This is a genomic window from Bacillus sp. PK3_68, assembly GCF_003600835.1.
Lineage (GTDB): Bacteria > Bacillota > Bacilli > Bacillales > Domibacillaceae > Pseudobacillus.
In genome coordinates this window covers 2,712,501-2,765,000 of the sequence record NZ_NQYC01000001.1, presented here as the reverse complement: position 1 = coordinate 2,765,000, position 52,500 = coordinate 2,712,501, and the positions used below count along the sequence as shown (strand labels likewise).

50 protein-coding genes, 2 tRNA genes, 3 rRNA genes and 4 pseudogenes (2 of these 59 running past the window's edge) are annotated in these 52,500 nt (G+C 42.3%); 4 read left to right on the top strand and 55 right to left on the bottom strand.

From position 1 onward, the window contains the following. The 17 genes and pseudogenes from CJ483_RS14000 to spoIIE all read right to left on the bottom strand — a co-directional run. Window positions 1-1,250 (bottom strand): 16S ribosomal RNA (locus CJ483_RS14000) (it extends 304 nt beyond the left edge of the window). Between the two features lie 302 nt (window positions 1,251-1,552). Next, entirely contained in the window at window positions 1,553-3,037 is a 1,485-nt protein-coding gene (lysS, locus tag CJ483_RS13995; RefSeq protein WP_120035833.1) for a lysine--tRNA ligase, read from the bottom strand. A 36-nt stretch (window positions 3,038-3,073) separates the two neighbouring features. Next, window positions 3,074-4,072, bottom strand: coding sequence for a tRNA dihydrouridine synthase DusB (gene dusB / locus CJ483_RS13990; protein ID WP_120035832.1), 999 nt, complete (start codon window positions 4,070-4,072; stop codon window positions 3,074-3,076). 13 nt (window positions 4,073-4,085) lie between these two features. After that, window positions 4,086-4,298, bottom strand: coding sequence for a helix-turn-helix domain-containing protein (locus CJ483_RS13985; protein WP_120035831.1), 213 nt, complete (start codon window positions 4,296-4,298; stop codon window positions 4,086-4,088). Continuing rightward, a complete protein-coding gene (gene folK / locus CJ483_RS13980) occupies window positions 4,250-4,777 on the bottom strand; it encodes a 2-amino-4-hydroxy-6-hydroxymethyldihydropteridine diphosphokinase (RefSeq protein ID WP_120035830.1) in 528 nt (175 codons plus the stop codon). Before folK ends, CJ483_RS13985 begins: the two co-directional genes overlap by 49 nt. Further along, window positions 4,770-5,141 carry a dihydroneopterin aldolase gene (gene folB, locus CJ483_RS13975; protein ID WP_120035829.1) on the bottom strand — a complete coding sequence of 124 codons (372 nt, stop codon included), beginning with the start codon at window positions 5,139-5,141 and terminating at the stop codon, window positions 4,770-4,772. The genes folK and folB overlap by 8 nt, the downstream gene beginning before the upstream one ends. Continuing rightward, window positions 5,134-5,961, bottom strand: a complete 828-nt coding sequence (folP, locus tag CJ483_RS13970) for a dihydropteroate synthase (RefSeq protein ID WP_120035828.1) — start codon at window positions 5,959-5,961, stop codon at window positions 5,134-5,136. The genes folB and folP overlap by 8 nt, the downstream gene beginning before the upstream one ends. A 105-nt stretch (window positions 5,962-6,066) precedes the next feature. After that, on the bottom strand, window positions 6,067-6,993 hold the full coding sequence (gene cysK, locus CJ483_RS13965; RefSeq protein WP_120035827.1) for a cysteine synthase A: 927 nt from the start codon (window positions 6,991-6,993) through the stop codon (window positions 6,067-6,069). A gap of 152 nt (window positions 6,994-7,145) precedes the next feature. Then, window positions 7,146-8,026 (bottom strand): annotated as a pseudogene (gene hslO / locus CJ483_RS13960) (Hsp33 family molecular chaperone HslO). Window positions 8,027-8,044: 18 nt separating this feature from the next. Then, window positions 8,045-8,809 carry a type III pantothenate kinase gene (locus CJ483_RS13955; RefSeq protein WP_120035826.1) on the bottom strand — a complete coding sequence of 255 codons (765 nt, stop codon included), beginning with the start codon at window positions 8,807-8,809 and terminating at the stop codon, window positions 8,045-8,047. A gap of 247 nt (window positions 8,810-9,056) precedes the next feature. Beyond that, the gene (ftsH, locus tag CJ483_RS13950; protein ID WP_120035825.1) at window positions 9,057-11,054 is read right to left on the bottom strand and encodes an ATP-dependent zinc metalloprotease FtsH; all 1,998 of its coding nucleotides are present in this window, start codon (window positions 11,052-11,054) and stop codon (window positions 9,057-9,059) included. A gap of 114 nt (window positions 11,055-11,168) precedes the next feature. Then, window positions 11,169-11,723: a hypoxanthine phosphoribosyltransferase gene (gene hpt, locus CJ483_RS13945; protein ID WP_120035824.1), complete on the bottom strand. Its 555-nt coding sequence runs from the start codon at window positions 11,721-11,723 to the stop codon at window positions 11,169-11,171. Window positions 11,724-11,735: 12 nt separating this feature from the next. Next, window positions 11,736-13,115 carry a tRNA lysidine(34) synthetase TilS gene (tilS, locus tag CJ483_RS13940; RefSeq protein ID WP_120035823.1) on the bottom strand — a complete coding sequence of 460 codons (1,380 nt, stop codon included), beginning with the start codon at window positions 13,113-13,115 and terminating at the stop codon, window positions 11,736-11,738. 77 nt (window positions 13,116-13,192) lie between these two features. Then, a complete protein-coding gene (locus CJ483_RS25505) occupies window positions 13,193-13,396 on the bottom strand; it encodes a hypothetical protein (RefSeq protein WP_342754147.1) in 204 nt (67 codons plus the stop codon). A 38-nt stretch (window positions 13,397-13,434) separates the two neighbouring features. Continuing rightward, complete coding sequence (locus tag CJ483_RS13935; protein ID WP_342754145.1) at window positions 13,435-14,160, bottom strand: protein kinase domain-containing protein; 726 nt, start codon at window positions 14,158-14,160, stop codon at window positions 13,435-13,437. After that, window positions 14,129-14,863, bottom strand: a complete 735-nt coding sequence (locus CJ483_RS13930) for a VWA domain-containing protein (RefSeq protein ID WP_120035822.1) — start codon at window positions 14,861-14,863, stop codon at window positions 14,129-14,131. Before CJ483_RS13930 ends, CJ483_RS13935 begins: the two co-directional genes overlap by 32 nt. An 85-nt stretch (window positions 14,864-14,948) precedes the next feature. Further along, the gene (gene spoIIE, locus CJ483_RS13925) at window positions 14,949-17,444 is read right to left on the bottom strand and encodes a stage II sporulation protein E (RefSeq protein WP_120035821.1); all 2,496 of its coding nucleotides are present in this window, start codon (window positions 17,442-17,444) and stop codon (window positions 14,949-14,951) included. Window positions 17,445-17,642: 198 nt separating this feature from the next. Here spoIIE and CJ483_RS13920 point away from each other — a divergent pair. The 3 genes from CJ483_RS13920 (at window position 17,643) to CJ483_RS13910 (ending at window position 18,533) form a co-directional block, all read left to right on the top strand. Next, a tRNA-Met gene (locus tag CJ483_RS13920) sits at window positions 17,643-17,716 on the top strand. A 190-nt stretch (window positions 17,717-17,906) separates the two neighbouring features. Beyond that, window positions 17,907-17,978, top strand: a tRNA-Glu gene (locus CJ483_RS13915). 144 nt (window positions 17,979-18,122) lie between these two features. After that, on the top strand, window positions 18,123-18,533 hold the full coding sequence (locus tag CJ483_RS13910; RefSeq protein WP_120035820.1) for a VOC family protein: 411 nt from the start codon (window positions 18,123-18,125) through the stop codon (window positions 18,531-18,533). Window positions 18,534-18,631: 98 nt separating this feature from the next. Here CJ483_RS13910 and CJ483_RS13905 read toward each other — a convergent pair whose 3' ends face one another. The 25 genes and pseudogenes from CJ483_RS13905 to metG all read right to left on the bottom strand — a co-directional run bounded on the left by CJ483_RS13905 (window position 18,632) and on the right by metG (window position 42,517). Further along, on the bottom strand, window positions 18,632-19,075 hold the full coding sequence (locus CJ483_RS13905) for a S1 domain-containing RNA-binding protein (RefSeq protein WP_120035819.1): 444 nt from the start codon (window positions 19,073-19,075) through the stop codon (window positions 18,632-18,634). An 82-nt stretch (window positions 19,076-19,157) separates the two neighbouring features. Beyond that, window positions 19,158-19,556, bottom strand: coding sequence for an FtsB family cell division protein (locus tag CJ483_RS13900; protein ID WP_120035818.1), 399 nt, complete (start codon window positions 19,554-19,556; stop codon window positions 19,158-19,160). Window positions 19,557-19,572: 16 nt separating this feature from the next. Then, a complete protein-coding gene (yabQ, locus tag CJ483_RS25810; RefSeq protein ID WP_481747743.1) occupies window positions 19,573-20,148 on the bottom strand; it encodes a spore cortex biosynthesis protein YabQ in 576 nt (191 codons plus the stop codon). A gap of 32 nt (window positions 20,149-20,180) precedes the next feature. Beyond that, a pseudogene (yabP, locus tag CJ483_RS13890) lies at window positions 20,181-20,479 on the bottom strand (sporulation protein YabP). Window positions 20,480-20,710: 231 nt separating this feature from the next. Beyond that, entirely contained in the window at window positions 20,711-20,971 is a 261-nt protein-coding gene (locus CJ483_RS13885) for an RNA-binding S4 domain-containing protein (RefSeq protein WP_120038038.1), read from the bottom strand. A gap of 23 nt (window positions 20,972-20,994) precedes the next feature. Further along, a pseudogene (gene yabN, locus CJ483_RS13880) lies at window positions 20,995-22,457 on the bottom strand (bifunctional methyltransferase/pyrophosphohydrolase YabN). A 40-nt stretch (window positions 22,458-22,497) separates the two neighbouring features. After that, a complete protein-coding gene (locus CJ483_RS13875) occupies window positions 22,498-24,084 on the bottom strand; it encodes a putative polysaccharide biosynthesis protein (RefSeq protein WP_182917057.1) in 1,587 nt (528 codons plus the stop codon). 156 nt (window positions 24,085-24,240) lie between these two features. Then, on the bottom strand, window positions 24,241-24,777 hold the full coding sequence (gene spoVT, locus CJ483_RS13870; protein ID WP_120035815.1) for a stage V sporulation protein T: 537 nt from the start codon (window positions 24,775-24,777) through the stop codon (window positions 24,241-24,243). A 131-nt stretch (window positions 24,778-24,908) separates the two neighbouring features. Next, on the bottom strand, window positions 24,909-28,424 hold the full coding sequence (mfd, locus tag CJ483_RS13865) for a transcription-repair coupling factor (RefSeq protein ID WP_120035814.1): 3,516 nt from the start codon (window positions 28,422-28,424) through the stop codon (window positions 24,909-24,911). A 111-nt stretch (window positions 28,425-28,535) separates the two neighbouring features. Continuing rightward, window positions 28,536-28,766, bottom strand: coding sequence for an anti-sigma-F factor Fin (fin, locus tag CJ483_RS13860; RefSeq protein ID WP_120035813.1), 231 nt, complete (start codon window positions 28,764-28,766; stop codon window positions 28,536-28,538). Between the two features lie 71 nt (window positions 28,767-28,837). Beyond that, complete coding sequence (pth, locus tag CJ483_RS13855) at window positions 28,838-29,404, bottom strand: aminoacyl-tRNA hydrolase (RefSeq protein WP_120035812.1); 567 nt, start codon at window positions 29,402-29,404, stop codon at window positions 28,838-28,840. A 150-nt stretch (window positions 29,405-29,554) separates the two neighbouring features. Next, window positions 29,555-30,181, bottom strand: coding sequence for a 50S ribosomal protein L25/general stress protein Ctc (locus CJ483_RS13850; protein ID WP_120035811.1), 627 nt, complete (start codon window positions 30,179-30,181; stop codon window positions 29,555-29,557). Between the two features lie 619 nt (window positions 30,182-30,800). Further along, window positions 30,801-31,760, bottom strand: coding sequence for a ribose-phosphate diphosphokinase (locus tag CJ483_RS13845; RefSeq protein ID WP_120035810.1), 960 nt, complete (start codon window positions 31,758-31,760; stop codon window positions 30,801-30,803). Between the two features lie 16 nt (window positions 31,761-31,776). Further along, window positions 31,777-33,150, bottom strand: a complete 1,374-nt coding sequence (gene glmU / locus CJ483_RS13840) for a bifunctional UDP-N-acetylglucosamine diphosphorylase/glucosamine-1-phosphate N-acetyltransferase GlmU (protein ID WP_120035809.1) — start codon at window positions 33,148-33,150, stop codon at window positions 31,777-31,779. A 222-nt stretch (window positions 33,151-33,372) separates the two neighbouring features. Next, window positions 33,373-33,666: a septation regulator SpoVG gene (spoVG, locus tag CJ483_RS13835; RefSeq protein ID WP_041101893.1), complete on the bottom strand. Its 294-nt coding sequence runs from the start codon at window positions 33,664-33,666 to the stop codon at window positions 33,373-33,375. Between the two features lie 244 nt (window positions 33,667-33,910). Continuing rightward, entirely contained in the window at window positions 33,911-34,285 is a 375-nt protein-coding gene (gene ridA, locus CJ483_RS13830) for a 2-iminobutanoate/2-iminopropanoate deaminase (protein WP_120035808.1), read from the bottom strand. A 12-nt stretch (window positions 34,286-34,297) separates the two neighbouring features. Beyond that, window positions 34,298-35,131 carry a pur operon repressor gene (gene purR, locus CJ483_RS13825; protein ID WP_120035807.1) on the bottom strand — a complete coding sequence of 278 codons (834 nt, stop codon included), beginning with the start codon at window positions 35,129-35,131 and terminating at the stop codon, window positions 34,298-34,300. 67 nt (window positions 35,132-35,198) lie between these two features. Then, the gene (gene ispE, locus CJ483_RS13820; RefSeq protein WP_120035806.1) at window positions 35,199-36,068 is read right to left on the bottom strand and encodes a 4-(cytidine 5'-diphospho)-2-C-methyl-D-erythritol kinase; all 870 of its coding nucleotides are present in this window, start codon (window positions 36,066-36,068) and stop codon (window positions 35,199-35,201) included. A gap of 163 nt (window positions 36,069-36,231) precedes the next feature. Continuing rightward, window positions 36,232-36,408: a small, acid-soluble spore protein, alpha/beta type gene (locus CJ483_RS13815; RefSeq protein ID WP_039234758.1), complete on the bottom strand. Its 177-nt coding sequence runs from the start codon at window positions 36,406-36,408 to the stop codon at window positions 36,232-36,234. A gap of 350 nt (window positions 36,409-36,758) precedes the next feature. Continuing rightward, entirely contained in the window at window positions 36,759-37,013 is a 255-nt protein-coding gene (gene veg, locus CJ483_RS13810; protein ID WP_049666021.1) for a biofilm formation stimulator Veg, read from the bottom strand. A 184-nt stretch (window positions 37,014-37,197) separates the two neighbouring features. Beyond that, window positions 37,198-38,076, bottom strand: a complete 879-nt coding sequence (yabG, locus tag CJ483_RS13805) for a sporulation peptidase YabG (RefSeq protein WP_120035805.1) — start codon at window positions 38,074-38,076, stop codon at window positions 37,198-37,200. 136 nt (window positions 38,077-38,212) lie between these two features. Next, the gene (rsmA, locus tag CJ483_RS13800) at window positions 38,213-39,088 is read right to left on the bottom strand and encodes a 16S rRNA (adenine(1518)-N(6)/adenine(1519)-N(6))-dimethyltransferase RsmA (RefSeq protein WP_120035804.1); all 876 of its coding nucleotides are present in this window, start codon (window positions 39,086-39,088) and stop codon (window positions 38,213-38,215) included. After that, window positions 39,085-39,642 carry a ribonuclease M5 gene (gene rnmV, locus CJ483_RS13795; RefSeq protein WP_120035803.1) on the bottom strand — a complete coding sequence of 186 codons (558 nt, stop codon included), beginning with the start codon at window positions 39,640-39,642 and terminating at the stop codon, window positions 39,085-39,087. Before rnmV ends, rsmA begins: the two co-directional genes overlap by 4 nt. An 8-nt stretch (window positions 39,643-39,650) precedes the next feature. Further along, window positions 39,651-40,421, bottom strand: coding sequence for a TatD family hydrolase (locus tag CJ483_RS13790; RefSeq protein ID WP_120035802.1), 771 nt, complete (start codon window positions 40,419-40,421; stop codon window positions 39,651-39,653). An 89-nt stretch (window positions 40,422-40,510) separates the two neighbouring features. Continuing rightward, complete coding sequence (gene metG / locus CJ483_RS13785; protein ID WP_259455655.1) at window positions 40,511-42,517, bottom strand: methionine--tRNA ligase; 2,007 nt, start codon at window positions 42,515-42,517, stop codon at window positions 40,511-40,513. Window positions 42,518-42,952: 435 nt separating this feature from the next. Between metG and CJ483_RS13780 the strand changes: the two genes are divergently transcribed. Beyond that, window positions 42,953-43,237, top strand: a complete 285-nt coding sequence (locus CJ483_RS13780; protein WP_049666009.1) for an AbrB/MazE/SpoVT family DNA-binding domain-containing protein — start codon at window positions 42,953-42,955, stop codon at window positions 43,235-43,237. A 90-nt stretch (window positions 43,238-43,327) separates the two neighbouring features. Here the strand turns inward: CJ483_RS13780 and rsmI are convergent, their stop codons facing one another. The 13 genes and pseudogenes from rsmI to CJ483_RS13715 all read right to left on the bottom strand — a co-directional run. After that, window positions 43,328-44,203, bottom strand: a complete 876-nt coding sequence (gene rsmI, locus CJ483_RS13775) for a 16S rRNA (cytidine(1402)-2'-O)-methyltransferase (RefSeq protein ID WP_481747716.1) — start codon at window positions 44,201-44,203, stop codon at window positions 43,328-43,330. Beyond that, window positions 44,193-44,468 carry a GIY-YIG nuclease family protein gene (locus CJ483_RS13770; protein ID WP_120035800.1) on the bottom strand — a complete coding sequence of 92 codons (276 nt, stop codon included), beginning with the start codon at window positions 44,466-44,468 and terminating at the stop codon, window positions 44,193-44,195. The genes rsmI and CJ483_RS13770 overlap by 11 nt, the downstream gene beginning before the upstream one ends. After that, a complete protein-coding gene (locus tag CJ483_RS13765; RefSeq protein WP_120035799.1) occupies window positions 44,452-45,198 on the bottom strand; it encodes a tRNA1(Val) (adenine(37)-N6)-methyltransferase in 747 nt (248 codons plus the stop codon). The genes CJ483_RS13770 and CJ483_RS13765 overlap by 17 nt, the downstream gene beginning before the upstream one ends. 145 nt (window positions 45,199-45,343) lie before the next feature. After that, window positions 45,344-45,712, bottom strand: coding sequence for a DNA replication initiation control protein YabA (gene yabA / locus CJ483_RS13760; RefSeq protein ID WP_120035798.1), 369 nt, complete (start codon window positions 45,710-45,712; stop codon window positions 45,344-45,346). Between the two features lie 13 nt (window positions 45,713-45,725). Next, the gene (locus CJ483_RS13755; RefSeq protein WP_120038033.1) at window positions 45,726-46,553 is read right to left on the bottom strand and encodes a PSP1 domain-containing protein; all 828 of its coding nucleotides are present in this window, start codon (window positions 46,551-46,553) and stop codon (window positions 45,726-45,728) included. Between the two features lie 24 nt (window positions 46,554-46,577). Then, window positions 46,578-47,549: pseudogene (gene holB, locus CJ483_RS13750) on the bottom strand (DNA polymerase III subunit delta'); the annotation flags it as partial. 6 nt (window positions 47,550-47,555) lie between these two features. Then, window positions 47,556-47,996: a YaaR family protein gene (locus CJ483_RS13745; protein WP_120035797.1), complete on the bottom strand. Its 441-nt coding sequence runs from the start codon at window positions 47,994-47,996 to the stop codon at window positions 47,556-47,558. A gap of 14 nt (window positions 47,997-48,010) precedes the next feature. Beyond that, on the bottom strand, window positions 48,011-48,340 hold the full coding sequence (locus CJ483_RS13740) for a cyclic-di-AMP receptor (RefSeq protein ID WP_049665996.1): 330 nt from the start codon (window positions 48,338-48,340) through the stop codon (window positions 48,011-48,013). Between the two features lie 114 nt (window positions 48,341-48,454). After that, a complete protein-coding gene (gene tmk / locus CJ483_RS13735) occupies window positions 48,455-49,102 on the bottom strand; it encodes a dTMP kinase (protein WP_120035796.1) in 648 nt (215 codons plus the stop codon). 16 nt (window positions 49,103-49,118) lie between these two features. Next, on the bottom strand, window positions 49,119-50,552 hold the full coding sequence (locus CJ483_RS13730; protein WP_120035795.1) for an aminotransferase class I/II-fold pyridoxal phosphate-dependent enzyme: 1,434 nt from the start codon (window positions 50,550-50,552) through the stop codon (window positions 49,119-49,121). 57 nt (window positions 50,553-50,609) lie between these two features. Continuing rightward, window positions 50,610-50,804: a sigma factor G inhibitor Gin gene (locus CJ483_RS13725; RefSeq protein WP_120035794.1), complete on the bottom strand. Its 195-nt coding sequence runs from the start codon at window positions 50,802-50,804 to the stop codon at window positions 50,610-50,612. Window positions 50,805-50,920: 116 nt separating this feature from the next. After that, a 5S ribosomal RNA gene (gene rrf, locus CJ483_RS13720) occupies window positions 50,921-51,036 on the bottom strand. A gap of 102 nt (window positions 51,037-51,138) precedes the next feature. Beyond that, window positions 51,139-52,500: ribosomal RNA gene (locus tag CJ483_RS13715) — 23S ribosomal RNA — on the bottom strand (it continues 1,567 nt past the right edge of the window).

Sequence of the window (52,500 nt, the reverse complement as noted above, 5' to 3'; positions counted from 1 at the left end):
ATTGTAGCACGTGTGTAGCCCAGGTCATAAGGGGCATGATGATTTGACGTCATCCCCACCTTCCTCCGGTTTGTCACCGGCAGTCACCTTAGAGTGCCCAACTGAATGCTGGCAACTAAGATCAAGGGTTGCGCTCGTTGCGGGACTTAACCCAACATCTCACGACACGAGCTGACGACAACCATGCACCACCTGTCACCGCTGTCCCCGAAGGGAAAGATCTGTCTCCAGACCGGTCAGCGGGATGTCAAGACCTGGTAAGGTTCTTCGCGTTGCTTCGAATTAAACCACATGCTCCACCGCTTGTGCGGGCCCCCGTCAATTCCTTTGAGTTTCAGCCTTGCGGCCGTACTCCCCAGGCGGAGTGCTTAATGCGTTAGCTGCAGCACTGAAGGGCGGAAACCCTCCAACACTTAGCACTCATCGTTTACGGCGTGGACTACCAGGGTATCTAATCCTGTTCGCTCCCCACGCTTTCGCGCCTCAGCGTCAGTTACAGACCAGAGAGCCGCCTTCGCCACTGGTGTTCCTCCACATCTCTACGCATTTCACCGCTACACGTGGAATTCCGCTCTCCTCTTCTGCACTCAAGCCTCCCAGTTTCCAATGACCCTCCACGGTTGAGCCGTGGGCTTTCACATCAGACTTAAGAAGCCGCCTGCGCGCGCTTTACGCCCAATAATTCCGGACAACGCTTGCCACCTACGTATTACCGCGGCTGCTGGCACGTAGTTAGCCGTGGCTTTCTGGTCAGGTACCGTCAAGGTACCAACAGTTACTTTGGTACTTGTTCTTCCCTGACAACAGAGCTTTACGATCCGAAAACCTTCTTCACTCACGCGGCGTTGCTCCGTCAGACTTTCGTCCATTGCGGAAGATTCCCTACTGCTGCCTCCCGTAGGAGTCTGGGCCGTGTCTCAGTCCCAGTGTGGCCGATCACCCTCTCAGGTCGGCTACGCATCGTCGCCTTGGTGAGCCGTTACCTCACCAACTAGCTAATGCGCCGCGGGTCCATCTGTAAGTGACAGCTAAAAGCCGCCTTTCCATTCTTCTTCATGCGAAGAAAAAGAATATCCGGTATTAGCCCCGGTTTCCCGGAGTTATCCCAGTCTTACAGGCAGGTTACCCACGTGTTACTCACCCGTCCGCCGCTAACTTGAACAGAGCAAGCTCCGTCAAGTCCGCTCGACTTGCATGTATTAGGCACGCCGCCAGCGTTCGTCCTGAGCCAGGATCAAACTCTCCAAAAAGATGTTTGACTTGCTCATAATTTAAAAATAAGAATTAACTTACTGGCATGTATTTTGTTCAGTTTTCAAAGATCAATTTCGCTTCAGTCATTTTTGGCGACCTCTTAAATATACCATTTATCAACCTTGTTGTCAACAACTTTTTTAAAATATTTTTAAATCAACAAGTGACCGTTGTTAACAACGAATATAAATATACCATCTCCTTTTCTCCCATGCAAGTATTTTTTTAAAATAGTTTATTTTAATCCCCTAAGCTCTACATATAATAATAAAGGGCCGCTTTGAGCGGCCCTTTATTATTATTCCTTGTGTCTCATCAATGGGAAAAGCAACACATCCCGAATTGAAGGGGAATTCGTTAATAGCATCACAAGACGGTCAATCCCAATACCTAATCCTCCTGTTGGCGGCATTCCATATTCCAACGCCTCAACAAAGTCATCATCCATTTCATGCGCTTCGTCATTTCCTTGCTCACGCTCTTTCAGCTGTGCCTCAAAGCGTTCACGTTGATCAATTGGATCATTTAACTCTGTAAATGCATTCGCGTGTTCACGACCAACGATAAATAATTCAAAACGATCTGTAAAGCGTGGATCTTCATCGTTTTTCTTAGCAAGTGGAGAGATTTCAACCGGGTGACCATAGATGAAAGTAGGTTGAATCAATTTTTCCTCTACTTTTTGCTCAAAGAACTCATTAACAATATGCCCATATTGCATTGTTTCTTTATATTCAATCCCATGTTCTTTAGCCAGCGCACGGGCTTGTTCGTCCGTCATTTCTTGCCAGAAATCGACACCTGTATATTCTTTAACGGCATCAACCATGTGTAAACGACGCCATTGTGGTTCTAAATTCACTTCATATTCCCCATACGCGATTGTTGTGGTGCCATGCACTTCACGAGCAATATGAGCAATTAAGTTTTCTGTTAAGCGCATGATATCTTCATAGTCTGCATAGGCTTCATACAATTCAATCATCGTAAATTCCGGATTGTGGCGAGTAGAAACTCCTTCATTACGGAATACGCGACCGATTTCATATACTTTTTCCATGCCTCCTACAATCAGGCGTTTTAAATGAAGTTCGATAGCAATACGCATATACAATTCCATATCAAGCGCATTGTGATGTGTAATAAATGGACGAGCAGAAGCTCCTCCCGCAATTGAATGCATCATCGGCGTCTCTACCTCTAAATAGCCATGGTCATCCAAATAGCGTCTCATCGACTGAATAATACGGCTGCGTGTAATAAACGTCTGTTGACTATCCGGACTCGTAATCAAATCCAAATAACGCTGACGGTAACGCTGTTCAATGTCTTTCAACCCATGAAACTTATCAGGAAGCGGACGCAAAGCTTTCGTTAAGAACTCATAATGATTAACTTTAATTGAAAGCTCTCCCACTTTTGTTTTAAAGATTGTACCAGTAATGCCAACAATGTCACCTAGATCTGTCATATTAAATAATTCGTAAGCTTCGTCCCCGACTGCGTCTTTGCGCACGTAAATTTGAATCTGTCCTGTTAAATCTTGCACATGGGCAAACCCAGCTTTTCCTTTTCCACGCTTTGTCATAATACGTCCAGCAATTTTTACTTCTATTTCTTTTTCTTCTAATTCTTCCTTGGAAAGCTCCTCATATGCAGCCAAAATGCCTTGAGCTGTATGTGTGCGTTCGAAGCGTTTGCCAAAAGGATCGAGCCCTTTATCTCTTAACGCCTGCATTTTTTCTCTTCTGACCAGCAGCTGATCGTTTAATTCCTCACTCATTCCATTCACTCCTATTCCTATGGTCACCCTTACAAGTTATCCGGCTTGGACAGCCGCTTCTTTTTCTTCTACCTCTTGAACGAAAGTAGACAGCAAGCTAACTAATTGCTCTCTCGTCTCACAGTAGTTAATTTCTTTACGTACGCCAGCATTGCCACGGATACCCTTTAAATACCAAGCAGCATGCTTTCGCATTTCACGTACAGCAATGTTCTCGTTTTTCAAAGCAATAAGACGGTCAAGGTGCAATAAACAAACATCGATTTTTTCACGCGCTGTAGGTTCTTCAATTAATTCGCCTGTTTCTAAATATTTTACCGTGCGATAAATCATCCATGGATTTCCTAGGGCAGCACGACCAATCATCACTCCATCAACACCTGTTTCTTCAAGCATCCGCTTAGCATCCTGTGGAGTTTGGACATCTCCATTTCCAATGATCGGGATGTTGACTGACTGTTTTACTTCTTTAATGATATCCCAGTTCGCTGTCCCTTCATACATTTGTACACGAGTCCGGCCGTGAAGGGCTATCGCCTGTCCACCTGCTCTCTCTACAGCTCGGGCATTTTCCACCGCATAAATATGCTCTTCATCCCAACCCATACGCATTTTTACTGTGACCGGCTTATCAACAGCATCCACTACAGCCGATACCATTTCATAAATCTTGTTCGGATCAAGCAGCCATTTAGCTCCCGCGTCACACTTTGTAATTTTAGGAACTGGACAACCCATATTAATATCAATAATATCGGCATTTGTATGTTTGTCGACAAAGCTTGCAGCTTGTACGAGCGATTCTTTTTTACCTCCAAAAATTTGCAGGCTAAGCGGTTTTTCTCTCTCATCAATATAGAGCATATTCATTGTTTTTTCATTCTGAAAAACAATTCCTTTGTCGCTGACCATTTCAGCACATACAAGACCGGCACCAAATTCTTTTACTGTCAGACGAAAAGCAGAATTACAAATTCCTGCCATCGGAGCAAGTACCACCGGGTTTTTCATCTCGATGTTTCCGATCTTTAACATATTCATCACCTTTCTACTTCTTTTCCGGCGGACAAAGTTCATCAATTGATATATGCAAAGCTTTCGATATTTCCCTTAACAGCTCATCAGTTAGCGGGCGGCTGCCTCTTTCCACTTCACCAAGCACAGAAACAGATATGCCGAGCTGATGGGCAAGGCGTTCTTGAGTAAATCCCTTCAACTTTCTGAAAGCCCGAATCCTTCTTCCCCACTGTTCGGTTTCCATAGGCGCACCCCTTCCCTTTCCTGCATACTTGAAAGTACTTTTTCAAGAGGCCTATCACTCCCTGGAAAACAAATGGTTGGATCTATCTCTATTAAAGGAACGAGAACAAAAGCGCGTTCATGCATTCTTGGGTGCGGAACGATAAGTTTCTCTGATTCAATATTGTCTTGATTATACAATAAAATGTCAAGGTCTATTATTCGCGGCCCCCATCTGAATTCCCTAACCCTTCCAAGTTTTTGTTCAACAGATAAACATAATTCCAGCAGCTCTTCCGCAGACAGAGAGGTGCTTATTTGAATAACCATATTTAAAAAAGCAGGCTGATCCGTATAACCAACCGGTTCTGTTTCATAAATAGAAGAGAGTTTCTCTATAGTAATAACATCCTGTGAATGTAGCAGATGAATTGCCATTTGCAGATTGGCCAACCTGTCCCCTATATTTGTTCCTAATGATAAGAAAGCTCTATTATTCATTTTCTATTCTTCTCCTCATTATTTCAACAGCTACATGATTGTAATGACCTGGAATAGGTGGATCAGGCTTAATAACCTTTATCGTGCAAGCAGTCACTTTAGGGAAACTTTCTAAAAGAGCCAAGGAGATATGCTCAGCAACTGCTTCTACCAATTTAAAAGTACGGTTCTCTACAATCTCTTTGCAGACTTGATAAACTTCCCCGTAATTTACAGAATCCTCAAGGTTATCCGACTGTCCTGCCTTTCGCAGGGAAACCTCAAGTACAGCGTCGACTCGAAAGCGTTGGCCAAGTTTGTTCTCTTCTGGGAACACACCATGATAACCATAAAACTCCATACCGGTTACATAAATTTTATCCATTTCCTCCTCCCTTTCCAACTAAAGCGTCCATCATTTTCGCCATTCGGCTGATCGGCTTTACATCATGAATACGAAGAATATGGCAGCCACTTTCAATACCGTAACAGCAAATAGCCCCTGTTCCTTCCATTCTTTCCCCTACTGGCAGATCGAGTACATGCCCGACAATTCTTTTTCGCGAAGCACCAAGCAACACCGGGAATCCAAGAGCAGCTACTTTGTCCATGTTTCTCAGCATAAGTAGATGCTGTTCCATATCCTTGGCGAATCCAATCCCAGGATCAAGAATAATCTTTTCTTCGGGAACGCCCGCTTTCATGGCAATCTCAATACTTTCATACAAATCAAGCAATACATCTCGGATAAAGGAACCATAATCCATGTTGTCTCGATTATGCGTGAGAATGATTGGGACATTTTTCTCAGCAGCTACCACCGCAATCTCGGGGTCTCTTTTTGCTCCCCAAATATCATTAATAATATGAGCACCAGCTTCTATCGATTGTCTTGCCGTTTCCGCTTTATATGTATCAATCGAAAGCGGCACGTCCACACTAGCAGATACGGCCTGGATAATTGGCAACACTCTCTTCAACTCTTCCTCCGCTGACACAGCAGCATACCCTGGCCGCGTCGACTCTCCACCAATATCGATGATGTCTGCTCCTTCACTCACCATCTCTTCTGCATGCTGAACAGCTGTCTCTATCTCGTTATAACGCCCGCCATCAGAAAATGAATCTGGCGTTGTATTTAAAATCCCCATAATGTATGTTTTTTTCGTGAAATCTAATTCATATGGTCCTGCGGAAACTTTCATTTTTTTGCTCCTTTCATCTTTCTGCTCTTCTTTTATTTTAACATGCCTAAACGATACAAAAATAAAAACAGACTGATTTCTCAGTCTGCTTTTCAATTCATTTAATTAATTTTCTTCAAAGTTATACAACGGGGTACTTAAATAGCGTTCTCCGTTACTAGGAATGATTGCCAGCACTTTCTTACCTTTCCCAAGCTTTTCCGCTACTTGCAAGGCGGCAGCTACGGCTGCTCCAGATGATATTCCACCTAAAATCCCTTCTTCACGAGCTACTTTTCGGGCCGTTTCAAAGGCTTCATCATTTGTAATTTTAATGACTTCATCATATACGTCTGTATCCAGTACTTTTGGAACAAAGCCTGCTCCAATTCCTTGTATTTTGTGAGGTCCCGGCTTTCCTCCAGAGAGAACTGGAGAATCCGCTGGCTCTACTGCATACACTTTTACTTCAGGGAACTTTTCTTTCAGCACTTGACCGGCTCCAGTAATCGTTCCACCTGTACCGATACCAGAAATGAAAGCATCCACTTGATCCATTTGCTCAACAATTTCTTTTCCTGTTGTTTTTCGGTGAATCTCTGGATTTGCTTCATTTTCAAATTGTTGAGGCATAAAGTAGCCATTCTCTTCAGCCAGTTCTTTTGCTTTGCGAATAGCTCCGTTCATTCCTTCAGAGCCAGGCGTTAATACAAGTTCAGCACCATAAGCACGAAGCAGATTGCGACGCTCCATACTCATAGTTTCTGGCATAACAAGGATAGCACGATACCCTTTTGCCGCTGCGATCATTGCCAATCCTATTCCAGTGTTACCGCTCGTTGGCTCAATGATTGTTCCGCCTTCTTGAAGATTACCGCTCTCCTCTGCCTCCGTAATCATTGCAAGGGCAATCCGATCTTTTACACTGCTTCCAGGATTCATATATTCCAGCTTTAAATATACATCTGCACTGTTTTCATTTACTACGTTATTCAATTTAACAATTGGAGTTTGACCGACTAATTCAGCTACTGAATTTGCTACACGTACCATTTTATCCACCTCAATACCAAGTATTTTTATTGGTTATATAGAATTTACCAATCTTTTTATTAAAAGTCAATCGTTTTACTTTTTAATATACGTGTTAATTATAAAAAACCTGCAAAACTTTTTTGTCAGCAGGTTTTTTCAATTTGATTCAATTAAATAGAAGCTGCTGCTTTTAATTCCTCAAGCTCATCTTTTGTGAAAAGATATTTTTCGTTACAGAAATGGCATTGTGCTTCTGCTTGACCATCCTCATCGATCATTTCCTGGATTTCCTCTTTTCCAAGGCTGATAATGGCATTGCCAAACCGCTCTTTTGAGCAAGTGCACTCAAAGCCAACTGGCATATGATCAAGGATTTTTACATTTTCTTCTCCTAAAATATAATAAAGGATCTCTTCAGGAGACAGTCCCTTTTCGATCAATTTAGAAATCGGGGTCATGCTCGAAATCTTTTCCTCAATCGTAGAGATTACCTCTTCCTCAGCTCCAGGCATAATTTGAATTACAAACCCCCAGCCGCTAAGATCGAGTTATCCGGATTAACCAATACTCCAACCCCTACAGATGACGGAACTTGTTCGGATGCCACGAAGTAGTAGGTAAAGTCCTCTCCCAGCTCTCCAGAAACAATTGGAGTTTGACCAGTAAAGTGTTCGCGAAGCCCAAGATCTTTCACAACCGTCAGCATTCCCTCTGTACCAACAGCACGACGAACATCTAGCTTGCCGTGTTCATTTAAATCAAAATGGGTTTGTGGATTGGTAACGTAGCCTCGAACTTTCCCTTTTGAGTTGGCGTCAACCAGAATAGCTCCAATTGGTCCGCCTCCCTCTATTTTAATTGTAATTTTTTCTTCACCTTTAAGCATAGCTCCCATCATAACGCCAGCCGTCATCGCCCGGCCCATCGCTGCAGAAGCAGTCGGCCACGTGTAGTGCCTTCTTTGCGCTTCATTTATCGTCTCCGTTGTATCCACCGCATACGCACGAACTTGTCCCTCATATGCTAATGCTTTTACTAAATAATCTTTCACAGGAAAACTCCTTTCTTCTTAAAGGTTGCGTTTATAAATCAGACATAACCCTTTAAGCGTTAATAGCGGATCAATAATATCAATTGATTGCGCTTCTTCTCCAATCAAAGGAGCAAGCCCCCCAGTTGCTACTACAGTCGGCTGTTTTTTGCTTTGCTCCTTCATCCGGTTGACAATACCGTCTACTTGCCCTACATATCCATACAATATCCCAGCCTGCATAGCGGAAACTGTATTTTTCCCAACAATATGGTCGGGTCTAATGATTTCTATACGAGGCAGCTTGGCTGCTCTTGAATAAAGAGCCTCGGTAGAAATCGTAATGCCTGGAGCGATGGCACCACCCATGTAATGCCCGTCCTCATCAATATAACAGTACGTTGTAGCTGTTCCAAAATCTACAATGATTAAAGGACTGCCGTATTCATGAATAGCAGCTACCGCATTAACAATCCGGTCTGCCCCTACTTCCCTCGGATTTTCATATTTAATATTTAAACCGGTTTTCATACCAGGACCGACGATCATTGGCTTTATATTAAAGTATTTTTGACACATTTGCTCCAACGAAAACATAATTGGCGGCACTACGGAAGAGATGATAATCCCTTCAATTTGATCGAAAGTAATTCCGACATGCTGAAAAAGGCTTTTAATGACCATGCCGTACTCGTCTTCCGTTTTATTGCGGCTCGTTTCGATCCGCCAGTGAAATTTCAACTCGTCTTCTTCATAAACGCCTAGCACAGTATTTGTATTCCCTACATCCAACACAAATATCAAGACTCTCACCACACTCATTTAAACTTTTATTGCTGCCATTCATCATATCACATAAAAGCGGTAACATCATTATGTCACGCATTCCAAAATAAAGGATTTTTTTAAAAAAGTCTGTTGCTGACTGCATCCTTTTTTCTTATTTAACAAAAGATACATAAGCCGGACGACAAACAGAAAAATAGAGGGAGTTTCAATTTATCATTTCCTATAAAGCAAAAAAAACGCCGATTTTCATCGGCGTTTTCTATTATGCTTTTGGATCATCTTCCTGATCAATTGGCTGCTGTTCCTTTTCACCAGAAGCAGGCGCTGTGTTGTCCGTTTGAGAAGGCTCTTCCTTCTTCTGTACATTGACAACAACTTGTTCATCTTTAGAAAGCTTCAGCGTTTCTGTTCCTTCATCTGCTTCATACTTGCGCTCTGGCAATGTGCCATGATCAACGAGATGTTTAATTTGAGCGGCGTCAAGTGTTTCTACCTCAAGAAGAGTATTCGCAATTAATTCCAGCTTCTCGCGATTTTCCGTTAAGATATTCTTCGCACGCTCATAGCATTCCTTGATAATTCTTTGGATTTCCAAATCAATCTCGTATGCAATCGCATCTGAATAATTTTGTTCATTATTAAAGTCGCGTCCAAGGAATACCTGACCACCAGAACTCTGACCAAATTGAAGCGGTCCTAGTTTGTCACTCATTCCAAATTCCGTCACCATACGGCGGGCAATGCCTGTCGCACGCTGGAAGTCATTGTGTGCACCAGTTGATACTTCACCAAAGATGAGATCTTCAGACACACGACCACCTAACAAACCGGTGATTTTATCAAGAAGCTCTGGCTTCGTCATAAAGTAACGATCCTCTCTTGGTAGCATAACGGCATAACCGCCAGCTTGACCACGCGGAACGATGGTTACCTTATGAACCATGTCGGCTTCATCAAGCACAAGACCGATCACAGTATGTCCCGCTTCGTGGAAAGCAACAATTTTTCTCTCTTTCTGAGAAATAACGCGGCTCTTCTTTGCAGGACCAGCGATCACTCGATCTGTTGCTTCATCGATATCACGCATATCAATTTTCTTTTTATTACGGCGTGCAGCTACAAGCGCTGCTTCGTTTAATAAGTTTTCGAGATCGGCACCAGAGAAGCCTGGCGTTCTCATCGCAATCGCTTTTAAATCAATCGAATCATCAAGCGGCTTGTTACGTGCATGAACGCGGAGTACCGCTTCACGGCCATTTACATCCGGGCGATCAACTGTGATTTGACGGTCGAAACGGCCTGGACGCAATAAGGCAGGGTCTAGAATGTCAGGACGGTTTGTTGCGGCAATAATAATGATTCCTTCATTGGCACTAAATCCATCCATTTCAACTAATAGCTGGTTCAATGTCTGTTCACGTTCGTCATGTCCGCCGCCAAGACCGGCACCACGTTGACGACCCACTGCGTCAATCTCATCGATGAAGATGATACATGGAGCATTCTTTTTTGCATTTTCAAACAAATCGCGTACACGAGAAGCCCCGACCCCAACAAACATTTCCACAAAGTCAGAACCACTAATGGAGAAGAATGGTACGCCCGCTTCTCCTGCTGCCGCTCTCGCAAGCAATGTTTTACCGGTTCCCGGAGGTCCGACTAAAAGAACCCCCTTCGGAATTCTTGCACCTAACTCAGAGAACTTGCGCGGGTCCTTTAAGAATTCAACAACCTCTACTAGCTCTTGTTTTTCTTCGTCGGCTCCCGCTACATCCTTAAAGCGCACTTTTTTCTTTTCATCATTGTACAAGCGGGCTTTGCTTTTTCCGAAATTCATCACTCGGCTGCCGCCGCCCTGTGCCTGGTTCAATAAGAAGAAGAATAAAAGGAAAATAATTAAGAAAGGAATGATTGTCGTGAAGAAAGATACCCAGCCGCTTGTCTCTTTGGCAGGTAAGATTTCTACTTTAGAATCTTTTGCCGCTTCATCAATGCGGTTCAGCATATTCTCACTATTCATTACGTAAGTAAGAAAAAATTCACCTTCTTGCGCACCCTTCAGTTGTCCACGAACCTCGTAGACCCCTCTCTCCGGCTGCATGGAGAACGTTTCCACCTGATCTTTTTCCAGATAAGAAACAAATTCATTGTACGTTATATTCTTATTCGGTTCATTATTGTTATTGAAATAACTGACAACCCCAATAATGACAAGGAAAACTAGTAAATAAAATATGGTATAACGAAAAATCCGGCTCATCCCTTACCTCCTCCCACGGTAAAAATACTGTATTCAATACTATCATAGAAAATCTTGGCATTACAACTATTTGACATGCGGATCGGCCTATTCATATATGCTGATCAACCTTTCTTAATCGTTATCCGCTTCTGTATATATTTTTGGTTTCAAAACGCCGATGTAAGGAAGGTTCCGATATTTTTCTGCAAAGTCAAGGCCATAACCGACAACGAATTCATCAGGCACTTTAAACCCGACCATGTCGGCTTTAATTTTCGCCTTTCTGCCCGTTGGCTTATCTAAAAGCGTTACAATCTTAATGGATTTTGCTTTTCTATATCGGAAAAGCTCCACTAGATAGCTCAGCGTTAAACCGCTATCGATAATATCCTCAATAATGAGTATGTCCCTGCCTTCCACTGATGTATCCAAATCCTTAACAATCTTGACTTCCCCTGATGAAGTTGTCGAACGGCCATAGCTGGAAACATCCATGAAATCCATTTCTAAATAAGTATCCATGCGCTTAATTAAATCAGACATGAAAGGCATGGCTCCTTTTAAAACTCCAATAACGAGGGGAAACTTGTCTTTATACTCTTCTGTAAGTTCAAGACCGAGCTCCTTAACTTTCTCTTGAATTTCTTCCTCGGTAATGAGTACTTTCTCAATATCCTGATTTAGCAATTTGTTAGCCTCCTAGAAGTGATTGCGTATATAAATTAATATTAAATGGTTACCAGTGGAGTCGGCTTTTTCATGCCTAGACTTCTTTAATCCGGGCACCCAGAGCAGTTTCCCCTCGCTGTCTGTCACAATTGGCCATTGATCGCGCCTTGCAAGGACCACTTTCTCATCAATAAACAGGTCTTTCAATTTTTTTGAACCGTTCATGCCCTTTGGCTGAATTTTGTCGCCTTGTTTCCTTGTACGGATATAAAGTGGAAGTTTGACCTTCTCATCAAGAATCATATACTCATATTCGCCCGTTACTTTGGGAATGTTGTCAGTCAGTATAAATTGACCTCCATATGGCCAGGAAACCTTGTTTTCATAAGTCAGTTTAAACACATATTCCCTTTTTTCAGAAGTGTTAAATCCAAAGACACACACTTGATATTCCCGGCAGACTTTCAGCCCATGCGGCAAGTCCAATTTCCATGAGGATTTGTCTTCCTTTAAAAGCTGTAAAATCTGTTGAATATGTATGAAGGAGAAGGGCTTTTTTCCTTTATAAAGATAGTTTAATATTAGATGAATCGCTCTTTTTTGTAAAGGCAAAGGCATCATCAGAAAGCCCTCAATTTCCAAGGAGCAATTACTGTCATTCTTTTGCCATATATTCTTTAGTTTCTCCTTTGTTAATTCTTCCAACATTCTGTTGTCTTCATTCAACTCTTCACTAAATCTTTGAAAATGCTCATGAACTTTTCGATTTTCTTCCTTTAAAAAAGGAAGCAGTTCAAGACGAAACCGATTGCGGGTATACACAGGCTTTTCATTGCTCGGATCTCGGCGCGGGTTAAGTTGATAATGCAGGCAGTATTCCTCAATCATTTCTTTATTCACATAAAGAAGTGGACGAATAATTTCTCCTTCTCCTAGCGCTCTTCGAATAGGGATGCCTGTGCGATTGCTAGTTCCCTTCACGAGCTGCATCAGAACCGTTTCTATCTGATCATCACCGTGATGGGCAAGCGCTAATTTGTTAGCAGCAAACTTTCTCATTCCCCTTTCAAAAAATTCGTAGCGTACCCGGCGTGATACTTCCTGTAATCCTCCACCTGTTTCTTTCATTTCCTGTCCAATATTGATCCTTTCCGCATAAAAAGGAATGTCTTTATCCTTGCAGAATTGCTCAACAAACTTTAGCTCCTCATAAGACTCTTCTCCTCTGAACATATGATCCAGATGAAGAGCGAATACTTGGATATTTAACTTTTTACGTCTGCTTTCCAAATACGAAAGCATCGATAATGAATCTGGCCCTCCTGATATGCCGACAGCAATTCTGTCGCCCTTGCTGATTAACCGATGACGAGTAATAAATTGTTTGACGTTCTCTTCATATGCCAGCATTTGTTCCTCTTCCTGCTCTTTTTACTGACTATATTAACACTTTCTAAAGAAAACAAACAAAAAGAAAAGACGAATGTTTAAATGAGCAGTTCCGTCAGTACGTATAAAACATAGATAACTGCGACAAACAAGACAACAGTCAGTGTATACAGCCCACGCTCTTTCCTTTTCTTTTGTTTAAGCGAAACCCTTCCGCTGGTTTTGCGGACAGCAGATCGCATGTGACCTTGCTCGCTTTTTTTCTTTTCATAGCTTAAAGCAGCCAGCAGCTCTTTACGCATAGCCTGGGCTGCAGAATACCTTCCCTGCAGGGCTTTAATTAATACCGGCGCGATAGCTTGCAATTCTTTTTTTGTCTGACTTTAGCTTCCAATTGTTTTATGCCCTCTTCATTCCGGGAAAATCTTTCAGGGTAAACAAGATTAATCGCTACCATTGCAGTAGCAAATAAATCGTAGGAGGGCTCTGCTTTTCTTGAACCAGCACGCCAATAGCCTCTATCAAAAAACTCTGTATACTCTTTAACAGCCCGCCCCATTTTAGTCGTCCCGCCAACGTCAACGCAGCGGAGCGCATATGGCGGTCCTGACACAATCAAATTATCCGGTTTAATATCCCCGAAAATCCAGCCAGCTTCATGAAGTGCCTGTAAGTTTTCCAGCAGCTGTAACAGCAAAACACCAATCCATGATGATCCTCTTGCCTGGATAAAAGCAGAAAGGGTTGGCCCCTGTATATATTCCATGACATAAAAAGGGTGCACACCATAACTGTTCTCCCAATCATCTGCATCTAATAAAGAAGGCCCAAGGGAAGACCCCTGGACCTTAGCAAACGCCTTCAAAACGTTCATTTCAGCCGTGATCGATAATGGATTACTGAACTTTAACGCTGCTGCTCCATCCATTCCGTTCACTAAATAAACTGTACCGGTAGCTCCCTGGCCGAGCGTTCGCTCCACCAGATAGGCTTGCTTGTGCCATTTACCATGTATGACGGCTCCCCGGCGAATATTAAACTGATTTTTCGATGTATTCATCGCCATCTGATAACCAGCCTTTCCGGCTTCGTTTTGTTTTAAAGCGGGAAATAGCTTCGCGAATAGCAGGGCCAGTTGGTGTTAAACCGCCAGGGGACAGCTTTGAAAACATCGATGTTAAGGATTCAAGCTTTGGTGTCCAGTCAAGCAGCTGCTCCGTATCTTTTCTTTTCCCAGGAAATATAAACAAGGAAAAGAGACTGCTTCCCATTCTTGCGTTCATACTCAGCGATAAATCAAGGAGCGCCTCCTTCACGGTTGGAAGCTTGCTCTTCATACTTGCACTTGTATCAACTAAGACTAACACCTCCAAGTTAGCAGTTTCTCCAAGCTCATCTACTACTTCCATTACCTCACCGCGAGTTTCTGGCGGCAAAGCCTCCATCGCTGTTTCCTTATGCAAGATCTTCTTTAATTGTTCATTTACCACCCCTTGAAGTGTTTGGGTCATCGCTTGTCTCGTGACCATTTGAACAGTATGGGAAAGCTGCTTCGTGCAAACAGTTTGGCTAATCCCTCCTCCCGAAAGAGCAATTTGATCAATTTCCTGAAGTCCCCGCTGATCCGTAGCATGATCATCTATAATTCCAATAACATTAACTGTAATTCCCTGCTCCCGGGCGAGAGCAGCCATAGCAACTGGATCTTCCCCGTGATTCGAGCAGCCGTCTGTCAGCAGTAAGATTTGCTTAATCGTCCCTTGTTTCATGGTAACCCCTCCAACCTTTACGAGTTATCCTCAGCCTCGCCAGAAAGAGGGGAATTTATACTTCTCTGTAAATAAATTCAGTGCTTTAAGAAATTTTCTTTTTCTTTTTTGAAAAACCGAATTGCATTGGAATAGATGTCCACTTTGGTAGGTTGTGTTCTACCTTGGCCACTACAACTGTCATATCATCTTCAATTTCTCCTGATCTTGTTCTTATGACTTCCTCAATAAGTAAATCAGCAATCGTTTGTGGGTCCTCTGTTTCCATTTCCTGTATTTTCCTTTTCATCCAAAGATCCTTGTTCTCGACATTCTTTGGGCCTTCAAAAATCCCGTCACTCATCATGATAATTAAATCGCCCGATTTCAATTGTTCACTCACTACATCCACTTCAAATTCCTGTAAAATACCGATCGGTAAGTTGCTTGCTTCAATTTTCATTATTTTGCTGCCTCGTTTAATAAAGCTTGGTGTCGAGCCCACTTTCAAAAAGTTTGCTACCGCATCCTGCAAATCAATAATGACCAGATCAAGAGTCGAGAAGATCTCGTCTGTCGTTCGCAAAGAAAGAATAGAGTTAACAGATTTAATGGCGACTTTTTCTTCAATGCCTGACTTTAAAATTTGCTGTAGCAGGCGAAGAGTTTCATGGCTTTCATAATGAGCCCTTTCTCCATTTCCCATCCCATCACTAATCGCTACGGCATACTTTCCTGCCCCCAACTCAATCGTAGAGTAACTGTCTCCTGACACTAATCCACCGCCTTTAGCAGCATGTGCCGCTCCTGTTGTAACAGCAAACGCTTTAGCAGAGCGAAAGATCACATGACAAACACCTGCAGGGCCTCCCTCACATTCTTCCTTATGAACAATCACGTTATCACCTAAAATATCAGAAAGCATAGGAGCTATAATCTTCTGACATTCCCCGTGACTGTTATAAATAAAAGGAATACTCATTTCAATGTCAACGTTGCTTTTTTGCAAACTGTATATATCTACATAGTCAATCTCCAAACCGAATGCTTCAATCGCTTCTAATATCTGCTCTTCCTGATTATAGTGATTTTCCCGTTCTCTCTGAATTTCTTCAGCAAAGTCACTCATTACCTCAGAAACGCCTCGCAGCTGCTCTGCCACCAGCTTCCGGCTATCCTGCACCTGTTTTTTTAACTTTTGGTTTGCTTGGTAGTATGTTAATTGCTGTTTAATAGCTTCCTCTACCCTCGCCGGGCGGAAGCAGTGGGTATCCAACTCCCTCGACAATCTTTGACTTAACCCTGCTTGTCCCTCATCTAATTCATAAAGCACATCTTTCATTAGATGGTAGGTTTGATGAAAGTTTTTCGTCCAGCACTGTTCTTTTTTAAAGCATGTTTGACATGTTTTTTCAGTAACATGACTTAAAAACATGTCTAGTTCCCGCTCTTCGTAATTATCCAGTGCTTCAATGTTATATTGGGAAAAGCTTTTTGATAGTGCTTGGAACACTTCAGAAAATTGTTCTACTCTATTGGCTGTCACATCTCTCATCTTCCGTAAATATTGTTGCTGCTCATTTGAATGCTCTACAGTGCCGGGTATGAGCTTAGCCAACTGGTCGGTAAAGATTTTAGGCGTTAAGAATAAAAGGGCTACTGCTGCTAGGGATTCATATAAGGTTTGCATGAGCGGTACCCCTTGTTCTCCATACATTCCAGCAAGCAAGGTAGCGATAATCAGCCCGCCTGCCGCTCCTGCTTTTCGCCACTCTTTTAATAATCCGCCAAGTAAACCAGCAAAAGCAAGCAAGCTCATCTGAAAGAAGCTGGACACACTCGCAAGACTAAATATTAACCCAGTGACAACACCAACAGTGGAACCAACAGCCGCCCCAGAGATAAAAGAAAAAATTAAGACCAAGTATCTGGAGAAGATATGTTCAATTGATAAACCATAAACCGACCAGCCGATCGTGCCCGATGTAATGGAAGCAAGCATAATGATTAAGCTGACAATCTCTTCAGTCTTTAACGCTTTTATCCGTTTTTTGAGTGATAAAAAGGGAATGCTCTGCATAAAGATAAGTGTAAGCACAAAGGCTAATGAGGATTCAATCGCGGCCATTAACAGATCATAGGGTGCAAATTGCTGACCGCTTTGAAAATAGGAAAATCCCGATTTTACTGCCATGACTGTAAAGAAAACAAAGAATGGCAGTGATACGGCATCTTCCTTATGAAAATTCTTTAGCAGTCGGTAGACGACGAGAAACACGGCAATTGTAAAAAAGGAATAGCTCATTTGCTCAATGGACAAGGTTAAAGACCCTGCAAGCAAACCGATTAGAGCAAGTGGCGCACAATCACGCCTTAGCATAAAAGCAGCAGCGAAAAAAGGCAGGCCAAACGGCGTTAAATGAGACAGTATCAATGCCCGGCCTAACAAAAATCCAATGAGCAGCAAAATAAACCCTTTTTCAAGCAACAGCACTTGCAAATGGGTAAGAAACTGTTTAAGCCCCTTGAACACTTCCACTTTTGTTTCTTCCAATCCCACATGATTGACCGGCTCTGCCAAACTTCTTTCCGCTTTCTCCATATTAACAACTCCCATCCACGTTTCTTTGCTGCCATTATACAAAACCACCCTTTCAAAGTTTGTCAAAAAGAGAAGGCTTGTCTAAAAACCGTTCGACAACAGGAACAGTCACTTTTTTTATAAACCCTAAAAAAACTAATTGACAACAGCTTATAACCTAAGTATTATAGTCATTGTGCTTGAATTTTCACTTCCCATGGCGGTGTAGCTCAGCTGGCTAGAGCGTACGGTTCATACCCGTGAGGTCGGGGGTTCGATCCCCTCCGCCGCTACTAAAAAAGCGAAAGCAGTCGTTTCTAAAGGAATGCAGACTAATTGCCACGTTCTTTGGCAATCCCTACTCACTTTGCTCTCTATGAAACTTGAATACAACAGGAACCTTTTAGAGAATAGCTTTGGTATTCTGCAAAGGAATAGGCAGTCAAAATCTATTAGCAGTATGAATGAATCACTAATTATAAAGGCCCGTTGGTCAAGCGGTTAAGACACCGCCCTTTCACGGCGGTAACACGGGTTCGAATCCCGTACGGGTCATCGGCAAAAAAACCAGGTTTTCACAGATCCAAGCGGTCTGTTGAAAATCTGGTTTTTTATATTGTTTTTCTACCTACCATTTAGCATTGACAGCCAGCCATCGTACAGCCATAGTTTCAATATTGATAAAAAAGGGGGATCGATGTGAAAGGACAAACTACACCTTATCTAACTTTTAATGGAAATGCAAAAGAAGCACTGAATTTTTATGCCGAGGCTTTTCAAGCTGAGATACAAGGACTTCAGACATTTGGCGAAGCCGATTATCCCACTCCTCCCGAAGCAGCCAACCGTATTATGCATGCCCGTTTGGCAAAGGGACATTTCCTCCTTATGGTTTCAGACACGTTTCCCGGACAAGAGATAAAGACAGGAAATCAAATTTCCCTTGCCCTGACCTTTGAAAGCAAAGAAGAGATCCAATCTGTATACGGGAAGCTGCAACAAGAGGGAACTATTCATATGGAATTACAGACTACATTTTGGGGCTCTACTTACGCAAAACTTCAAGACAAATTCGGCATAGTTTGGCAACTAGATTGCCCCAATCAATAAAAAACAGCCTTGCAAGATTTATGATATCTTGCAAGGCTGTTTTTTTTAGCTGCTGAACGTTTCCGATCAGTTCATAGTTATAGTTAAATAGACAGCAATTAACCCCGTTTCGCTCCTCTACCGCCACGGCGCGATTCTGTTTGGCGTTTCAAGGTAGACAGACGATCTTCACTTTCCTTGAGAAAGCGGGCCATTTTTTGTTCAAAGTTTTCTTTCGGAGTCGAATAGCCTCCTCCTCCTCTTGGACCTTTAGAGCGGTAATCATTATTTCTTGGACGGGGACGATAGGACTGCTGTTGCTGCGGCTGGTCTTTCGCCTTGCGGATGGACAAACCGATCTTTCCATCACTTTCCACATTAATGACTTTTACTTCTACTTCATCACCAACCTTTAGGTGATCATTGATGTCTTTTACATAATTGTCTGCAACTTCACTAATGTGTACTAATCCAGTTGAGCCTTCTGGCAGTTCAACAAACGCTCCGAATTTAGTGATCCCTGTCACTTTACCTTGTAACTTGCTGCCTACTTCGATTGACATAAAAAAAATGTTCCTCCTTAGAAATGATCAAACTTTACCCTTTATTATATTACGAAAAAAAGAGGTGTCAATATACCCCTTCTTATTCTTTACTTTTCCCTTTGCTTTCACTTGACTCAGGAATATTAAATATAATCTCTCCATCATCCGATAAAAAATACTTTTTCCTGGCGAGCTCTGCGATATATTCATCGTCTTCCAATCTCTTCAATTCTTCTTCATACTGCTTTTGTTGCTGCTTCAATTCTACAAGAGCTGCCTCAGCTTTTTTCTTTTCAAGCTTTTGTTCTTCAAGATGGGCCGTTCGTGAAAAAAGAGTTGATCCCAAACCGACAGAAAGAATAAGGGCCACAACTACGAAAGCACCTAGCCTTCTGTACAGCTTTGTTTTATGTCTCGCTAAAAACATATCTTTTCTCGCACGGCTGAAGACAAAGGCGTTTTTCAAGGCAGTTACTTTCCGTTTGTTTACACCGCTCATTTCCCTTCCTCCCGGCTCATTTTTTCCAGCGATTTGCTCTATCCATAATTTTATTCTTGATTAATAAGAAAAATCCTGCCAGCTTCTCTTTTAAGGCGGTTGCTCTTTTCCTTATGCTGTCAGGAAAAAAGCGCCAAATTAAGAGAATAGGCGAAAAAACAATCTTTCCTATCCATAATAATAGGTAAAGGGTACTTTTGGCAAGGACTAGCAAAGTCTTCCCGATTAAACCTATAACAATTACTATCGCCTTTATAATTAACTTAATTGGGAGGATAATAAGAAAATAACCGCACTTCTTTAAAAATAAGAAAATATTTACAACCGCTAAAATCATTTGCTCAAGAAGCCGAAGGTAAAGCCGCTTAAATAAGGCTTGATAAGCCGAGTAACCACAAAGTAAGGCGAGGAAAAGATAGAGACGGATTTCACCGTAATTAACCCGGTATAAGCAATAAAAGATGAGCAATCCAAATAGACACCAAAATATAATGTCAGTGAAAAAAGAAACGGCTCGCGGCCGGGTCTGCCGTTTTAAAAACCTTTGGTAGGTGTCGAGGAAGGCTCCAAATGTTATTCCCATAGCTATCATTGACAACAACGTTTCAAATTGAACAGTTAATGTCATTTGAACAACTTACTGAATAATCCTTTTGATTTGTCCCGGCGGATTGGTCAGTATAAATAAGGCTGGAGATGCGGCCTTTAATCGCTACCAAGCCGCGATCTACATCCAAATTTTTCATTTGCAGGTTTTCACCTTTAATAACGAGCATTCCCATCACAGTGAGCAGCAAAAATTCCTCGCTGTCGAAACTTTCCACCTGCTTGACACCAGTAATTTCCATTATCTTTCTACCTTGCATAACAATATCATGACCGTCAGCTGAGCGACTATTAGTAGAATCATGCATCTGATTCATCTTTCTCCCCCTCACTGCAAAGTACAAGCTTTGCCACTAAATGTATGCGAGCAATAGCAAAACTATGAGGAGAAGCCAAAAATTTAAAAGACGCACACACGTTTCAAAGACCCTAGACGGATGTTAATAAAGATAGAGGAAGCATTAGATCTTATAAAAAAGTGCTCAAAAAGCATAGCTTTTGAGCACTTTCTAAATAGGCATTAAACGTTCATTCATTGACTCTCTCTTTTATTCGTTCACTCTCTCTTCTTTCAGCAACTGATACATGCCAGCTGCTTCTTCTTTTTTTGTCGTTTCCTGCAGCTTTTCCACTTTCACAGTAAGAATGCGCTGGCCAAGCCGAATAGATAACTCATCGCCTTCTTTTACGTTAGAGCTCGCTTTCGCAGTTACTCCATTAATGGTGATTCTTCCTTGATCCGCTACTTCCTTTGCCAGTGTTCTCCGTTTAATTAAACGTGATACTTTTAAAAACTTATCGAGTCTCATTGTCGACATGTTTCTCTCTCCCTTTATAAACCTATATTTTTCGCTTCGTCCCAGAATGCATCTAACTCATCTAGTGTGAAATCATTAAATGGCCGGCCGCTCTCTTTTACCCGTTTTTCGACATGAGAAAAACGGCGGTAAAATTTTTCATTTACTTTAGCCAGCGCTTCTTCGGGGTGAAGGTGATAAAAGCGGGCAACATTGATGAGTGCAAAAAGAACATCACCGAATTCATCAAGCTGTTTGCTGCTATCTTCATTCTTCACTTCTTCTAGAAATTCCTGCCACTCTTCCAGCACCTTTTCCATGGCCCCATTGGCATCATCCCAATCAAAGCCCAGCTTTGCTGCTTTCTTTTGAAATTCATAGGCGCGCAACAACGCGGGCAATCCTTTCGCTACTTCATCAAGCCGGAAAGCTTGTCTTTCTCCTTTTTCTTCGCTCTTAATCTTTTGCCAATTTGAAATAACTGCTTCTGCATTTTCAGCTGTTGCATCGCCAAATACGTGCGGATGGCGGCGAATCATTTTACTAGAAATCGATTCAATGACATCTTCAATGGAGAACATTCCTTCGTCTTCGCCAATTTGCGCATGAAGCATCACTTGCAACAGCACGTCCCCCAGCTCCTCCACGATGTGATCATCATCTTGCTGATCAATAGCGTCAAGTAACTCATAGGCTTCTTCAATTAAATATTTCTTTAACGATTCGTGCGTTTGCTCACGATCCCAAGGACAGCCCCCGGCCCTCTTAACGTTGCGATAATTTGTCGCAGAACAGCAAATTCTTTATATGTATCTTCTTCTTTCCGTACAGGCGGCACATATAAAGATGTTAGATTGTTCAGTGTTACTTGTCTATCCAATTCATATAAAGGCAGCTTTACGGTGTGCTGGTTTCCACTCCCTGCTGCCGTAACGATAGTTACCTCATAGTCATCCGGATACTTCTCCATTAGTGTCAATTTCACATCAGAGGCGACGAAGGCATCGTATACTTGTGCAATGACAATGTGTTGGAAAATGTTAATATCATCTTTTCTTAAGGATGTTCCATCAAGAAATTGAAAGCCTTCTATCGGGTCTGCCCCAACAGCGGCAAACAGATCGTCAAGAAAACTGTGACCGCCAGCGATCGTTACCTCCAATTTGCCTGGCTGTGCTGCCTCAAGCAAAAGCTGAACTGTTTTCTCTGCGACAATAGGATGGCCGGGAACTGTGTAAATGAGCGCACCGTGATCTTTGGCTTTCTCTATTAACAAGGAAACAATTTCTTCATAGACCGCTTCAAATTGATCATGTTTTTCATAAATAGAATCAAAACTTTCGAAGCGGACACCCTCCCGTTGAAGATCATTAATGACCGGGTGATCAAGGGTACGGGTGAATACGTGCTTCGACTGTAACAACAATCTGTATATGCCAAGCGGCAGTTGGTTAATATCTCCGGCTCCGAGACCGGCAATAGTAATAGATGGTATCATGTTCCCTCTCTCTTTCTACTATGATTTTTAAATAGGCAACCTAACTAAGTTTCTTGCTCAGCCGGCTGCCAAAAGGGATCTGCTGCAACTCTTCTTCTGTGAACACTTTTAGCTTAAAAATGAGATAAATAAAAACAAATGCGCCAATAATGACACTACTTAATGCCGTCCCGGCCATAATAAGCCGGCTGTGAGCTTCCTTAAACAAGATATATCCTATGAGTAATTTCCAAACCTGCAATACACCTGTCATACAAAGAACGGCAAATACTGCTTTACCAGCAGCCTCCTTTTTCAGGAAAGCTGTCTTCCAATGTTTTCGAAGAAAGGCGGCTAAAAAAAGCGCCATCCAAACAAATGAGAGCAACGTAGCCGCTGCAGCCCCTGCTGTTCCAAAACGAGGAATAAAGAGAATGTTCCCCATGTACTTAAAAAGAATGCCTGTTAACACAGCGAGAGCTGGAATGAAATCCTTGTCAAACCCTTGCAGAATACCCGTCAATGTCAGAGCAAGTGAACTAAATAGAATCGATGCACAAAAAATCGAAAGAACAAACGACCCACTTCCATTTTCGAACAGCATCGTGTTTACTTCTCCCATAATATTGATTAACCCCACTGTTGCTGCCAGTCCAAATGTAAAACTAACCTTCAGCGCCAGCTGGATACAGCTATCTAGCTCCTGATACAACCCTCTGCGATAAACAGAGGTTACGAGTGGCACAACCGTTAAAGCAAGAGAAGCAGCCGCTGTAGTGCCAAGCTGCAAGAGGGGCTGGCCACGGTCATAAATTCCTTTGGCCATTTTAGCTTCCCATTCGCCCATACCCGATTGAATTAATCCACTATATAGGTTAAATGAATCGACAAGCTGGAACAATACAATTCCTATGCTAGACAGACAAATAGCTGCTGCCTGGATAAAGAGCATTCGGATTTCTTTTCCAGCCAATGTGTTTCCCCTCTTCACCTTTTTTTCAGAGATAGAAACACTCTTCTTTATAAAGTAAAATAAAACTGCCAGTGCAGCAAGGCTGCCGGCTATTGATCCTGCAAATGCTCCTGCACCGGCCGTATAAAGAGAGGCTCCCTTTCCAATTAAAATATAAGAGAATAATAAAATAGCTCCAACCCGGACAGATTGCTCCACTGTCTGAGAAACCGCTGTCGGGACCATATTTCCTTCACCCTGGAATGTACCGCGCCATACAGTTAAAAACGGAATCAGTAAAAAAGAAAAAGCTACAATCTGAAGGAGTGGCCGCAAAGAAGGATCCTCCATTTTGTCTGCTATCCATCCAGCTCCGAAAAAGACAGCGGCCCAGAGCAAAATGCCCGTGCAGCTTGTTACATAGTAAGAAAGTCGAACCACTTCCTGCCTGCGCTGCCCATCACCTGCTGATTCCGCGATTAATTTTGAAATAACGACCGGAAACCCATATGTAGCTAATGCATTAGCAATTCCGTAAAAAGGATATATTTGCTGATAAATATAAAAGCCGATATCCCCGACTATATTTTGAAAGGGAACTCTATATACAGCACTTAAGATTTTTACGAAAATAGCGGCAATCGTTAAAATGGCGGCTCCTTGTATCAATGAATTTTTCTTCCTTAATGGCAACATATAACACTCTGCCCTTCTAAACATACTGCTTCCAACTTAATATATTTGCATAGAAAAGCGCAAGAAATTTAATAAAAAGTCCCTCTTTATCTATATACAAACAAATGTTTGCTCCATCAAAAAAGGAAGCAGTTTTGCCTCTGCTTCCTTGTCTGATTAGCTTTCCATTTGTTTAGCTAAAAAGCTGGCGGCGGTTTCTGCTGATTTTCTCTCCACTTCTCCTATGGAGCGTTCATCAGAGAAAATGACAACTACACCGATTGGATCGCCACCTGCCACAATAGGGGCTAGCGTATAGGATTGCACCTTTTCTTCACGGCCATCCACGAATGAGATCTTTGATTGTGGGTGATGTAAAACACTCTGCCGGTCATCCATCGCTTTTTCAATGACTTCCCCAATACTTTTATTAACGTACTCTTTCTTAGATACTCCGGCAGAAGCAATAATGGCATCGCGGTCACAAATCAAGACAGCCGTGTTTAAACTGTCATTCAATGCCTCTGCATACTCGTCAGCAAAGTCTCCTAACTCGCTAATCGGGGAATATTTTTTTAAAATGACTTCTCCATCACGATCGACAAAAATCTCTAATGGATCTCCTTCTCTAATTCTTAACGTACGGCGGATTTCCTTTGGAATGACAACCCGACCTAAATCGTCAATTCGACGAACGATACCAGTTGCTTTCATCTCATGTTGCCTCACTTTCCTCAGATGATTAATTGACAATAGTTCAACGATGCAAGCTCGATGATATTGCCCCTGTGATTGTTATTATTTATCATCTGGGAAGTTCTATACATTTTGTTGTGTTTTTCCCTTTATTTTTTCGCCGTCTCCAAGTTCTTTATAATATCAAAGGCAATTTCGAACCATGTATTAGTGGCCATGTTCTTAATATCAATGGTGAGTTTGAGTTTGTTGTCCTCCATGCCCAGACCCACTGAACGGCCATGTTTATTACAGATATTGAACACTTTTGAGCCATCGATTTGTTTTGTTCCAGCTTCATTCATCAATATATATACCGACTCTTTTTCCTGCTTGATTAACTCCAATTGAGCAGCTATGGCATATACCTTCATCTCTGCTACCTTAAACAGATCTGCTACCTCATGTGGATAATCACCGAACCGGTCAACCATTTCCTCTTTAAGTTCTTCCACTTCTTCTAATGATTCTATACTTCTAAAACGCTTATACATCTCAATTTTCTGGCGGCTGTCTTTAATATACGTATCCGGAATGTAAGCATCAATAGAAATTTCTGCTTCAAACGAAGGGCCTGTTTCTTGTTTGTCCGTTCCTTGTTTTTGCTCGATTGCTTCCTTCAGCATTTGAGAATACAAGTCAAAACCGACAGAATCAATAAACCCATGCTGCTGAGAACCAAGCAGATTTCCTGCCCCGCGAATGGATAAGTCTCGCATGGCAATTTTAAAGCCAGAGCCCAACTCGGTAAATTCCTTGATCGCCTGCAAGCGCTTTTCTGCTTGTTCTGACAATACCTTATCCTTGCGATACATAAAATAAGCGTAGGCTACTCGGTTAGAACGTCCGACACGGCCACGGATTTGATAAAGCTGGGACAAGCCCATCCGGTCGGCATCGTGGACAATGAGTGTATTTACATTTGGAATATCGACACCCGTTTCGATGATCGTTGTCGTGACAAGAACATCAAATTCTCCTTCCAGAAAGCCTAAGATCACATTTTCGAGCTCTCGTTCCGTCATTTGGCCATGGGCATAAGCAACTTTCGCATCCGGCACAAGCATGGCAATTTCGTCCGCTTTCCGCTCAATATCTTCTACACGGTTATACAGATAAAACACTTGTCCTTCACGGGCCAGTTCTCGTTCAATAGCTTCCCGAATTAAAGCCGGATTGAGTTCTGCCACATATGTTTGCACTGGAAAACGATTTTCCGGTGGCGTTTCAATAACAGATAAATCTCTTACACCGAGCATCGACATATGAAGAGTTCGCGGGATCGGAGTCGCCGTTAGCGTTAAAACGTCTATATTTGTTTTCAGCTGTTTAATTTTTTCTTTATGTGTTACCCCGAAACGCTGCTCTTCATCCACGATTAGCAACCCTAGATCGTTGTACTGAATATCTTTCGACAAAAGGCGATGGGTTCCAACAACAATATCTACCGTGCCAGTTTTAAGGCCTTTAATCGTCTCTGTCTGTTGCTTTCTAGAACGAAAGCGACTTAACAATCCAATCTCTACAGGAAAGTCCCGAAAGCGCTCGCTCATTGTTTCAAAATGCTGCTGAGCAAGAATAGTGGTCGGCACAAGAAACGCTACTTGTTTTTCATCAGCAATCGCTTTGAAAGCTGCCCGAATCGCGACTTCCGTCTTTCCATAACCGACGTCTCCACACAATAAACGATCCATCGGCCGTTCTTTTTCCATATCTATTTTGATTTCATTAATAGAACGAACCTGGTCTTCCGTTTCTTCATATGGGAAAGCGGCTTCAAATTCTCGTTGCATTTCCCCATCAGGTGAGAATGCATACCCTTTAGCTGCTTCCCTTTCTGCATAAAGCTTGATCAGATCATCGGCAATATCCTGGACAGAAGATTGAACTTTACTTTTTACGCGCTTCCACTCACTGCCACCTAATTTATATACTTTAGGTTCTTTGCCTTCTGAACCTACATATTTTTGCACGAGTTCGATTTGTTCGACCGGAACATAAAGTTGGTCTGTTCCCTGGTATTTAATATTTAAGTAGTCTTTGTGCACTCCTTTAATTTGGAGCGTTTCAATTCCTAAATATTTCCCAATCCCATGGTTCACATGCACCACGTAATCGCCCGGCTTCAATTCAGAATAGCTCTTAATTCTCTCTGCATTAGACAGTTTCTGTCGTCGCTTGCTTCTTTTTGGCTTCTTATTGAAAAGCTCCTGTTCTGTAATAACCGCTAGATGCAGGGCAGGAAATTCAAATCCTGCTGTCAAAGAGCCTCGAGCGACTTGTACCACTCGTTCGATAATATTATTTTTTTCTAGTGAACTAGTGGCTTCAATCTCATAATCTGCTAGAACTCGCTGAATTTTAGCTATTCGCTCTTCGCTTTCACCGAGAAATACAACTGTCATGCCAAGCTTTCTCCACCGTTCCACCTCTGCATGAAGCACGTTCATCTGCCCGTGAAAATCTTGCATTGGCCGTGAAGAGAAATTCACAATGTTTTCGGGTCTCGTATGAGCGACCTGACGCAAAAACAGCGCAAGGTAAATGATGGGCTGTCGGATAGCTGATAGTGTCTCTGTAAAATGATAGGAGAGCTTAATATCATGAATAATTTTCCCCTCTTCGAGCAAGGCAACATACCATTCAGCTTCCTCCTGCTGCAAAGAATCATTCATTTCATTGATCCGACTGATTTCATCAAAAAAGACAAGGCCATTCTCCGGTAAATAGTCCGTTAAATTCATTGGGTTCTCATACAGTAAAGCTGTATATTTGGATAACCCGTCTATTGCTATCCCTTGCTTTAGTCGATCGATCTCGAAGCTGATATTTTCTTTCATCAACTGTTTCGTTTCAGCCTTCTTTACCTTCTTTAGTGAGTCTTGTAAAGCTTCCTCCAGCCGCCGCGATAGGATGACGAGCTGCTCAGAAGAACAAGGTGTTTCTGTTACTGGACTGATTTCAATAGCAGACTTATTTTCAATAGAACGCTGATTCTCCATGGAGAAGGTACGAATCGAATCTACCTCTGTATCAAATAGTTCGATTCGCACAGGATGTTCGATTGTTAACGGATAAATATCGATAATGCCACCACGTAAGCTGAATTCCCCCGGAGCATACACCATATCTGTACGTTGATAGCCCATTTGCACAAACTGATGAATCATATTGTCTAGATCGATTTCTTCTCCAACTTTAATGGTTTTTTGCAAGCCAGCCCATACTTCTTTAGGCGGAAGCAGCTTTCGCAATCCGGCAACAGGAACGATATAAATCCCCTTTGCCTCATGGACCATATGATTCAGCACTTCAATCCGCTGGGCACGCAATTCAGGGCTGGCCACGCTAATTTCTGCTGCTATTAACTCATTAGCCGCGTATAAATACACTTCTTGATCGTCTACAAATTGCAGCAAATCATCATATAACTTTTGAGCTTGCAGTAAGTTGTATGTTACTACAATGATCGGCTTGCTTGTTTTTTCATAGGCAGCCGAAATAAAAAGGGCTCTTGATGATCCCGAAAGACCTGCGGCCAGTTGCTCCTTCAGCCCTCCTGTTACCCCATCAAAAATAGATTGAATATCATTATTTTGTAAGAGAATTTTCTGTAAACTATTCACACTTTCTTCCTCCCCTTAAATGGACGCTTTGCTGTCCGTTCAGCCAAGGCTGTCTGTGTATTGCCCTGGTGGAAAACAGAAAAATGCTTTGGATCGCTGTCCAAAGCTGCTTTAATGTATAAAATAATCGTATTGGTGAAAATCAGGGTTTCTTTGAAGAGACTCCTCACAATCTTCACATATTGTTGTTATTGTCACGTTACCTTCAGAATCGTATTGAACCATCTCTATTCTCTCGTCTTCCGTCAGTGCGTGAATGCCAAGCTGCCGGCTTGAAACAACTGGCTGTTTAAGACTCCCAACTGTCGTTCCGCAATGGCGGCAAACGTAATGAATGGCCATGTGCCTCCTCCTTTGCTGCTAACCTCTACTATGTAGTTAACGTTAGTATAGGCAAAGAAGAAAGCATTTATTCACGTTTGAATGTTATATTCGTTCATTACTTCAAGAAACGGCTTTTCCAACCATGCTTCTACTGCATCCGCACTCTTTGAAACAGCCTGTTTCATTTTTTCCTGCTCATCCTCCGTAAATTTGCCTAATACGTAATCAACCACCTTCATCGGAGGAACTGGGCGGTCAATCCCAATACGGATGCGATTAAAGTTTTGCGTACCAAGATGAGCAATAGTTGACTTTATTCCATTATGCCCGCCTGCACTGCCTTTTTGTCGAAGGCGGATACGGCCGGTTGGCAAGTCTAGATCATCATAAATCACAACAACATCCTCTGTTGCCACATCATAATAGCGCATAACCTCCCCGATGCTTTCTCCGGACAGGTTCATGTATGTAAGCGGCTTAAGCAAAATCGCTTTCTCTGTTCCCTTTCGCACAATCGTATAAACCCCTTTGTGCTTTGCCTCTGTGAGGGGGGAATTGAAACGTTCAGCTAACTCCTCAATCACATCAAAACCGATATTATGCCTCGTACCTGCATATTTTGCCCCCGGATTGCCGAGACCAACAACTAGCTTCATGTTTTGCACCTCAAATTTTTCTTCAATAAATTAATTTAAGTATAACGCACATGCATAAGAAATTATACGCCTAATTCTATTCCATCACTTCTTTCTCCCATAAAAAAGAGGCCGGCTCCAGTAAAAACTGGGCTGGCCTCTTTAATTATATTATTCTTGCGCTGTATTTGTTTCTGCCTCTCTGCCTTCTTCTGCTGCTTCAGGATTGCTATCCTCGGCGGCTTCCTCCACACGCGGAGCAAGAATAGATACAACGACCTCATCATCTTCATGATTAATGATAAACGGATGATTACCACGGATTTCTCCAACAGACAAACTATCACCGATGTTTAAGTGGGAAACATCGACTGTAAGATTTTCAGGGAATTCACTAACTTTGGCTGTCACTGAAAGCTCAAATAGCGGTTGTTGGACAACTCCGCCTTCTTTCGCTCCAGCCGCTTCTCCCTCTAAATCTACCCGGACATTTGAAGTGATCTCGGATGATAAATCTACCGCAAGGAAGTCCGCATGGACAATGTAATTTTTAATGGGATCTTGTTGATAGTCATGCAGAATAACGTTATGTTCTTTTCCATCCACTGCTAAAGAAATCACACCATTGCGGCCAACTTCTTTAATGACTTTAATGAAATCTCCTTCATTGACGAAGACGGATTCTGCTTCCATATCTTTTCCATAAACGACAGCAGGGAAATTTCCTTCCTCACGAAGCTCAGTTTTAGCAGAACGTTGAAATTCTTGACGCTTTTTTGCTTCAAGTACTGAATTCATTAGAGAAACTCACCTTCCTGTATTATGATCTCTGTTTAAAATTTTTGTCCTAAATCATCTATTCCCTGATTTCGTCATACTTAAACATAAAAGGGCAGAATGACTTCTTTTTATCTCTGAATGAAAGACCCGCCGACTTGCTCATAGTCACTTTATAGCAACCAGTGTCTGCCTGCCTAAATAAAAAAGCCCTTCCCTCTAAAACTGAAAAAACAGCTTTTTGGGAAAAGGCTATTTTATTAAGGGGCTGGCGGTTTGGAAAATCTCGCTCGAGCTAAGAGTGACTCTAACAGAAATCCCTCCAACCTTCTATCACGCGAATTGAGCACCTTCTGTTTTTCTTTGCTCAACTGCGCCTCCTTGGGACCCAAGGTCATAAGCTAAGCCGCCCAGAAGGTTAAAGAACAACCTTCCAGACGGCTTGACCTATGCTTGTCGTCGCTAATCGAGCGCCTTCCGCTTTTCTATTGTCCAGCTGGAGGCGCTTAGCGGCTAGTTGACTCCCTGCCCTTTCTTGCGATAAATCAACATCGAATCGCTAACGCTCTTCGTGTTTCCTTTATCTCATGCAGAACCGTCCAGTCCCTACGCCGCTGAACAAGCGCCCTCCGCTTTTCTATTAATCAAATAGAGTGCTGACAGATTGCTCTTCGTGAACGCGAATAATGGCTTCGCTGATCAATGGTGCAATCGATAGCTCTACAATTTTATCAGTCTTCTTCTCTTCAGGCAGGGCAATGGAGTTAGTAATAACCAGTTCTTTAATGTTAGAGTTTTGAATGCGCTCGATCGCTGGACCTGAAAGTACAGGATGCGTACAAGAAGCGTATACTTCTTTTGCTCCATTTTCGATAAGAGCATTTGCTGCAAGTGTAATTGTGCCAGCTGTATCGATGATATCATCGATCAAGATGGCAATCTTTCCATCAATGTTACCAACAATATTCATCACTTCAGCTACGTTTGGTCTTGGGCGACGCTTATCGATAATAGCAATCGGTGCTTTTAAGCGATCAGCCATTTTACGTGCGCGTGTTACTCCGCCATGATCTGGAGAAACAATAACGACATCATCTCCGCTGAAGTTCTTTCCTTTAAAGTAATCAGATAAGATTGGTACACCCATTAGATGATCGATTGGTATATCAAAGAATCCTTGAATTTGCGGTGCATGTAGATCAAGCGTAATCACGCGAGTAGCTCCAGCCGTTTCAAGTAAGTTTGCTACCAACTTAGCTGTGATTGGCTCACGAGCGCGGGCTTTGCGGTCCTGACGTGCATAACCATAGTAAGGAATGACAATATTAATCGTTTTAGCAGAGGCTCTTTTTAGAGCATCAATCATAATGAGTAATTCCATTAGATTTTCATTGACCGGTGCGCTTGTTGATTGAACAACGTATACGTCACAGCCGCGAATACTCTCTTCAATATTAATTTGTATCTCTCCGTCACTAAAACGCTTCACGGAGCATTTCCCTAATTCTACGCCGATCGTTTCAGCAATTTCTTCAGCAAGTTTGCGGTTAGAATTAAGAGAAAAGATTTTCAACTTCGGATCTAAATACTGATTATGCATGGGTGGACCTCCGCCTTTATTTTTTAAGATTTAATTTTTCTACATAATTTTCTTTGTTTACTTGACGGGCACGAGCAATAGATAAAGCTTCACCAGGTACGTCGTTTGTAATCGTAGAGCCTGCTGCTACATATGCTCCCTTGCCTACTGTAACTGGGGCTACAAGATTAGAATTGCAGCCGATGAATGCATCATCTTCAATCTTTGTTAAAAACTTATTTTTTCCATCATAGTTAACTGTAATGGAACCACAGCCGATGTTTACTCCGCTTCCTACTTCCGCGTCCCCGATATAACTTAAATGGGAAGCTTTGCTGCCTTTGCCAAAGACAGTTTTTTTAATTTCAACAAAATTACCGATCTTTGCTTCATCACTGATTTGAGAAGCCGGGCGAATGTGTGCAAATGGCCCAATAGCCACGCGAGAACCAATTTCACTATCGGCCGCTACAGAATGGCGAACAACAGTATGATCTCCGACTTGGCAATTAGTGATTTCACTATTTGGTCCAATTTCACAGTCAGCACCGATCACTGTATTTCCCGATAAGACGGTTCCAGGGTAAAGCACTGTATCCGAACCGATGACAACATCCGGACCGATAAATGTGTTTTCTGGACTGATGAGCGTGACACCATTGCGCATATGCTGCTCATTAATACGTTCACGCATAATCTTCTCTGCCTGACTTAAAGCCACGCGATCATTTACACCTAATGTTTCATTAAAATCCTCTGTTTGATAAGCTGCTACTTTTTCTCCAGCTTTCTTAAGAATTTCAATTACATCTGGCAAATAGTATTCACCTTGAGCATTATCATTCGATACTTTTTTCAACGTATCAAATAGATAGCGGTTATCGAAGCAATAAGTGCCTGTATTGATTTCCTTTACTTGCCGTTCTTCGTCTGTTGCATCTTTATGCTCAACGATCTTCTCGACCATTCCTTGTTCGTTTCGAATGATCCGTCCATAGCCGTCTGGCTGCTCTGTATAAGCTGTTAAAATTGTTGCCTTCGCCTGCTGTTCTGTATGATAATGAACAAGCTGCTCCATAGTAGAAGACTTAATAAGTGGTGTATCACCGCAAACAACGAGTGTGCAGCCCTCTTCTTCTCCAAGAATAGCTTCTGCCTGCATGACTGCATGAGCAGTACCAAGCTGCTCTTCCTGCAAAGCAAATTCACTCTTTTCACCAAGATAGCCTTTTACTTTTTCTGCTCCATGGCCAACAATTGTAACAATTTTATTTGTATGTAAATCAGATATTTGATCAATCACATGCTCTACCATCGGTTTACCACAGACAGGGTGAAGCACTTTATAAAGCTTAGACTTCATCCGTGTGCCTTTTCCTGCCGCAAGAATGACAGCATAAATATTCGTCATTGAGGGTCCCCCTATAACTTTTTATCCTTATTGACTATATCTTAAAAGGGCTCTTATTTCAAGACAGCTTAAAAAACGACAAATTTTTGTCAATGAATATTCGGATTTTTAAAGGAATGTAAGAAAGAAGATGCCAAAAGGGAAATATGAGTGGAAATGGAGGTGTTTTTTTCAATGAAAAAAGAGCCATACATTTGAAGTAGGCTCTTGTTGCATGTAAATTTATGAAGCTCCTGCTTCTTCTAATTCCACTTCTTCCAATTCTCCCAGACGGTGATACTCAGCTAAAACAGCATCTTGGATTTTACCGCGTGTGTTGGAGTTGATTGGATGGGCAATATCACGAAACTCGCCATCTGGCGTACGTTTGCTTGGCATAGCAACAAACAAACCATTGTTGCCGTCAATTACACGGATATCATGAATAACAAATTCATTGTCCAACGTAATTGATGCAATCGCTCTCATGCGGCCATCCGTATTTACGCGTCTTAGTCTCACATCAGTTACTTCCACTCTGTTCACCCCTTTTTCCCCTATATAAAAAGCTTAAACTAACTATTCAATAATATTTCAAATATTCCTTCTTTTTTTTGAAAAAATTTTACTTTATTTTGTATAAAAAACACCCGTGATGATTTCACGAGTGTTTCGAAACGGAAAAAACTGATTTTAGAGATGGATATGCCAGTCAAAACCATCATTTCTACCAATCAACATGCTGGCGAAGAAAAGCATTTCCAACTCTTGGTTACCCGTATTATTTTACGAGGGCAATTACTTCAATTTCGACTTTCACATCTTTAGGCAGCCTTGCCACTTCCACGCAGGAACGGGCTGGTTTATGTTCACCAAAGTATTGGCTGTACACGTCATTCACTGCCCCGAATTCTTCCATGTCAGCGATGAAGACTGTAGCTTTCACGACTGTATCCAAGGAAGCTCCAGCTTCAGCTAAAACAGCCTGAAGATTTTTAAATACTTGATGAGTTTGCTCGGTTACATCTCCATTTACTAATTCCCCTGCAGGTGTTAATGGGATTTGACCAGAACTATAAAACATGTTATTTACAATAATCCCCTGAGAATATGGGCCAATGGCCGCTGGTGCTTGATTTGTCGCTACTACTTTCATCTTAACCTCTCCTTATGAAAACTGTATGTTTTTGGAAAAATAATTTCCTTCTACTACAGAAATAGCAGACGTGCGAACATTTACATCTTGCAGCTTAACAAGTGATATGTAATCCTCTACGAGTCTTTCCTCGTCATGTTCTGCTTCAACGAGGACAGCAATTCCTGCTACAGAAGCATTAAACTCTGCTAACAGGCTGATCATTCCATTTATCGTCCCGCCAGCCTTCATAAAATCATCTACAAGCAACACCTTGGATCCTTCTTTCAAACTGCGCTTTGCGAGCACCATCGTTTGTATGCGCTTTGTAGAACCCGATACATAATTAATGCTGACAGTCGGGCCCTCTGTTACTTTGCTGTCCCGACGAACGACAACAACCGGAACATTCAAATGTGAGGCAATGGCATGGGCGATGGGAATGCCTTTTGTTGCTACTGTCATGATGGCATCAATCTCCATGCCTGCATAAGCAGAGGCAAGAAGTTTGCCGACTTGATGAATAACTTGCGGATGACCAAGCAGGTCCATCATGTATAAATAGCCGCCAGGAAGAAGTCTCTCGGGGCTTTCAATTTGTTCGCAAAGATTTGCGATAAATTTTCGTGCTTCTATCTCACTAACTTTTGAGAAATATTTAACCCCACCAGCAGCTCCCGGAATGGTTTGAAGAGAGCCAATGCCGCGCTGTTCAAACGTTTCCTTCACAATAGACAAGTCTTCACTAATAGATGATTTTGCCGATCCGTACCGTTCGGCAAAAAAAGTAAGTGAAACAAGCTGCTGTGGATGCTCCAGTAAATAATGTGTCATGTCAATTAACCGTTCACTTCGACGAAACTTCATGTTCTGTTCGACCCTCCTAAGGAGTAAATCCGAATATTTAATTTTAAATATATCTTAACATACGGGTTCAATCAACAGGAATCCCTTCTCCTAGCATTCTGACTGCGTATACCTGGTCGCAAAAGCCTCTTAAGCCGTTGCAAACCCGGTGCATTCTAGAATCATGCTGCATTAGTCCAAAAACGGTTGGTCCGCTTCCACTCATCAGCACAGCATCTGCTCCAAATCGTTCCATCTGTTCTTTAATTTGAGCCACTTCCGGATAGAGCTTTAATGTCACAGACTCCAGAACATTGCCAAGATGAGCGCACATTTTATGATAATCCTTCGTTTCAATGGCAGACATCATTGCCTGTGTATTAGGATGCCGCAAGCCGTCAATCTTTAAATTTTTGTACACTTCAGCTGTGGACACACCGATTGTCGGTTTAGCAAGAACCACCCAGCAATTCGGGGGAGCTGGAAGGTGCTGTATTTTTTCTCCCCGTCCCTTGGCTAAAGCGGTGCCGCCGTATACACAAAAAGAAACATCGGAACCAATCTCCGCTCCGAGAGTCGCTAGTTCGTCTAGACTTAACCCTAGATCCCATAGCTTGTTTAGCCCCTTCAATGTAGCAGCGGCGTCACTGCTGCCGCCTGCTAGACCAGCAGCTACCGGGATCACCTTTTCAATGCCAATCGCTACACCTGAACGAATGCCGTACCTTTCTTTAAGCAGCATCGCTGCCTGGTAAGCTAAGTTACGTTTATCATCCGGAACAAAACGGTTATGGGATATAATTTTAATTTCATCTTTTGCGAGTGGTTCCAATTCAATTCGGTCTGCCAGATCTACTGTTGTCATGATCATCTCTACCTCATGATATCCATCCGCACGTTTATGTAGCACATCGAGCGTTAAATTAATCTTCGCCGGTGCTTTCATCATTATTTTCACAATAGGCCACCTACTTTGTGCACATTACAGTTTAGCTTATTTTATCATAAAGTCGATTAGGAGTTGTAAATATGATGTGTGATGGAGCAATTTTCTATGTAAAAAAGGATCGGGGTTTCCCCGATCCCTTAGCGGCTTTTTAATTAGAAGTTAGCTAAAAGTGTCAGCGCTTGTTGACGAGCTGGTTTTCTGCCAGTTCAATTGCTCGTTTGACCATGTTACCCGCGTCACGGGCTGTAATTCCGCCCCAGCCTTCCCGTTGAACAGTGTCATAAAACCCTAACTCCTTCGCAAGCTCTTCTTTCAATTGGTCAGACATAATTCCTCTTCTTCTGCCCATTAGTTGCCCTCCTTTTGCCGCCATTTATAGCTTAACCAGCCTATTTAAAACGATTAGCGGAAAATGAAGGGAAGCCTTCAAAAGCAGAGAGCGCTCGTTTAGCACGATAGGCAGTTGGAGGGCTGACTGAAAGAGCCCGTTCTTTGGCTCTGCAGACAGGCCGAAACTGCCGTACGTGTTAGCGCTTGGAGCTGGACAGCATCAAAAGCAAAGAGCGCTCGTTTGGCCTCTATGAAATACTATTTATTAAAAAGTTTGCTTTTCTTTTGGTCGGGGAAAAGTTAAGTGTCTCCCAGGTGACTAACTTTAAACCAATAAAAAAGCAGTAAACAATATTGTTTACTGCAAAATTAAACGGCGCTTCCTGCTGCGTCTTCAAACGTTAATTCTACTGTTTCTGTTAACACATCTGCATAGCTGTACGATACTCTTTCAAATGCGTTTTCATCTTGATCCAATTCTACAACAAAGACTGCTTGATATGTTTCAGCTAGAACCCCAGATCGCTCAATAGTTTTACGGCGTCCCCCGTTCGCTTTCAACAAGAGTCTTTTTCCTAAATTTGAATCAAGGGATTTTTTAATGTCGGCTAATGTTTTTGGCATCCGCTTCCACCTCACTATTTTTATAATAACATGATTTAAATAGCAAGTCAAATAAATAAAATATTTTATCAACCCGCGCCCCCTTTTGTCAACGTTTTTTATTTTACAAAAACCTGCTTTTTTCATCATATTTTTAGCGTTCCCAATAATCCAATAACCATGACAAAATTGTTTTTCGCCTTCTTTATTCTTCCTCAGACTGGTTAAACGGCATGCCAATGCGGAGCACTCCTTTTGTTTCAACTCCCCCCAACCCTTTATTACCTGTCAGTGTATTTCTCAACACTTCTCTGACATCGACAAGCTCATTGAAAGGTGTAAAGCCAATTTTAGAGGAGATGTAGACCGGATCCAGTGCATGAATATTTACACGGAAGGGAGAACTAGCAAAGTTGGCTCCTGCCCGTATTAAAGATTCAAAATGTGACTGGCACGCTCCAGCAAAAATAACCAATTGATCTAAGTGAGGGACTTTCTTTCTCGCCAATCGAACCGTTTGTACAAAATATTTTGAATGTCGGTAGGCCTTTATATCTGATTTGCTTCCTTTCGTTTTTGAATATGAATCATGCCCCGTTATGACTAAGATATCGGGGCGATATTCGTCGATTAATGCTGAGATTTTTTTGGGCATTTCTTCTTCCAGACAGTGTATGCCATAAACCGGAAGACCGATTTTTTCATAAGCGGCCAAGCATTTTTTTAAATAATTGGGGTCACCATCCATGTGTAGTACTCTGCCTGGTATTTGAAAAACATCATTTTCATTCCGATAACAATCTGTTGCCCTGTACTCCTGCTTTTCTTTAATTAATTCTAGCTCTTGTCTAAATAGGTGCAGCGACTGCTCTTCTCGCATTCTCGTAGCGCGTGTCATTCTTTTTTGTTCATCAGGGTCTACTTCTAACAAATCGGAGAACGGGGCGTCTGCAATCAGCCGATAATCTTCTCCTGACAAAATAGCTATTTTGCCTTCTTCCGTATCTTTGATTTCCATTACTCTAAACAAAATGTCGTTCCCATAAGACGGGCGGCTGACAATAGAATTAATACGAATCACCATGTGATCATCCCCGTTAATTTTTACTCTTCCGATTATCTTATGCAGGAAATGCCCAATTGGGGAATGTACTTCTATATTTATGAAAGAAAAACTCTCAAAGTAAAATATCCGCCTGCAAATTGAGGCGGATACTCTGTTAACAAAAAACTGGGCAAAGGGCATTGGCGAGCCGAGCAAACTCCTCTAGGGAAAGAGACTCTCCTCTTCTAGAAGGCTCGATTTCTGCTTGGCTAAGCGCCTCTATAATCTGGTCTTTCTTTTCTTTCCCTGCAGGCAGCTGGTTTGTTAGATTATTTAAGATTGTTTTTCGTCGCTGGGCAAAAGAAGCACGTGTCACTGTAAAGAAAAATTCTTCGTTAATTACTTCTACAGCCGGCTGCTCTCGTCTCAGCAATTTAATAACAGCAGAATCAACGTTCGGTTGCGGCATAAAGACCGTTTTAGGCACAATAAAAGCTGTTTCTGCTTCCATATAATATTGAATGGCAATTGACAGAGAACCGTAGTCTTTCGTACCAGGCTTGGCTGAGATACGATCGGCTACCTCTTTTTGAAGCATGACAACAATCCCCTTAAAAGGAACCTTGTCCTCAAGCAGCTTCATAATAATTGGCGTTGTCACATAGTAAGGCAAGTTTGCCACTACCATTAACTGTTCACAGCCTTCAAATTCCTGTCCAGCTATTTGAGCAACGTCTGCTTTTAGAACATCTTCGTGAATGACCTTTACATTGTCATAAGGAGAAAGCGTATCCGACAAAATGGGAAGAAGACGCTGATCAATTTCAAATGCAACCACTTTTCCTGCACTCCGGGCCAAATGTTCCGTTAAAGCACCAATTCCCGGACCGATTTCAATCGCTCCGGTCTCCTTTGTCAGCTCGGCTGTTTCCGTAATTCTGCGTAAAATATTCGGGTCAATTAAAAAATTCTGTCCTAAGCTTTTTTTGAAAGAAAAACCGTACTTTTCTAATATCTCTTTCGTTCGCGTAGGAGTAGCAATATCTTTCATGTCTTTTCCTCCTGCAACACTTCTTTTAAGGCACGGGCAAATTGTTCCCGTGTAATTTGGAACATGAGTAGCCGTTTGTACAGCTGCTTTCCATTCGTATAGCCAATTCGCAGCTTTTCACCAAGCTTCTGTCTTCTTTCCTTTGCTTGCGCTCCTCCAATTAATCCGGCATCGACCAAATCCTCTTTGGAAATTTGCTCTACTGCTTCTTTTTCAACAGTCTGGGCGTCTTTTAATGCTTTGCGGATTGCCTCGATAGAAGCATGCTCCACGCCGACACCTCTTCCTCTTTTCTCAATCGCTTCATGCTTCGGCAAAAAAGCATGCTTACAATCCGGCACACGTTCAGCAACAATATGTCTAATCCGTTCTCCTGGATAATCGGGATCTGTGAAGACGATCACGCCTCTTGTTTCTTGTGCCAATTTAATTCTCTCAATAACAGCTTCTGAAACGGCTGAGCCGTTTGTTTCAATCGTATCCGCATTTACCGCTCTCTTAATCGCTGTTGTGTCATCTTTTCCTTCTACTACGATGATTTCTTTTATTTTCATATGATCGATCACCGCTCAATAGAGAAAAGCTTATGGGCATTTTCAGTTGTTATGCGTGCGACTTCCTCGTAATCCATCCCTTTTAGCTCAGCAATTTGCTCTGCAACCAATTTTACATAAGCCGGTTCATTCCGTTTGCCACGATAAGGATGAGGAGCGAGATATGGACAGTCCGTTTCGATGAGCAAATTATCAAGCGGAATATCAACCGCTACTTCTTTTGGCTTTTTAGCATTCTTAAATGTAACAGGGCCGCCAAGGGAAATATAAAAGTTCATCGCTACACATTCACGCGCGGTTTCTACACTGCCGCTAAAACAGTGCATAATCCCACCGACTTCCTCGGCTCCTTCTTCCTTCAAAATCTCAACGATGTCTTGTGTGGCTTCCCGATTGTGAATAATGATAGGAAGCTTTACTTTTTTAGCGAGCTGGATTTGCTTACGAAATACTTCTTTCTGAACATCCTTAGGCGACTTGTCCCAATGATAGTCAAGCCCCATTTCTCCTAAGGCTACGACTTTCGGGTGTGCCGCCAGCTCTTCCAGCCAAGCAAGATCCTCTTCTTCCATGTCGATGGCGTCTACTGGATGCCATCCGACACTGGCATACAGAAATTCATATTTTTCAATAAGTTCAAGGGCTTTTTGAATCGTTGGACGGTCAAAACCAACAACGACCATGGTTTCTACTCCAGCTGCTCTAGCCCGCTCAATTACTTCTTCTATATCTTCATTATACTGTTCAGCATTTAAATGAACATGCGTATCGAATAGCACTCTTTTCATCCTTTCTAAAAGAAAAACATAGACGTTCCCGTCGAATAATCGTTCCACGTGAAACATTCTATGTTTTTCGATCGACTCATTTATTTAATCCGTGAACCGTTTGGCAAGCTTTCATCTACACTTACTAATGATAATACGCCATCAGCCCTACCAGCAAGAATCATGCCTTGTGACAGTTCTCCACGCAATTTAACAGGCTTTAAGTTAGCGACAACGATTACTTTGCGGCCGACTAACTCTTCCGGCTTGTAAAATTCAGCGATACCTGAAACGACCTGACGCTTTTCAAAACCGAGATCCAACTGCAGCTTTAACAATTTGTCAGCTTTTTTAACTGGTTCCGCTGCAATAACTGTTGCTGAACGCAGATCGACATTCATGAAATCATCAATTTTTATTTCCTCTGTTAACTCTACTTTCGGCTCTTCTTTTGGCTCTTCTTTTTTCTCAGGAGTCCCTTGCATTTTTTCTTTAATATAAGTGATTTCTTCCTCAATATCCAGACGAGGGAAGATTGGTTCTCCTTTTTTTACTACTGTCGTTCCTTCCGGTATTAGTCCAAATTGAGACAGACTATCCCATGATTGCAGTTTTTCATCCTGAATATTCAGCTGCTCAAAAATCTTCTTTGGCGTCTGTGTTAAAAATGGCTTCAAAAGAACAGCCATTCGGCGGAGCGATTCTGCTAAGTGTGCCATGACATCGCCAAGCTTATCTTTCTCTTCCTCTTTAGCAAGCACCCATGGCTGTGTTTCATCAATGTACTTATTCGTACGGCTAACGAGCTGCCAGAGAGCTGACAACGCAACGGAAAACTCCATTTTTTCCATCGCTTCTTCATACTGCTTGACTGTTTCCATGTTCAACTGTTGAAGCTGCTTGTCAAATTCCCCATTCGATCCTTTATATGTTGGAATGACACCGTCAAAGTATTTATTGATCATTGCAACAGTCCGGTTTAGCAAGTTGCCTAAATCGTTGGCTAGATCGTAATTAATCCGTTCAACAAAGCCTTCCGGTGTAAAGACGCCGTCTGAACCAAATGGTACTTCACGAAGTAAATAATAACGAAGGGCATCCAATCCATAACGGTCAATCAACGTAACGGGATCTACTACATTACCTTTTGACTTCGACATCTTCCCGTCTTTCATGAGCAGCCATCCATGAGCAAATACTTTTTTAGGAAGCGGCAAGTCAAGCGCCATCAGCATAATTGGCCAGTAAATCGTATGGAAACGGACAATCTCCTTGCCGACAAGATGGACATTAGCCGGCCAATATTTTTGATATTTCTCATCATGAACGGTGCCATAGCCAAGGGCTGTAATATAGTTAGAGAGCGCATCGATCCACACGTAAATAACATGCTTAGGATCACCCGGTACTTTAATGCCCCAATCAAACGTTGTACGTGAGACAGCCAAGTCCTCTAGTCCCGGTTTAATAAAATTGTTAATCATCTCATTTTTGCGGGATTCCGGTTGGATAAAGTCCGGGTTCTCTTCATAATATTCAAGCAGTCGGTCAGCATATTTGCTCATCTTAAAGAAATAAGACTGTTCTTTTACTTTCTCAACAGGGCGACCGCAGTCCGGGCAGTTGCCATTTTCCAACTGGCGCTCTGTAAAGAAAGATTCACAAGGTGTACAGTACCAGCCCTCATATTCGTCTAGATAAATATCCCCTTGATCTAATAACTGTTTAAAGATTTTTTCAACAATGTCCTTATGACGAGTTTGCGTTGTACGGATAAAATCATCATAAGAAATATCTAACTTGTCCCATAACTCTTGAATGCCAGAGACAATATTGTCGACATACTGCTGTGGAGTTACTCCTGTTTCTTCTGCTTTCCGTTGAATTTTTTGTCCGTGTTCATCGGTACCTGTTAAGTACATGACATCAAATCCGCGCAGTCTCTTATAACGCGCCATAGCGTCACCTGCTACCGTTGTATAAGCATGTCCAATATGGAGATTTCCACTCGGATAATAAATCGGTGTCGTTAGATAAAATGTGTTTTTTTGATCATTCATCTTGTACCCCTCCTTGAAACGCTGATTCTTATGTAGAAAAGCCCTCACCCGGCGGTTGAGAGCTTTCTTTTACATTCATGCCCCTAGCGGACAATTCATACTAAATTTTATTGACATTATGACTATTATACAAAAAAAATATACATAGGACGCCGTTAAAGAGCCACTTCTTTTATTTTCTCTTATTCCGTAGCAATTGTAAATATTAAACTCTCTTATCTCTTTGATTTTTAATGGATTCGACATCAATACTAGGTCATTCGACATTTTTTTTATTTCTCTTTTTCCAATTTGTTACTAATCTTTGAAAAACCTTAATATATCAGTATTTTAAGCGCTTTACATTCCCTGGTAAAATTACATTTTCTTGTTGACGATGTTGGGAATAGCTGGTATGATAAGATCATAAGTGAAAAATATGTCGAAAATTGACGATTAAACTTTATATTTTTTAAATAAACAAGTTTGGAAGGAGCAAAAAAAATGAAATCAACAGGTATTGTTCGTAAAGTTGACGAATTAGGACGGGTGGTTATTCCAATCGAACTTCGCCGCACATTAGGTATTGCGGAGAAAGATGCTCTAGAAATTTACGTAGATGATGATAAAATCATTCTTAAAAAATACAAACCTAGCATGACTTGTCACATTACAGGAGAAGTTTCTGATGACAATATCAAGCTTGCAGGCGGAAAATTAATTCTTAGCCGCGAAGGTGCAGAACAATTGATGAAAGAAATTTCCGAGTCATTTGCTTCTACAAAATAAAAACGAGCCAACGGGCTCGTTTTTATTTTGGCTCTTTTCTGGAAAATGGAAATCAATACCCCATAGCAACCAAATTTGTAAAAACTCCCTTTATTCTATGTGATAAGCCTGATACACATCCCGTTTTCCCATATTTCGATCAACAGCCGTCTGCTTAATAGCTTCTTTTGTAGAGAAATTTTTTTCGTTGATATAATAATGAACATGGTCAACGACAGAGTAAGAAGACCACCATTCTTCAGTTTCCTCTTCTTCTGCTTTTTCATTTCCTTCGACGATTAAACAAAATTCCCCAAGGATATCCTCTTCTTTTGACCAGACAATTGCCTCTGCTATCGTACCTCGCAAAAACTCTTCAAACTTCTTTGTCAATTCCCGGCACAATACAATTTTTCGGTCCTCTCCCAATATTTCAGCCATGAAAGCGAGTGTGTCCTTTAACCGGTGTGGGGATTCATACAGAATAAATGTGCTGCGTATTTTATTCAACTCGACTAACTGTGCTTTCTTTTCTTTTTTGTATCGGCTTAAAAAGCCATAGAAATAAAATGGCTGGGGAGCAAGTCCTGAAGCAATGAGAGCTGTTAGTGCGGCATTTGCTCCAGGCAGAGGAACTACCGTTAATCCCTCGGCTATAACAGCGGAAGTTAGCTCATAACCCGGATCTGAAATAGATGGCATTCCCGCATCGCTGACCAAGGCTACTTTTTCCCCCTGTCTGATGCGTTCGAGAAGCTGCTTTCCACTCGTTTCTTTGTTATGTTCATGATAGCTTGTTATCGGAGTAGCGATCTCAAAGTAATTACAGAGTTTTTTTGTATTGCGTGTATCTTCGGCAGCAATGACATCAGCTTCTTTCATGATTCGAATGGCCCGGAAAGTCATATCCTCTAAATTACCGATTGGTGTAGGAACGAGGTAAAGAGCTCCTTGCTCATCAATAAAACTTTTTTGCTTAACTATCATAGCGGCTGCCCTCCCTTTGCAAATAATTAATTTTTTGCTTTCGTGTCAGCTGTTTAAAGGCATATTCCGCCTGCATGGCTTCTGTTACTGTATGAAATTTTTCCCAATGAATCAGTCGCACCGGCCCTCTGCCTCGTGTATATTTTGCCCCTTTACCAGAGTTATGGGCCTTCAGTCTTTTCTCTAAGTCTGTCGTGTACCCTCCATAGAACGAATGATCCTTGCACTCCAACACGTAGAAAAAATGATCAGTGTTTTTCTCCATATAACATCTCTCTTACTTCTGCTGTATATTCACCCTGCTCATCATATACGAATAATGGCGACAATATTTTCAAATCAGGCGCCCCATCTTTCGTACCCTCGATGAGAACCGTATTGGCCTCTTTTCCCATTTTCGGATAAACAAAACGAAGTCGCTTAGGCTCTAGACGATATTTCCTCATCAACGTCACTAAATCCAATAACCTTCCCGGGCGATGAACGAACGCTGCTTTTCCACCTTGTTTCAAGAGCTCACTGCTTGAGCGGATACAATCCTCTAGTGTACAGTGAATTTCATGACGGGCAATGGCCAAATGTTCATTCATATTTAATTCTTTATGAGAGGGTGTGACAAAATAGGGAGGGTTACAGGTCACGACGCTGTGCTTTTCATATCCTAATTGTGCTGGTGCCTCTTTCAAATCTCCATGTACCATGGAGATTCTGTCTTCGAGACCATTGTATGCAATGCTGCGGACAGCCATATCATATAGCCGCTCTTGAATTTCTACACCGATGATTGGAACGCTTGTTTTCGCACTCATTAATAGTGGCACGACTCCATTTCCAGAACATAAATCAACAATGGAACCCTTCTTAGTTGGAAGATAGGCAAACCTCGCGAGAAGGACTGCATCAAGGGAAAAAGCAAAAACAGACGGACTTTGAATAATTCGCAGCTCCTCCGCCAATAAATAATCGAGCCTTTCATCATCCTTTAATAGTACCATTCTTTCTTTCCTCCTGTTTTTACAAAAAAGAAAGACTGTCCAGGCAGGCCCGACTGTCACTTCACTTAGGAAGAATGTCATCTCTCCTTAAATGATTGACAGCTCCGGCATTAGCCTTCATGGACAGCCTCATTAGCATGCTCTATTACTTTTTATTTAAAAATGATAAACAAAACAAGCAATCTTCGTCTTTACGCGGACTTCCAAAATGAATATTGCAAATATGAAAACCTTCTTGATAAAGTCTGGCAAGGTTATCATAGCCTTCACCTATATCCATCAGCTTTGAAAAGTTTTTACTGCTGGCCTCTTTGTCCATCTCTTGTCCAACTTGATTATGCGAAAGCTCAATCTCTTCAAGCCGGCGTCGTAAATGATCATTCTCTAACCGTAATGAATGATTTTCTTCCATCATTTTTGTTAAACCTTTTTTCAAATCTCCAAGCTGTTTATACAACTGGCTGATTTGCATTTCCATATCACTGACCGAATCAAGAAATTCTTTTTTTTTCACCCGTTCCACCCCATTACTCTGTGGCTTGTACTGACACGGCACCTTCCGCCCCAATTTCATCAATGGTGAATTCAAGGATCCGCTCGTGATTGAATACTTCTACTTGAAGCACCCGTTCTAAAATATTCAAACCGACAACTTTTCCGGCACCATGAGGGGTGTTTACTTTTGTACCTATATCAGGAAGAATCTCTTTTGCTGCTTCATATTCATCGTTCTCATATTTTAAGCAGCACATTAAACGACCACACAAACCTGAAATTTTAGTCGGGTTTAATGAGAGGTTCTGATCCTTCGCCATTTTTATTGAAACTGGCTCGAAATCTCCCAGAAAAGTCGAGCAGCAAAGCATTCTGCCACATGGACCAATCCCGCCAAGCATTTTGGCTTCGTCACGAACACCGATTTGCCGAAGTTCAATTCTTGTTCGGAAAATGGCAGCGAGATCTTTTACAAGCTCCCGGAAATCGACTCTTCCGTCTGCCGTAAAATAAAAAATAACCTTATTGCGATCAAACGTATATTCAACATCAACAAGCTTCATATCCAACTTATGTTCAGAAATTTTCTCACAGCAGATCTCGAAAGCTTCTTCTGCAGCTGTTTTGTTTTCTTCAACAATTAAGCGGTCTTTCTGATCAGCTTTACGGATGACTTTCTTCAAAGGAAGGACGATATCATCATCCTCTACCTTTTTCGGCCCTACTACTACTTCACCGTGTTCTACGCCTCTCGCTGTTTCTACAATTACATGGTCGTTTTTTTCAACGCCCAGATCCATTGGATCAAAATAATATATTTTACCCGCTTTTTTAAAACGTACTCCTACTACGTCATACAAAGGATGCTCCCCCTGCAATTTTAGCACAAGCTGCTCCATTAGCAGCTGTGGATTCATATTAGCATCAAGTTTCCGCTTTGCTTCTAAAATAGCAGTTATCTGCTCTGTTGTATTTACAATGGAAGAATGAAGAGCTGTGTTCTTAAGCAAGGCAAGCTGGTCAGGATAAGCAAGACCTTGTTCTTCTCCTGTTTGGATGGACAACAAATCTTTGAAAAGCAGCAGTAAAAGATCGAGTGCCAGACTTACTTGTTGTTTATCTTTAAAATGCCCATTAAAGTCCTCCTGCAATTTTACCATTGCTTCCAATGGATTTTTGAGTAGGACTTCGTATAATTTTAACACTATCTTGCGTGACTGTGCAAACCACTCCTCGGTACCCAGACGAAACGCCTCATCAAAGTTGTTTGTCAGCCTTGAAACCAGTGCAGCCATTGGCAGGGAAACTTCTTTTTCAACGAGTTTATTTTTTAGGAGAGCTGGGGGCAGCGGTTTAAAAGAGAGGAGCTGACAACGAGAAATAATCGTTGGAAGCATTCGCTGCGCCTGTTCAGTCAAAAGCAAGGCGACTGTGTCTGCTGCTGGTTCCTCTAAAAACTTTAGCAAACTATTAGCAGCGCTCGCAGTCATCTTGTCTGCGTGGTTGATAATGTATATTTTCCTGTTCGCTTCTACAGCTGTTTTGCTAAATTCTTGTTGAAGGAATACAATCTGTTGTTTTTTGATCGATAAGCCGTCAGGCTCTACCATATGAACATCAGGATGGTTGCCGCTGTCAACCCGCCGGCAATTGCTGCACTCATTGCAAGGCATGGTCCCTTCTTTACAAAGCAAACTTTTGGCAAAATAAAAGGCGGTCTTTTTCTTACCTGTCCCCGGATCCCCCTCAAACAGGTAAGCATGAGCCACCCGGTTTTTTGCCAGGCTGTTTGTAATCATTTTGAGTACAATAGGCTGCAGTTCATTTAAATCTTTCCATATATCGGACACTTTCATCCCCGCCTATGTGTATAAGTTTATAATTAATCCCTTGATCTCGCCAATTTGGCCTAATAAATCAACGGATGACTTTTCCTGCTTCATTACATCCTCTGTTAATTGAATTAATTTCTCGTCGATGGTTTCAACAGTTTTTAACTTGCGCCCTTCGCCGAATTGATTCCACGTATGCGAATTCTTCAAATTCATGCCAAAATCTACTGCTTCTTTAATAAACCGTCGTACGAGCGTCTTGTATTTAGCCATATCCTGGAAGGTTCGCGAGCGGGCCAATCTCTCTCCCGCTCCCTCGATATCAGCCAACAATTTTGTCAGCTGCTCTGTTTTCATTTGCTGGCTCTGATGCTGCACAAGTCCTGCAAATTTCGACTGTCCTGTCTGCTCTAGCTTCTGATCTGTCCGCAGCTTATCTATATTAAAGTTTATATCTTTGTTGATTTTCATCATCTATTCCCCTATTAAAATTGATGAAATTGCTCTACTGGCAAGACAAATACTGTGGCTCCACCCACCGGAACTTCTACAGGATAAGGAACATAAGAATCAGCGTTGCCTCCCATTGGTGAAACAGGTGCTACCATCTGATCACGTGACTGGCAGTTATCCTTAATAATAGCGAGTGCCCGATCAAGCCGAATATCATCTGTTCCGATGATAAATGTAGTATTTCCTGCTTTTAAAAAGCCGCCTGTTGTAGCAAGTTTTGTTGCGCGGAAATTATTCTCTATTAAAGCTTGTGATAAACGATGGCTATCCTGATCCTGTACCACTGCCAAAATTAATTTCATTCCTCTTCCTCCTCTATCCTCTTTTTTCTATTATACCAAGAAAAAGATTGTTTTTTTGAATTGTACAAACAATATTGTGAAAAAAGAACCCCTTTCTCAGGAATTCTTTCATCATTACTGGCAAAAAGATTGCTCCTTAATCTTAGCCAAAATTAACTTTAGACTCTCCTGATACACAGATTCCATAGAAGCTTCTGCATTTATAACGGCAATTCGGTCTGGAAATTTGTCCGCCAACTGCAAATATCCTTCTCTTACTTTTTTATGGAAAGATAAAGCTTCTAAATCCAAACGGTTCACTTCCCGCTCTTTATGCGCTTTAATCCGATCCAGACCAATTTCCGGACGAACATCAAATAATAAAGTGAGATGAGGCATTAGTTCTCCAATCGCGAACCGGTTGATTTCATAGACCTCTTCCACGCCTAATCCTCTCGCATATCCTTGATAAGCAAGAGAACTATCGATGAAACGGTCACAAAGCACGATATGACCTTCCTCAAGAGCAGGACTCACCTTTTCCACGAGATGCTGTCTTCTTGCTGCAGCATATAATAGTGCTTCTGTCCGCCCATCCATTGAGATGTTTTCTTTATTTAAAATGACCTTCCGTATTTGCTCAGCTATGGAAATGCCGCCTGGTTCACGTGTGGCCATAACGACTTGCCCCTCTTCCTCAAGCCTTTGCGCAAGCATTTGGATAATGCTTGTCTTGCCAGCTCCCTCTGGGCCTTCAATGGTAATAAATAGTCCTTTTCTCATACAGTCCTCCACCTGGTTAGTTAGTAGCCGTTTCCTTTGTAAAAACAGCTAATTGATTTTCTCGCAACCGCTGTCCCCCTTGTATATGTACCCCTTGGGCGTGTAACTTCTCTATCGCCACAGCTTGTTCCTTGGATATCTTTTCCCCACTTATAATCAAAGGAATCCCCGGAGGATAAGGAATAACCGTTTCAGCTGCTATTCTATCTGCCGATTCCTGGACAGCTATCCATTCTATTTGGCATTTCTCCTGTGCTGTGTAGGGCAAGACTAGTGGAGATATTTTCTCCTGTTGGAGAATAGGGGTGCTGTTAGAAACATGCGATTGTCTCTCTTCTATTATAATCTCTGACAGCCTTTTTTCGACATGGCTCAAAAAAGTATGATCTCCTTGTTTAACTAAAGGGAGCGTACATAAAACCTGGACAGGATCAGCCAGTTCTGTGTAAACATTCACATCTTCCAGTCTCTTCTGCAGTTCATATCCAGTGTATCCTGGCTTTCTAAGCAGCACTTTCAAAGGGTCATCCGGAAAAACCGTTTCTATTCCTTTCTCATATAACTGCAAAGCTAGCTTTTCTCTCATATGAACGATAAAGGCCTGATCCTCTGCTGTTACGCTAGCTAAATATGCGCGAGCCATATCTAATGAGGCCATGATTGGATAAGAAGGACTGCTGGATTGAAGAGCCTGCAAGTAAAATTCTAGCTTCTCCAGCGGTACGTTTTCGGATTGTACATGAAGGTAAGAACCCATTGTCATGGCAGGCAGCATTTTATGAGCTGAATGAACAACAATATCAGCCCCTGACTTTAAAGAAGTTTTCGGAAAAGGCTCTTGCAGAATAAAATGAGGGCCATGGGCTTCATCGACAAGAACAAATGATCCATGATGCTTTGCCAGTTGAATCAATTCTTCCATTTCCTTAGCCATGCCATAGTAAGTAGGATACGTTAAAATGACCGCTTTTGCAGCAGGAAAACAGTTATATGCTTCGGTCAATGTATGTAGACTCACTTGCCCTGCCGACTGTACGTAGCTATCATACTCTGGATCTAGAAAGACGGGATTTAATCTTGCCAGCTTCAATGCATGAAAAATAGACTTGTGAGAATTGCGTTGGACAAAAACGGTATCTCCTTCCTTACAAGTAGACATAACCATAGCCAAGTTTCCAACTGTGCTCCCATTGATTAAAAAATAACTCTTTCTTGTATTATATAAATCCGTTAACAGCTGCTCGGCTTTTAAAATGCAGCCTTCGGGTGAATGGAGATCATCCATCCCGGATATTTCGGTCACATCATAAGCTAAAAAATTTTGAAAACCAGCAGGCAGCCCTTCCTTCCACAACGAGCCGTTCTTATGGCCCGGTACGTGAAAAGACAAAGGCTGCCGTTTAATATGCTGTTGCAATGCATCAACGAGTGGGGTGCGTGTTTGTTTCAATGAATATCCTGCCTTTTCTATACTTTTCTCTTAGCCTAACACACTAAAGCGACGGGATCACGAAAAAACAGAGGGCTTTCTTATTTTGTTCAACTTTTTTACAAATTCCGCATACTTTTCAGATTCAGGCTCTGTCTGGACAATTTCTCTTTCACACTCCCAACAAATAAATGCTGTGTACACATGCATCCCTTCATTTTTTTCTTTTTCACAAACGATGCACGTTTTACTACCTTTGAATAAATTCCCCATTTTCTCCACCTCCTGAAAGCTAGTATGGCCTTGATAGGTTAAAAATATACGAATCTAGCGATTATCAGGAATGTTTTTAACAAAAAAAAGAACAGCGTCTGCTGTTCTTTTGGATTGCCTGGCAGCGTCCTACTCTCACAGGGGGAATCCCCCAACTACCATCGGCGCTGAAGAGCTTAACTTCCGTGTTCGGGATGGGAACGGGTGTGACCTCTTCGCTATCGCCACCAGACTGTATAAAGATGAAAGATTTGTTCTTTCAAAACTGGATAATATGTGTCAGTAACCGGCAACTCCGTGCCATTTCATGTGTGACGCCGTTAGGCGTATCATTTAGGATAAGTCCTCGATCGATTAGTATTCGTCAGCTCCACGTGTCGCCACGCTTCCACTTCGAACCTATCTACCTGATCATCTTTCAGGGATCTTACTAGCTTGCGCTATGGGAAATCTCATCTTGAGGGGGCTTCATGCTTAGATGCTTTCAGCACTTATCCCGTCCGCACATAGCTACCCAGCGATGCCTTTGGCAAGACAACTGGTACACCAGCGGTGCGTCCATCCCGGTCCTCTCGTACTAAGGACAGCTCCTCTCAAATTTCCTGCGCCCGCGACGGATAGGGACCGAACTGTCTCACGACGTTCTGAACCCAGCTCGCGTACCGCTTTAATGGGCGAACAGCCCAACCCTTGGGACCGACTACAGCCCCAGGATGCGATGAGCCGACATCGAGGTGCCAAACCTCCCCGTCGATGTGGACTCTTGGGGGAGATAAGCCTGTTATCCCCGGGGTAGCTTTTATCCGTTGAGCGATGGCCCTTCCATGCGGAACCACCGGATCACTAAGCCCGACTTTCGTCCCTGCTCGACTTGTAGGTCTCGCAGTCAAGCTCCCTTGTGCCTTTACACTCTGCGAATGATTTCCAACCATTCTGAGGGAACCTTTGGGCGCCTCCGTTACTCTTTAGGAGGCGACCGCCCCAGTCAAACTGCCCGCCTGACACTGTCTCCCACCCGGATCACGGGTGCGGGTTAGAAGTTCAACACAGCCAGGGTAGTATCCCACCGACGCCTCCACCGAAGCTGGCGCTCCGATTTCAAAGGCTCCTACCTATCCTGTACAAGCTGTGCCGAAATTCAATATCAGGCTGCAGTAAAGCTCCACGGGGTCTTTCCGTCCTGTCGCGGGTAACCTGCATCTTCACAGGTACTATAATTTCACCGAGTCTCTCGTTGAGACAGTGCCCAGATCGTTACGCCTTTCGTGCGGGTCGGAACTTACCCGACAAGGAATTTCGCTACCTTAGGACCGTTATAGTTACGGCCGCCGTTTACTGGGGCTTCAATTCAGAGCTTCGCGTGAGCTAACCCCTCCTCTTAACCTTCCAGCACCGGGCAGGCGTCAGCCCCTATACTTCGCCTTACGGCTTCGCAGAGACCTGTGTTTTTGCTAAACAGTCGCCTGGGCCTATTCACTGCGGCTCCTCAGGGCTATGCACCCCAAAGAGCACCCCTTCTCCCGAAGTTACGGGGTCATTTTGCCGAGTTCCTTAACGAGAGTTCACTCGCTCACCTTAGGATTCTCTCCTCGCCTACCTGTGTCGGTTTGCGGTACGGGCACCTTTCACCTCGCTAGAGGCTTTTCTTGGCAGTGTGGAATCAGGAACTTCGGTACTACATTTCCCTCGCCGTCAC

Excerpts from the sequence above, each read along its gene's own strand:
- lysS (WP_120035833.1), bottom strand. The coding sequence starts at position 3,037 with ATGAGTGAGGAATTAAACGATCAGCTGCTGGTCAGAAGAGAAAAAATG.
- dusB (WP_120035832.1), bottom strand. The coding sequence starts at position 4,072 with ATGTTAAAGATCGGAAACATCGAGATGAAAAACCCGGTGGTACTTGCT.
- CJ483_RS13985 (WP_120035831.1), bottom strand. The coding sequence starts at position 4,298 with ATGGAAACCGAACAGTGGGGAAGAAGGATTCGGGCTTTCAGAAAGTTG.
- folK (WP_120035830.1), bottom strand. The coding sequence starts at position 4,777 with ATGAATAATAGAGCTTTCTTATCATTAGGAACAAATATAGGGGACAGG.
- folB (WP_120035829.1), bottom strand. The coding sequence starts at position 5,141 with ATGGATAAAATTTATGTAACCGGTATGGAGTTTTATGGTTATCATGGT.
- folP (WP_120035828.1), bottom strand. The coding sequence starts at position 5,961 with ATGAAAGTTTCCGCAGGACCATATGAATTAGATTTCACGAAAAAAACA.
- cysK (WP_120035827.1), bottom strand. The coding sequence starts at position 6,993 with ATGGTACGTGTAGCAAATTCAGTAGCTGAATTAGTCGGTCAAACTCCA.
- ftsH (WP_120035825.1), bottom strand. The coding sequence starts at position 11,054 with ATGAGCCGGATTTTTCGTTATACCATATTTTATTTACTAGTTTTCCTT.
- tilS (WP_120035823.1), bottom strand. The coding sequence starts at position 13,115 with ATGCTGGCATATGAAGAGAACGTCAAACAATTTATTACTCGTCATCGG.
- CJ483_RS25505 (WP_342754147.1), bottom strand. The coding sequence starts at position 13,396 with ATGCGTAAAGAGCTGCTGGCTGCTTTAAGCTATGAAAAGAAAAAAAGC.
- CJ483_RS13935 (WP_342754145.1), bottom strand. The coding sequence starts at position 14,160 with ATGGCGATGAATACATCGAAAAATCAGTTTAATATTCGCCGGGGAGCC.
- CJ483_RS13930 (WP_120035822.1), bottom strand. The coding sequence starts at position 14,863 with ATGAAACAAGGGACGATTAAGCAAATCTTACTGCTGACAGACGGCTGC.
- spoIIE (WP_120035821.1), bottom strand. The coding sequence starts at position 17,444 with ATGGAGAAAGCGGAAAGAAGTTTGGCAGAGCCGGTCAATCATGTGGGA.
- CJ483_RS13905 (WP_120035819.1), bottom strand. The coding sequence starts at position 19,075 with ATGTCAATCGAAGTAGGCAGCAAGTTACAAGGTAAAGTGACAGGGATC.
- CJ483_RS13900 (WP_120035818.1), bottom strand. The coding sequence starts at position 19,556 with ATGAGCGGTGTAAACAAACGGAAAGTAACTGCCTTGAAAAACGCCTTT.
- yabQ (WP_481747743.1), bottom strand. The coding sequence starts at position 20,148 with ATGATAGCTATGGGAATAACATTTGGAGCCTTCCTCGACACCTACCAA.
- CJ483_RS13885 (WP_120038038.1), bottom strand. The coding sequence starts at position 20,971 with ATGAGACTCGATAAGTTTTTAAAAGTATCACGTTTAATTAAACGGAGA.
- CJ483_RS13875 (WP_182917057.1), bottom strand. The coding sequence starts at position 24,084 with ATGTTGCCATTAAGGAAGAAAAATTCATTGATACAAGGAGCCGCCATT.
- spoVT (WP_120035815.1), bottom strand. The coding sequence starts at position 24,777 with ATGAAAGCAACTGGTATCGTTCGTCGAATTGACGATTTAGGTCGGGTT.
- fin (WP_120035813.1), bottom strand. The coding sequence starts at position 28,766 with ATGGCCATTCATTACGTTTGCCGCCATTGCGGAACGACAGTTGGGAGT.
- pth (WP_120035812.1), bottom strand. The coding sequence starts at position 29,404 with ATGAAGCTAGTTGTTGGTCTCGGCAATCCGGGGGCAAAATATGCAGGT.
- CJ483_RS13850 (WP_120035811.1), bottom strand. The coding sequence starts at position 30,181 with ATGAATTCAGTACTTGAAGCAAAAAAGCGTCAAGAATTTCAACGTTCT.
- CJ483_RS13845 (WP_120035810.1), bottom strand. The coding sequence starts at position 31,760 with ATGCATAATCAGTATTTAGATCCGAAGTTGAAAATCTTTTCTCTTAAT.
- glmU (WP_120035809.1), bottom strand. The coding sequence starts at position 33,150 with ATGACGAATATTTATGCTGTCATTCTTGCGGCAGGAAAAGGCACACGG.
- ridA (WP_120035808.1), bottom strand. The coding sequence starts at position 34,285 with ATGAAAGTAGTAGCGACAAATCAAGCACCAGCGGCCATTGGCCCATAT.
- purR (WP_120035807.1), bottom strand. The coding sequence starts at position 35,131 with ATGAAGTTTCGTCGAAGTGAACGGTTAATTGACATGACACATTATTTA.
- CJ483_RS13815 (WP_039234758.1), bottom strand. The coding sequence starts at position 36,408 with ATGGGCAGAAGAAGAGGAATTATGTCTGACCAATTGAAAGAAGAGCTT.
- veg (WP_049666021.1), bottom strand. The coding sequence starts at position 37,013 with ATGCCAAAAACATTAGCCGACATTAAAAAATCCCTTGATTCAAATTTA.
- yabG (WP_120035805.1), bottom strand. The coding sequence starts at position 38,076 with ATGGTGATTCGTATTAATTCTATTGTCAGCCGCCCGTCTTATGGGAAC.
- rsmA (WP_120035804.1), bottom strand. The coding sequence starts at position 39,088 with ATGAAAGATATTGCTACTCCTACGCGAACGAAAGAGATATTAGAAAAG.
- rnmV (WP_120035803.1), bottom strand. The coding sequence starts at position 39,642 with ATGAAAATAAAAGAAATCATCGTAGTAGAAGGAAAAGATGACACAACA.
- CJ483_RS13780 (WP_049666009.1), top strand. The coding sequence starts at position 42,953 with ATGAAATCAACAGGTATTGTTCGTAAAGTTGACGAATTAGGACGGGTG.
- rsmI (WP_481747716.1), bottom strand. The coding sequence starts at position 44,203 with ATGATAGTTAAGCAAAAAAGTTTTATTGATGAGCAAGGAGCTCTTTAC.
- CJ483_RS13770 (WP_120035800.1), bottom strand. The coding sequence starts at position 44,468 with ATGGAGAAAAACACTGATCATTTTTTCTACGTGTTGGAGTGCAAGGAT.
- CJ483_RS13765 (WP_120035799.1), bottom strand. The coding sequence starts at position 45,198 with ATGGTACTATTAAAGGATGATGAAAGGCTCGATTATTTATTGGCGGAG.
- CJ483_RS13745 (WP_120035797.1), bottom strand. The coding sequence starts at position 47,996 with ATGAAAATCAACAAAGATATAAACTTTAATATAGATAAGCTGCGGACA.
- CJ483_RS13740 (WP_049665996.1), bottom strand. The coding sequence starts at position 48,340 with ATGAAATTAATTTTGGCAGTGGTACAGGATCAGGATAGCCATCGTTTA.
- tmk (WP_120035796.1), bottom strand. The coding sequence starts at position 49,102 with ATGAGAAAAGGACTATTTATTACCATTGAAGGCCCAGAGGGAGCTGGC.
- CJ483_RS13725 (WP_120035794.1), bottom strand. The coding sequence starts at position 50,804 with ATGGGGAATTTATTCAAAGGTAGTAAAACGTGCATCGTTTGTGAAAAA.